This is a genomic window from Kitasatospora sp. NPDC002522 (assembly GCF_053595195.1).
On record NZ_JBSFXE010000015.1, the window covers coordinates 1 to 55,945 of the forward strand.

A 55,945-nucleotide genomic window follows, 5' to 3' on the forward strand; every position below is an offset into this window, starting at 1 on the left:
CGGACCTCGGTGAGCAGGGCCTCCGTGCCGTCGGGGGTGGGCGTGAAGGTCTTCACCAGGCCGGTGGCGGGGTCGGTGACGGTGAACAGGCCGTCGTGCAGGGCGAGTTCGTGGCGGGATCCGGCCGAGGCGTATACCGGGTCGCCGGGCTCGGGCAGCGGGTAGGCCTGGGTGATGCGGTCGGGGCGCAGGTGGACCACGCCGTCCTCGTCGAGTTCCAGGCGCTCGTCGAAGCTGCAGATCCAGTGCGCGCCCATCCACCGGCCCGCCCGGTACCCGGACTCGAAGTTCCGGGTGAACAGCAGTGGCAGCGAACCGGGCAGGTTCACATCCGTCTGGTCGATGAACATCCGGCCCGTCGCGATGTCGACGGGCTCACCCGGGCACTTGCGTGAGACGTGCTCACGGCCTTCGGTCCGCGGCGACTTCACCTGCTCGCGGCCGCGGCCCTTCGGATGCGAGCCACCGCGCCGGCCGTGACCACCGCCGCCGGAGCGGGGGTGGTTCAGGCCCTTGCCCTCGCCCTTGAAGATCTTCTCGAGGTCCTTGGCGTGCTTCTCCTCGATGTCCCGGACGTTCTTGGCGACCTTCTTCAGGTTGTCGCCCGCATGCCGGTAGAAGTTCTTCAACGCCTTCCCGGCGTCCTCCACCAAGGTCTTGCCCAGCCGCTGCGCCCCGTCCTCCAGCGCCTTGACGATCTGGTTGCTCACCACAGTCCCCCGTGAACGACGGTGCCCAGCAAGTGGGTTCAATCATCGACGGGGGAGACGGTAGTCGAACGGTCGGCGGTTGCGGCGGGATTTGCGGGGGGTCAGAGCATCGCGGCCGCGGGCTTGACCATGCTGCGGGCGGTCTTGGCGTCGACGTACTCGCCGAGCGCGGTCATCACCCACTCGCCGGAGAACTGGCGGACCAGCTTGCACATGGCGACGCCGGTGCGGGCCTCCGCGTGGGTGAGGTCGAAGCGGACGAGCTCCTCGCCGGTGGAGGCGTCGAGGAGGCGGCAGTAGGCGTTCTTGACGTCGGTGAACTTCTGGCCGGAGAAGGAGTTGACCACGAAGACCAGGCCGCAGACCTCGGCCGGCAGGCCGCCCAGGTGGACGGTGATCGCCTCGTCGTCGCCCTCGCCCTTGCCGGTGAGGTTGTCGCCGGAGTGGGCGATGGCGCCGTCGAAGAGGGACAGCTTCATGAACCAGGCGGTGTCGATCTTGCCGCGTTGGGCGTCGAAGGCGATGACCGAGGCGTCCAGGTCGATGTTGCGGCCGCGGCCGGCGGGCTCCCAGCCGAGACCCATCCGGACCGAGGCGAGGAACGGCTTCCCGGCCTTCTCCAGTGAGACCGAGCCGCCCTTGACCAGGTTGACCCGGCCCTTGTCGAGGGTGATCTTGCCGACGGCGGGCGAGCCGGACGGCATCGGCGGCGGGGCGGCGGGCACCCCAGCGGTGGGCATGGCGGGCGGCATCGGCGGGGCCGCCGGGGGCGCCGGCGGCGCCGGCGGGGGCGTGGCGGGGACCGAGGGGGCGGCAGGGGCCGCGGCGGCGGCAGTTGACGCACCGTCGTCGACCGCGACGCCGAAGTCGGTGGCGATGCCCGCCAGGCCGTTGGCGTAGCCCTGGCCGACGGCGCGGATCTTCCACTCGATGCCGCGCCGGTAGACCTCGACCACCACCAGGGCGGTCTCCCGGCCGAGGCGCGGCGGGGTGAAGGTGAAGAGCTCGCGGCCGGAGTCGGCGTCCCGGACGGTGGCGGTCGGCTCCGTCCCGGCGAAGGTGGCCTGCTGGTCGTCGAGGGAGGCGGTGACCACGATCCGGCTGATGTCGGCGGGGACGGCCGCGGTGTCGACGGTGATCGCGTCGGGCGCGCCGCCGGTCGCCGGGCGGTGCGTGACGCCGGGGCCGTGCGGGGAGTTGAAGAAGACGAAGTCGGCGTCCGAGCGGACCTTTCCGGACTCGGTGAGCAGCAGTCCGGAGACGTCCAGCCGCTTGGGCGCGGTGACCTCCACGACCACTCGGGGCGCGCCCAGCGGTGCGTTCCCGCCCTGGCTCAGAACAGACACGTGCTCCTCCTCGACTCGGCGCACCCCACCCTAGCCAAGTCGCCGCTCCACCGGAGGTTCGCCGCAAGCGGAACCCCGGCGATTCCCGGCGAAGGCGCTTGCCCGGTTCGGGCAGGCTCGGCGAGCATGCGGTCATGCCAGCACTGCAACGATCCGAAGCAACTGACCGTGCCCGCCTGCTGGAGGTCCGCGGCTACACCGTCGACCTCGACCTGACGCGTGGCGCGGAGCGGTTCGGCAGCACCTCCGTGATCCGGTTCGGGTGCGCCGAGCCCGGCACCGACAGCTTCGTCGACCTCGAACCGGCCGTCCTGCACCGCGCCGTCCTCAACGGCCGCGCGCTGGACGTCGCCGCCCTGGACGGCAACCGGCTCGCGCTGCCGGAGCTGCGGGCCGAGAACGAGCTGCTGATCGAGGCCGAGATGCGCTACTCGCGCACCGGCGAGGGCCTGCACCGCTACACCGATCCCGCCGACGGCGCGGTCTACCTGTACGCCACCTGCGGGCCCGACCTGGCCGCCAAGGTCTTCGCCTGCTTCGACCAGCCCGACCTGAAGGCCCCGATCACCCTCACCGCCACCGCGCCCGAGGAGTGGACCCTGGTCGCCAACGGCGCCCGGGTGAAGGCCGCGGACGGGCACTGGGAGTTCGCCGCGACCAAGCCGATCTCCACCTACCTGTTCACGGTGGTGGCCGGTCCGCTGCACTCGGTGTTCGGCGAGCACGACGGCATCCCGCTCGGCCTGCACGCCCGCCGCTCGCTGGCCGCCGAACTCGACCGCGAGGCCGCGGAGTTGTTCGAGGTGACGGCCGCCTCGCTGGACCGGCTGCACGAACTGTTCGACGAGCGCTACCCGTTCGGCGAGTACCACCAGGCGTTCGTCCCCGAGTTCAACTGGGGCGCGATGGAGAACCCCGGCTGCGTGGTCTTCCGCGACGAGATGCTGTTCCGCTCCCAGGCCACCGAGGCCGACCGGGAGCGCCGCGCCATGGTGATCTGCCACGAGATGGCGCACATGTGGTTCGGCGACCTGGTCACCATGCGCTGGTGGGACGACCTGTGGCTGAACGAGTCCTTCGCCGAGATGCTCGGCTACCGGGTCGCCGGCGAGGCCACCCGCTTCACCGGCACCTGGACCAGCTTCGCCGTCCAGCGCAAGGGTTGGGGCTACGACGCCGACCAGCGCGACTCCACCCACCCGGTGGCCGGCAACGGGACCCGCTCGGTCGCCGAGGCCATGGTCAACTTCGACGGCATCTCGTACGCCAAGGGCGCCTCCGCGCTGCGCCAGCTGGTCGCCTGGCTCGGTGACGACGCCTTCTTCGCCGGGATCAACGCCTACTTCGCCGAGCACCGCTACGGCAACGCCGAACTCCCGGACTTCCTGGCCGCGTTGGCCGCCAGCAGCGGCCGCGACGTGCACGCCTGGGCGGAGTCCTGGCTGCGCACCAGCGGCGTCGACACCCTCCGGGTGGAGGCCGAGCGGACCGCCGGCGGCGCCCTGGCCTCGCTGCACGTGGTGAACGAGGGCAGCCGCCCGCACCTGATCGAGGTCGGCGGCTACCGCCGGGACGGCGCGCGCCTGGTGCCCGCCGGCCGGGCCGCGATCGAGGTCGGACCGGGTCGCCGGGTCGCCGTCCCCGACCTGGTGGAGGCCGGAGCCGAGCTGGTCGTCCCCAACGACGGCGACCTCACCTGGGCGAAGGTCCGCCTGGACGAGCACTCCTGGCGGATCGTCGGCGAGTCGCTGTCCACGCTCGCCGACGAGGTCACCCGGGCGGTGCTCTGGGAGCACGCCCGTGACCTGGTGCGCGACGCCGAGCTGGCGCCGAGCGCCTACCTGGAGCTGATGGAGCGTCACCTCCCGGCCGAGGAGTCGGTGGTGATCGTCCAGACGGTGCTCACCTTCGCGCGCGCCGGGGTGGTCGGCCGGTACGCCGCTCCCGCGGAGCGGGCCGCGGCGCTCGCTGCGGTGAGCCGCACCGCGCGGGTCCTGCTGGCGGACGACCGGAGCGAGGACGTCCGGGTCGCGGCGCTCCGGGCCGCGGCGGACAGCGCCGGGACGGACACCGAACTCGCCGAGCTGCGCGGCTGGTTGGCGGGCGACGGGGTGCCGCGGGGCCTGCACCTGAGCCCCGAGGTGCGCTGGGCGGCGATCGTCCGGCTGGCGTCGGTCGGCGCGGCCGGCGAGCCGGAGATCGCGGCGGAGCTGGCCCGCGACCCCGGCAGCGAGGCGGAGACCGGCGCCGCCCGGGCCCGCGCCGCGCTGCCCGACCCGGCGGCGAAGGCCGCCGCGTGGCAGGCGCTGTTCACGCCCGACGCGCTCTCCAACCACCTGGTCGAGGCCGCCGCCGAGGGCTTCTGGCGCTCTGGCGAGGAGTCCCTCCAGGCCGACTACGCGCGGGAGTTCTTCGCCCGGATCGGCGAGGCGAACGGTCGCGGCGACATGGTCGCCAGGTTGCTCGGGCGCGTCCTCTTCCCGAACGCGCAGGCCGACGACGCCACCGTCACCGCCGCTGAGGCCGCCCTCGCCGAGCCCGGTCTGACGCCGTCCCTGCGCCGGACCCTGAACGACGCGACCGACGACCTGCGCCGGACCCGGGCCGTGCGGGCCGCGTTCGCCGGCTAGCCGGCAGGAGTCGTCAAGCGCAGGACACGTGGGATCAGGAGGCGTCCGGCGGGCAACTGCCGGGCGCCTCCGGCGTGTTCGGGGGCGGCCGGGCCGCGGGTCAGAAGGTGCCGCGAGCGGTGAGGGCGCGGGTGGTGGGGAGGGCGAAGGCGGAGGCCGTCCAGGATTCGGGGGCGGCGGCGGTGGGGGCGGGGAGCGCGCCGGTGACGGTGAAGGTGTAGGTGCCGGCGGCGAGGGTGAGGCCGGGCGGGGTGGCGAACCGGTAGATCAGGGTGTCCCGGTCGAGCGAGATGGTGGTCAGGGCGCCGGGGAGGTCGGTCCCGGGGGTGGTGCCCGGCAGGGCGGTGGGGCGCTGCAGGCGGAACTCGACGAGTAACGCGGTCATCGGTTCGGCGAGTTCGAGCTGCACGGTGTGCCGGGTGCCGGTGCGGCCCAGCGAGTCGATCCGGGCCTCGCCGGTGAGCGTGTGCGGCGGCGCGGGCGACGCGGTGGGGCGCAGCGAGGGCGGGGCCGACGGGGAGGCGGACGGGCTGGGGCTGGTGGTGGCGGCGGTCGGGCTCACCGAGGGGCGGACCGCGGCCACCGGGGTGGCCGGAGCGGTGCTGCCGGCGGCGGTGGCCGGGCGGGCGCTCGACCGGGTCGGGGTGGCACTCGGGCGGGTGGACGGGGTCGTGGCGGACGTCGGCTGCTGCCCGTCGGCGTCCGTGTCGGGCGTCGGCCCCGGGCCCTGGCCGGCCGTGGTGCTCGGCGCGGGGGCGGGCTCGGAGGCGTCCGGGCTGGGCACCGGCGGACCGCCGACGCTGACGCCGGGGCGGCGGCCGACCTGCTGCTGCTCGCTCAGAAGCCAGGTGGTGGCCAGGCTGATGCCGACCACGGTGGACATCGCCATCGCGGCGCCGGAGAACCGGATGGTGGGCAGCCGCAGCCGCCCGCCGAAGGGCCGCGCGCGGCCGTGTCGTCCTCCGCGGCCGGTGGCGGCCGACCGGGAGTGCTCGCGGAGCGCCACCGGGCTCTCCCCTTCCTGGTGTGGTTCCACGCCTTCCGCCCGGTTCGCGGGTTCGGCGCGGGGCGGGAGGGTCGAGATTACCAGCGGTCTGACGGACCGCCAGATCTGTGACGAAACCGATGTCTGATTTCGAGTTCCTTGCCGTGGCGGGGAGTTGGCGGCTCCCGATGGACGGAATAGGCCAGTCCGAACGGCCGCTGCAACCCCCTGCAACCGTTGCGGTGACCTGGGCCGTGCAGCAGGCTGGGCCAGGAACCCAGCCGCTTCGGAGAGATCGTCATGCCGTGCGACCCGCTGTCCGCCGCCTCCAACCAACCGCTCGCCGCTACCCCCACGGGCGGCGACCCGGACGGGACCACCGCGCCCCCGTCGCTGGTCGAAGAGGTCCTGGTGCTGCGGATCGCACTGGACCAGGACCTGGTGGGGGAGGTGCGCACCCTGTTCCGGTACGCCGCCGAGCGGCCGTACGAGGTGCGGCTGACCTTCCACCTGGGCCGTCCCGACGAGGCGGACTGGGTCTTCTCCCGTGAACTGCTGCGCGACGGAATGGAGTCGCTGAGCGGCCAGGGGGACATCAAGCTGTGGCCCGCGTACTGCCCCTGCCACGGATCGACCCTGCATCTGGCGCTGGAGTCCCCGCACGGCAGCGCGCTGCTGGAGGCCTCGCGGCCGCAGGTGCGGGACTGGCTGGAACGCACCTACGCGCTGGTTCCGGAGGCCACGGAGGCCGAACTGCTGCCCAGTGACGAGGAGTTGGCCGAGCTGCTGGCCGACGGCTGAGCGCTTTGCCGGTACCTGCGGAATCAGGCCGGTTCGCGCGGGCCGCGCCGGTCGGGTAGCCGCAGGGCGCCGCAGGCGAGTTCGGCGCGCAGTTCGCGGACGGCGGGGGCGGCCGAGCCGGGCAGCAGGTCGGCGGGGTCGTCGGGGCCGAGCACGGTGATCTCGGCGGCGGTCGACAGCCGGTACGGGCGGGCCTCCAACAGGCCGCCCAAGTGGCGTCTGAGCCGGGAGAGTTCGGCCCGGATGGTGACCGTGCGGGTGTAGTCGTCGAAGAGCGCCTCGGCGAGGTCGGCGGCGCTCAGCCCGTCCCGGTGCAGTGAGAGCAGCAGCAGGAGTTCGGTGTGCCGGGGGCTCGGGCTGTGCGACCAGCCCCCGGCCGCGCCGCGGACCCGCAGCTCGGGGCGGTCGGGGGCCCGCAGGTCGAGTTCGAGGACGGCGGCCTCCGCCTGCTCGGAGAGTTCGGCGGCGCCGGTGCCGGTCGGGCGGATCAGCCAGCCCTCGGCGAGCGGTTCGACCGCGCACTCGCCGAGCGTGGGCACCCAGTGAGTGGCGGCGGTGCCCCAGGTCTCCGGCGGCAGGGCGAGGCGGGGCGTCGCGGGCAGCCCGACCGCGGCGGCGGTCCAGCCCGCGCCGTCCACCACCAGGGCCGGGCCGCGGAAGCGGGCCAGCAGCGGCACCGCGACGGTGCGCAGCCGGTGCAGCGCCTCCAGGTGCCGGGCCCGCAGTTCGGTCTCGGCCAACCGGCCGGCGGTCAGCGTGAGTTGGCGCAGGTACGGGTTGTCGCCGGTGGCCGGTCCGCTCAGGTCGATCACCCCGGCCACCCGGCCGGTGCGCGGGTCGCGGATCGGCACCCCGACGCACGTCCAGCCGTGGTGGCTGCGCAGGTAGTGCTCGGCGGAGTGCACCTGGGCGGGGCGGGCGATCCGGGCGGCCAGGCCGATGCCGTTGGTGCCCACCTCGTCCTCGGACCACTGCGCGCCCTGCTCGAAGCCGATCGCGTCGACCTCGCGCTTGAGCCGTCGCTCGCCGTCCATCCACAGGATCCGGCTCTTCGGGTCGGCGACCGCCAGCACGATCGGGGCGGTGTCGCCCGGCATGAACAGCGTGGAGCGCAGCGCCGGCAGCACCTGGTCCAGACCGTTCTCCCGGCGCAGCTGCTCCAGTTCGGCCGGTGCGACGCGATGCGCGCTGCGGCCGCGCTCCGGGTCCAGGCCGAGCCGGCGCAGCCGCGCCCAGGAGTCCTCGATCTCCGGCCGGACCAGCGCCGTCTCACCGGCCATGGTCCGTTCGTACGCCCGGGCCAGAGTGCCCGTGACCAGCGGCCGGCGGACGCCTAGCCGTCGGGTTCCCCGCTGCATGCCGCGCCCCCGTCCCCGTCACCTCTCGTGCGCTGCCAGGGTAAGGCCGCGCGGCCGGGACACGCCGGGTCGGCGGAAAAGAATCGTCCCTGCTGGAGCGGTGGTGCACACTGGTCGGTTTTCGGTGTGCGCCGCCGTGTGCGCCGGGTGGTGCGCCGGTCACGGTCTGACGTGGTGTCAGGCGTTCCGGTGCCCGCGCGGAGGCCGTGGCCGGGACGGACTCAGCGGCCGGCCGGCTGGTCGCCCTGGGCGATCTCGACCTCCTGGTGGAGGTCGTGGGTGGCCTCCACGGCGGTGGTGGCGGCCAGGGCGAGGCAGGTGGCCAGGGCGAGCGCGCCGAGGGTGCGGGTGGTGGGCCGGTGCGCGGGACGCGGGGAGAGCAGGGCCAGCACCCGGCGCGGGACGGGTCCGGTGTGGGCGGCGGGGGCCAGGCCCGGGCGGGTGCGGCCCGGGGCGGCGGAGGCGGCGAGCGCGGCGCGGCCGATCGCCCGGGCGGTCAGCGCGCGGTCGCCGACCTCGGCGGCGGCGCACTCGTCGGCCCAGCGCTCCAGGTGGTAGCCGAGCGCCCCGCGCAGCGGGCGCAGCGCCGGATGGCAGGCGGCGGCGTACTCCGCGGCGGCCAGCAGGACGTGGTGGCGCCCGGCCAGGTGGGCGCGCTCGTGGGCGAGCAGCGCGGCCCGCTCGGGTCCGCTCAGCGCGGCGAGCATCCCGGCGGTGGCGACGATCCGCGGCGGCCGGCCGGGCAGCGCGTAGGCGTCGGCGGTGTGGTCGGGCAGCACGGCCAGCGGGAAGCCGGCCGGGTCGGGCCGGCGGGCCGGGGCGCGGAGCAGTCGGCCGAGCGGGCGGGGCCGGACGCCGCGGCGGGCTGACGGTGCGTCAGCGTCCGGCCGGCCCGTGGCGCGGCGCAGCAGGGCGGCGGTTCGGCGGGTCAGTTCGCGCAGGCGGGTGGCGGGCGGTGCCGGCGGCGCGTCGCCGAGGGCCCGGCGGGCGCGGCGCAGGTCGCGGCGCTGGCGGTGCGCGGTGCGGACGGCGAGGCCGGTGATGGCGAGCAGGGCGAGCGCGGCCGCGGCGGCGGTGTGCGGGATCGCCGCGGGGTGCCAGTGGGCGGGGGAGAGGCGGGCCAGGGCGGCCGGGTAGGGCAGGTGGAGCAGGCCGGTCAGGGTGAGCAGGCCGAGCGAGGCGAGCGAGGCGGTGCCGAGGGCGACCGCGGTGACGGCCAGCGTGAGGGCGGCGGCGCGCGGGGCGAGCAGCTCGGCGACCCGCCGGGCGAGCGGGACGGCGAGCAGCGGCAGCAGCAGCGGGGCCCAGACGGCGAGGGTCACGGCTGCTCCCCGAGCAGGTCGCGCAGCAGCCGCTCGTCCTCGCTGGTGAGGTCGGAGACGAAGCGGGCGAGCACGGTGGAGCGGTCGCGGCCGCGGTCGAGTTCGGTGCGCATCCGGCGGGCGGCGAGGCCGTCGGCGTCCTGGACGGTCGGCGTGTAGGCGAAGGCGCGGCCGGCCTTGGTGCGGGCGACGGTGCCCTTCTCGTGCAGCCTGGCCAGGATCGTGGCGACGGTGGTGCGGGCCAGCTCCGCGCCGATCGCGGCCTGCACCTGCTGCGGGGTGAGCGGTTCGCCGGCGGCCCACAGGGCGGCCAGTACCTGGGCTTCCAGTCCCCCCGCGGGGCGACGGGCGGGTGAGTCCGTCATGTCGCGCGTTCCTCCGGCGTTCGTCTACAGTCCTGTCGACGTCTACATCACTGTAGACGTCCCGGGGGTGCCCCGTCCGGACACCCCCAAACGTAACGGGAGGTCCGCCAACCTTGCCTCTGTCCCCCGCGATCGCGGCCGGGAGTGAGCTGTATCGCACGCCCGGTCTGGTAGATGTTGTCCCCATGGCACCACTTGTTCATCCCCCGTCCCGCCTGCTCGCCTACGACGGCAGCGGCCTCGACGGCGGCCTCTACACCCGGGTGCTCGGGTGGGCCGAGGCCGCGCCCTCCTGGCTGGACCAGGCGATCAGGATCTGGTCGGCGCTCGGCCTCGCGGTGTTCGCGGTGCTGATGGTGGCCGGCTGGTGGAAGGCCCGCAGCGCCGACTCGGTGGTGATGGCGCGGGTGCTCGCCTCGCCGCTGATCGTGGTCGCCGCGTACGTCGCCAACTCGGCGCTGAAGGGGGTCGTCGAGGAGGTGCGCCCCTGCCGGCAGCTGGCGGTCGGCGCCACCCTTGAGGCCTGTCCGGGGGCGGGCGACTGGTCGTTCCCCAGCAACCACACGGTGATCGCCTTCGCCGCCGCCACCGCGCTCTGGTTCGCCGACCGCCGGCTGGGCTGGATCGCGGGCCTCGCCGCCGTGCTGATGGGCGCCTCCCGGGTCTGGGTGGGCGTGCACTACCCGCACGACGTGGCGGTCGGCGCACTGGTCGGGGTGCTGGTGGCGATCCCGCTCGCGCTGCTCGCCGGACGCGCCGCGCCGCTGGTCGACCGGCTGCGGGCGAGCCGGCTGGCGCCCGTGCTCGGGACCAGGTTGGGCTGATCGACGCGGGCGTGACGGCCTCTTGTGCCGTCGCGCCGCACGGGGAGAGCATGTGAGCCGGGCCGGGCCGAACGCCCCGCCCGGCTCGGTGTTTCTGCAGCACTGCGGAGGGATGCGCCATGCCGTACCGACTCGATGTCATCCAGGGGGACTGGCCCGCGGAGGAGCTCGGGAAGGGGGTGGAGGGCATCCTCGCGGAGAGCATGGTGCTGACCCTGGCCACCGCTGGGCACGAGCGCGGGCCGCACGCCAACCTGGCCTTCTTCGCGTACGACGCCGACCTGGTGCTGTACTTCGTCAGCGAGCGCTCCACCCGGCACAGCCTTCACCTCGCCGAGGAGGCCCGGGCCGCCGCGACCGTCTTCCTGCCGCCGCCGGTCTTCGGCGAGCAGCTGCGCGGCGTCCAGCTGACCGGCGGCGCGGGCGAGGCGTGGGGCCTGCAGGCCGAGGCGGCGCTCGCCGCCTACCAGGCGCGTTACCCCGACTTCGCCCGCGACCCCGAGGTGCGGGCGCAGTTCCTGGAGGGCCGGGGCGCGGCCTCGCTGTACCGATTCCAGGTGGAGGAGCTGACCGCGGTGGACGAGCCGCAGTTCGGGCGCCGCAACTACCTGCACGCCCGGGTGGTGCGCTGACCTGCGGCACCGCGGCCCTCCGGGTGCCGGACGACGGGCCATCGGCTCCAGGTTGTATGGACAACTCTTGCGGTCGGTTCACCTGCGCGTCGTGAGTCGGACGACCTGCGGCCACCTTGCCGCCCGAGGCTGTCCGCATGAGAGTCATCGTCGTAGGAGCAGGCGTGCTCGGCAGCATGCACGCCTGGCAGGCCGTCGAGCGCGGTCACGAGGTCGTCCACCTGGAGCGCGAGGCCGAGGCGCGCGGCGCCTCCGTCCGCAACTTCGGCCTGGTCTGGGTCAGCGGCCGCGCCGCTGGCGAGGAACTGGCAACCGCGCTGCGCGCCCGCGAGCTGTGGGAGCAGATCGGGGCCCGTGTCCCCGGCCTGTACTTCCGGCCCAACGGCTCGCTCACGCTGGCCCGTACGGAGGCCGAACTCGCGGTCGCCGAGGCCGCGTTGAAGCTCCCCGACGCCGCCGAGCGGGGCTACCGGATGCTCAGCGCCGCCGAGGTGCGGGACGCCAACCCGGCGCTGCGCGGCCGCTTCCTCGGCGGCCTGCAGTGCACCCGGGACGCCGCCGTCGAGCCCCGGGTCGCGCAGCCCGCGCTGCGCGCCGCGCTGGAGGCCAGCGGCCGCTACACCTTCCTGCCCGGCCGCGAGGTGCGCGACCTGGTCGGCGCCTCCGCCGTCCGCGACGACCACGGCCAGCTGCACGAGGGCGACCTGGTGATCCTCTGCACCGGTGCCTGGCTCGGCGGCCTGGTCCGCGAGCTCGCCCCCGAACTGCCGGTGCGCAAGGTCCGGTTGCAGATGATGCAGACCGACCCGCTGGGCGACGTACTGACCACCTCGGTCGCCGACGGCGACAGCTTCCGCTACTACCCGGCCTTCGCCGGCCCCGAACTGGAGGCGCTGCGCGCCGCGCAGCCGCAGCCGCCGACCGCCGCCGAGCACAAGATGCAGCTGCTGATGGTCCAGCGCCAGGACGGCGGCCTGACGATCGGTGACACCCACGAGTACGACCACCCGTTCGCCTTCGACGTGGACGAGGACCCGTACGAGCACCTGGCCGGCGTCGCCGAGGAGCTGCTCGGCCGGCCGCTGCCGAGGATCCGCCGCCGCTGGGCCGGCGTCTACGCCCAGTGCGTCGACACCACCCGGGTGGTGCACCGCCAGCAGGTCGCCGACGGCGCGTGGCTGGTCACCGGCCCCGGCGGGCGCGGCATGACCTGCTCGCCGGCCATCGCCGAGACCACCGCGGACCAGATCGGCCTCTGAGTCCGCCGATCGCCGCCGACGCCGCGTCAACCTCATTTCCCACCGAGACAGTTGGATCATCACATGAGCAAGCTTGATGTCACCCTGGTGGTGCTCGACATGGCCGGCACCACCGTCGCCGACGACGGCCTGGTCGAACTCGCCTTCACCTCCGCCGCCCGCTCGCAGGGCGTCGAGGCCGGCACCGCCGAGCACGCCACCATGCTGGAGCACGTCCGCGCCACCATGGGCGAGTCCAAGATCTCCGTCTTCCGGCACCTGTTCGGCGACGAGGACCGCGCCCAGCAGGCCAACCTCGCCTTCGAGGCCGCCTACCACGACCTGGTCGACGAGGGCCGCTGCGAGCCGCTGCCCGGCGCCGCCGACGCCATCGCCGAACTGCGCGCCCAGGGCCGCAAGGTGGTCCTCACCACCGGCTTCTCCCGCTCCACCCAGGACCGCATCCTCGCGGCCCTCGGCTGGCAGGACATCGCCGACCTGACGCTCTGCCCCGCCGACGCCGGCCGCGGCCGCCCCTACCCGGACCTCGCCCTCACCGCCCTGCTGCGCACCGGCACCGACTCGGTCCGGCAGGTCGCGGTGGCCGGCGACACCGGCTACGACATGCTCACCGGCACCCGGGCCGGGGCCCTGGTGGTGGCCGGCGTGCTCACCGGCGCCCACGACGAGGCCCGGCTGCGCGCCGACGGCGCCACCCACGTGCTGGCCTCCGTCGCCGAGCTGCCCGGCCTGCTGGGCTGACGGCGGCTCAGGCTTGCCGGTTGCCGGTTGCCGGTTGCCGGTTGCCGGGCCGGCGGATGACGGCCGATGGCTGACGCCTGATGGCTGACGGCAGCTCAGGGGGCGTGCCGGTTCGGAGCAACGGGGGCGCGGCGGCCGGTGACGGTGCTGGTCCTGGACCGGTACGCGTGCTTATCTGAAGGTATGTCGCTGTCGTTGCGGTCGGTGGGCGTGCTCGCGCTGGGCCTGGTGCTGCTCACCGGCTGCGGGTCGTCCGGGTCGGGGGCGGGCGCCGGGTCCGCCCCGGCCAGCCCGTCCCCGTCCGCGCCCGCGACCAGCAGCGCGAGCGCCGAGCCCAGCGGGAGCACCGCGGTGACCACCACCCAGCCCGCCACCCCGACGCCCTCCGCCAGCCCGTCCCCGTCGCCCGGCTCCAAGTGGACGCCGGAGCAGCTGGCCGGGCAGCGGATCGTCTACTCCTACCCCGGCACCGTCCCGCCCGCCGCCCTGCTGGACCGGATCCGGGCCGGACGCGTCGCCGGGGTGATCTTCTTCGCCGAGAACGTCGGCGCCGACCCGTCGGTGCTGCGCGGCGCCGTCGACCAGCTCCGGCAGGCCCAGCGGGAGAGCCCGGTCGCCCAGCCGCTGCTGCTGATGACCGACCAGGAGGGCGGCAAGGTCCGCCGGCTGCCCGGCGCGCCCGTCGAGTCGGCCCGCCAGGTGGGGCTCTCCGCCGATCCGGTCGCCGCGGCCACCCGCACCGGCGGCGCCGCGGCCGCGAACCTCACCGGGTACGGGCTGAACACCAACCTGGCGCCGGTCCTCGACGTCTTCCGGACCCCCGGCGACTTCGCCGACAGCCTGCAGCGCTCCTACAGCAACGACCCCGCCACCGTCGGGCGGCTCGGCTCCGCCTTCATCCGCGCCCAGCAGGGCGCCGGCGTCGCCGCCACCGCCAAACACTTCCCGGGCCTGGGAACCGCCCCCGCCGGTGCCAACACCGACGAGGAACCCGTCACCCTCCCGGTCGCCCTCGACCGGCTGCGCGCCGTCGACGAACGCCCCTACCAGGACGCCGTCGCCGCCGGGGTCCGCCTGGTGATGCTCTCCTGGGCGATCTACCCCGCGCTGCACCCCGGCGTCCCCGCCGGGATGTCCTCCGTCGCCATCCAGGACGAGCTGCGCGGCCGCCTCCACTTCACCGGCGTCACCATCACCGACGCCATCGAGGCCCAGGCCCTCGCCCCCGTCGGTTCCACCGCCGACCGCGCCCTGGCCGCCGCCTCGGCCGGCTCCGACCTGCTGCTCTGCTCCGCCCGCGACGTCGCCCAGGGCGACCAGGCCGCCGCCGCCCTCGCCACCGCGCTCTCCGCCGGCCGGCTCAACCGCGACGCCTTCACCGCCTCCGTCGACCGGATCACCGCGCTGCGCGGCACCCTGAAGTGACGATCCGTCAGGCGGCCCTAGGCTGGAGCCCATGGCGGACTTCCTCGTACCGGCCGCACTGGCAGGCGTCTTCCCGGCGACCGGGGAGGACTCGAAGGCCGACCTCGTCGACCGGATCCGCGGCGCCCGGCAGCGGATCGACATGTTCGGCCTCACCCGGAACTTCTACGCGTCGGCGGAGCTGATGCCGCTGTTCCTCGCCAAGTCGCACGAGGTGCCGATCCGGATCTACGCCATGGACCCGTACTGCGCCTCGCGGCGGGACCGCTACCGGGTCGAGCCCGCGGACGCCGAACGGGGCGACCCCGACCGGTACGAACGCGAGGTGCTGCGCCCGCTCGCCGACGCGGCCGCCGCGGACGGCGGGGACCTGCGGATCCACCTGTACGACTTCCCGTGCAGCTTCGCGATGGAGCGGATCGACGACTCGGTCCGGGTCATGCTCTACGGCCACGGCAAGCGTGGCACCGACGGGCCGATCCTCACCTTCGACCGCTTCCACAGCGGCGATCGCGGGGCCGGACCGACGCCCTACTGGACGTACTTCGTCGGGCAGTTGGAGTGGCTGGAGGCCCTGGCCGAGGCGCCCGGGATCCCCGAGCCGTGGCGGTCCAAGGGCGTCCACGTCCGGGAGTACCGGTAGGCGCGTTCCGGCGCGGTGGCACCTGCGGCCCGGCTAGGGTCTGACGCGCAGTCACATCGCTTTGAGGGGGGCGGATGGCGGGCACCGAGGAGCATCGACGGGACGGGCTGGTCGTCGCCGGTGACGCGACCGTCACGGCGTCGGACGGTGCGGTCGCCGCGCTGTGGATGGGCGAGGTGACGGTGGGCGCCGTCGACGGTGGCGTCGCCGCCGGGTCGATCCAGACGTTCAACTACCACGCCGCGCCGCCCCCGCCTGTCTCCTGGCCGCTCACCGTCGGACTTCCGCCCGCCGCGGACGCGGCCGCCCAGCCGCGCACCGCCGCCGCCGAGGAACTGGCGCAGGCGCTGGCGGAGCACCGGTCCGTGCTGCTCAGCGGCCCCGGCGGGGTCGGCAAGTCACAGCTGGTCGCCGCCCACGCGCAGCACGCGCTGGACAGCGGCGCCAGCCGGTTCGTGCTGTGGGCGGACGCCACGGACGGGCCCTCGCTCACCACCGCCTACGCCGAGGCCGCGCGGAAGCTGAACCTGGTCGACCCGAACGACCGCGACCTCGACCGCCAGGAGACGCTCTTCCTGGAGTGGTTCCGTACTCCCGGCCCGTCCGCGCTGATCGTCCTGGACAACCTGGCCGACCCGGAGACCCTGGCCGACCGGCTGCCGCACAGCACGGCCGGGGACCGGCAGGTCGTCGCGACCACGCGGCGGCGCGGGGCCGACGCCGACGGGGCGTTCGGCGCGGTGGTGCCACTCGGGACCTTCGGGCCGGACGAGTCGCTCGCCCTGCTGCGCGGACGCCTGCGCGCCCGTCCGGCGACCGCCTACCTGGCGGCGGACGAGCACACCCCCAAGCTGGCCGAACTCGCCGAGGAGCTCGGGCACTTGCCGCTGGCCATGGGCTACGCCGCAGCGATGATGGCGCACGACGAACTGACCGCCGACGAGTACCTGGACGACCTGCGGGAGCAGTCCGCGACCCTGGACGAGGCGCTGACCCCCCGCCACGTGGACGGCCGACCCGGTGTCACCGCCGCCCTGCTGCTCGCCCTGAAAACGGCGCAGCGCCAACACCCTGAGGGCGCCGCGATCCCGGCCTTGCGGCTCGCCTCCTGCTACGACCCGGCCGGGCACCCCGAACGCCTCTGGAAGGCGTCGGAGGTGAGGGAGTTGCTGGTCCGTCAGGGTGCGCAGGAACAGCGCCGGTCGGGCCGCCGCGGCATCGGCGACGCGGCGCTGCGGGTGCTGCACGAGTACGGGCTGATCACGCACGAGCGGCGCGCCGAGCCACGGGCCGTCCAACTGCACGCGCTCACCGCGCGGGCCGCCCGCGACGACACGCCGCCCGCGGAGCTCGCCGCACAGACCGCCTGCGCGGCCACCGCCCTGCTCGGCCTGTGGCCCGAGTTCGACTACACCGACGCCGGGTGGGAGGAGGTCCTGCGGGCCAACACGCGCGCCCTGCACCGCCACCTGGGCGACCTGCTGTACGACGCCCCGGACGGCCCCCGGCTGCTCACCCGCCACGCCCGCAGCACGGCTGCCGCCGGACTGCTCCGTGACGCGGCGGACCTCTGGGAACAGCACGCCGAGACCACCGAGCGCAGGCTCGGACCGGACGCGCCCGAGACCGTCGCGGCCCTCTCCGGTCGGGCCGAGACGCTGGTCTCCGCCGGAGACCACCTCCGCGGTCTGGCCCTCGCCGAGGACGCGGCCGGGCGCGCACTGCGCACGGCAGGCCAGGACTCCGAGCCGTACCTCTCCGCGCGGCTGGTCGTGGTCGAAGCCCACCTCGCCGCCGGCCGGTACGAGCAGGCCGCGGCGCTGGCCCGCGAGCTGGTCCGCGACACGGCGACCGCGCTGGGTCCGGACGACCGCGTGGCCCTCGCGGCCCGGCTGGCCGCCGCCGACGCCGAACGCGCCTGCGGGCGGCTGCAGCTGGCGGCCGAGCACGAGCAGGCGATCCTGGACCGGTCGAGCATCTCCGACCTCCTCGACCGGAGCGGCGAACTGCGGCTGGAGGGAGCGGCGTTGATGACCGGCCTGCTCCGCACCGGCGACGCCCGGGCCGCCCACCAGGCGGCCACCCACCTGCTGGAGCGCCGGACGCAGCTGCACGGCCCCGACCATCCGGAGACCGCGGGAGCGCGGCTCGCCGTCGCCATCGCCGCGCTGCGCAGCGGGCAGCCGGCCGCGGCCCTGGAGCAGGGGACGGCGGTGGAAGCCGCCCTGGCAGCCGTGCTGGGCGACCGGCACGAGGCGGTGCACGTCGCGCGGTTGGTCGTCGCCACGGCACTGCTCGCGCTCGGTCGGTTGGCCGAGGCGCTGGAGGCCTCGGTGGCCGGGCGGACGGCTGCCGCCGATGCGCTGGGGGAGGAGCACCCGACCGCGCTGCACAGCGCCACCGTGCTGGCCACGGCCCTGACCGCCGCGGGCCGGCACGCCGAGGCCCTGCCGGTGCTGGAGCGCACCCTGGAACAGCGCACCGCCGTCCTCGGCCCGATCCACCCGGACACCCTGGCCGCGCAGGCCAACCTCGCCCTGGCCAGGAACCTCGCCGGTGAGCTGGCCGAGGCGGAGAAGACCCTGCGGGAGGTGCGCGAGGCCCTGGCCGCCCAGCGCGGCGACGGCCACCCGGACACCTTGACGGTGCGGCACAACCTGGCGGTGACCCGGTCGAGGTCGGGCCGCGACCGGGAGGCCGCGGAGGAACTGGTCGAGGTCGTCCGGCTGCGCACCGAGCTGCTCGGCCCCGCACATCCCGACACCCTGACGGCGCGTCAGTCCCTGGCGAGCGTCCTGGCCCGTGGCGGGCGGACCCAAGACGCCCTCGCGGAGGGCCGCGCCGCCCTGGAGGTCCAGGCGCAGACGCTCGGTCTCGCCCATCCCGACACGCTGCGCAGCCGCCTGAACGCGGCGTTCGCCCTCCAGCTGGGCGGACGCGTCGCGCAGGCGGCGGACGAGGTCACCGGCGTCGCCGTCGACGCGGCCCGGGTGCTGGGCGAGGACCATCCGGTCACGAAGGCCGCGTGGTCGAACCTCAGCGCGGCCCTGTCCGGCCTGGGCCGGCACCAGGAGGCGCTCGACCTGGCCCGGTCACTGGTGGAGCGGACGACGCCGGGCGATCCCACGCTCGCGGCGCTGCGCACCGGGCTGGCCCGGAGCCTGCGGGACGCCGGCCGGGCATCCGAGGCGGTCGCCGTCCAGGAACAGTCCCTCGCGGACGCCGAGTCCGCGTTCGGCCCCGACCACCCGACCACCCTGCTCGCCCGCGGCGACCTCGGCAACATGCTGGCCGAGGCGGGCGAACCCGCCCGAGCGGTCGAACTCGCCCACACCACCTTGACGGGCATGTCGGAGCGTTACGGGGAGGCCCACCCGCAGAGCATGAAGGCCGCGGGCAACCTCGGCGCGGTCCTGTACGCGGCCGGTCTGGTCGAGCAGTCGCTCGCGGTGACCGAGGCGATCGCCCGGACCCACGAGCGGGTGAGCGGACCGCTGTCGCCCGCCGCGATCACCGCGCGGGGCAACCTGGCGGTCGCGCTGAGCGGGATCGGCCGTACCGCCGAGGCGATCGAGATCGGCCGGGACGTGGTGGACCGGCGGACCGAGTCGGGCGGTCCCCGCCGTCCCGACACGCTCACCGCGAAGGCGAACCTGGCGGCCGCCCTGCACGGGGCGGGCGAGTTCGACGAGGCACTCGCGCTCGGCCGCGAGGTCGCCGAGGTCCGGCGCGAGGTGCTCGGCCCGGAACACCCCGACACGCTCACCTCCGACGTCGGCCTGGCGGTGCACCTCTGGCAGGCGGATCGGGTGGACGAGGCGATCGCCACCGAGAAGCGTGTCCTACGGGTGCGGGAAGCGGCGCTCGGCCCCGCGCACCCCGACACCAGGCTGATCCGCAACAACCTCGCGCACAGCCTGTCCGCCCTCGGCCACTTCCGCACCGCCGCCGAACTGCACGCCAGGAACGCGGAACTCGGCGCCGAGGTCCTCGGCCCCGACCACCTGTCCGTCCTGCAGGACCGCAGCGCCCATGCCCGCGAACTGAGCGAGGACGGACGGCACGCGGAGGCGGTGGCCGAACTGCAGGACGTGGTGGCCCGGGCGGACGCGAACGTCGAGGACGCGGGGCCCCGGTCCGACCTGCGGCTCGACCTCGGTCTGGTGCTCGACGAAGCGGGACGCGTCGGCGACGCGCTCACACTGATGCGGCAGGTCGCGGCGGAGAGGGCCGCCCGGCTGGGACCGGAAGCGAGGGACACGCTGACGGCTCTCGGCAACGTCGCGGTGTTCCTCGGGAAGCTCGGCCGGACCGGCGAGGCGCTCACGCTCCAGCAGGAACTGCTCGGCATCCGCGAGCGGCTGGCGGGGCCGGACCACCCGGACAGCCTCACCGCCCGCGCCGACCTCGCCGCGGCCACGCACCGTTCGGGCCGCTTCGCCGAAGCCGCGGCCCTGATGGAACCGGTCCAGGCCGCCCGGCTCGCGGCGCTCGGGCCGGACGATCCCCGGGTCCTGCTGCTGACCGGCAACCTGGCGGGCTCGCGGTCGCGCGCCGGTCTCCTCGATGCGGCCATGGCGATGGAGGAGGACGTGCTGGCGCGGCGCGAACGCGTCTACGGCCCACAGAACCCCAACACCATCTGGGCCCGCGGCAACCTCGGGGCCAGCTACCGCCGAGCCGGCCGCACCGCTGACGCCGTCCGGCACCTGCGGCGGGCCCACCAGGACTCGCTCACCGTGCACGGTCCGGGCCACCCGGACGGTGAGAGCATCACCGTCGGCCTGGCCGCCGCGCTGGTCGCCGACGGGCAGCCCGCGGAGGCGGCCGAACTCGCCGGACCCGTCCGGGCCGCGGCGCTCGCCGCCGGCACTCCGGGGCATCCGACCGCCGTCCAGGCGGCCACCGTGCTGGCCCGGGTCGCGCTCGCTACCGGGCACCCCGAGCAGGTGGCCCAGATCGCCGCGCCCGCGCTCGCCGCCGCGCCGGCCACCATCGGTGCGGACCACCCCGACACGCTGATCCTCCGTCACCTCGCCGCCCTCGCCGCGGGATCGGAGGCGGCCGAGCCACTCGCGGCACTGGCCGCCGCCCTCGGCGAACAGCACCCGGAATACCTGCGGGCGCTCCACGAGGAGCCGCCGGCGCGGGCGTAGGGCGTGGCTTTCGGATCACGCCGGGCGGTCGCCGCCGGGGCACGCACCTCGACGGCTTCTCGTCAGTCGCCGACGGCCCCCCTTGGGGCTGGGGGAGACGCCCGCTGTCCGACGTGATCCGGACGCCACGCGCTAGCGGTACACCAGCGCGATCAGGAGGACGGACGCGGCGAGCAGCAGGGTCAGGCGGAAGGCGCCCACGGCCATCGAGACCGGTTCGGTGGGCGGCGGCGGGAGGTGCTTGCGGAGGGGGACAGGCCGGGCGGCCAGCGGGCGGGGCGGCCGCGGCCGAGTGGGCAGCGGGACGGGGGACCTGGTCGTCTGCGCGTCCTCGGGGTGGTCCGGCCAGGTCGGTGCCAGGCCGGTCGCCTCGCGGTACAGCGCGGCGAGCCGGCGCCGTGCGATCGGCGTGGCGGGCGGGTTGCTCGCCGGGTCGGGCCAGCGCAGCGCCGCCAGGCGGCGGGCCGGGGTGTGGTAGCGGCGCTCGAAGCCGTCGAGCTCGGCGAGGTCGAACGTCTCGTCGAGGTAGTTCCACCGCCCGGCCTCGTCGAGCAGCATCGACTCCCGGTAGGCCTCCGCCAGCCGGTGACGCACCGTCAGGTCGTCCGGGTAGCTGGACACCAGCCCGCGGATCCGCCGCCTGGCCTGACCGGACTCCCCGGCACGCAGCTCGGCACCGGCCCTGGCGAGAGTGGACTGAATCGACATGCCCGGATGCTCTCCGCCGCCCCACCCGCAGGTCAACCCGGTTTCCCCACGGGGCCGACAGCCGGGCCGACGCCCGGAGCAGTGAGACGTCCCGCGTGGTCAGAGCATCCAGCCGACGGCGGTCACCGCGCCGACGACGGCGAGGAACGCCACCACCACGGCGGCGACGACGAGGAGTACGCAGCCGGCGGTCCCGTCGTCGTGGCTGCTGGTGTCGGAAGGCCGCGCGGCGTCGAGCTCGTGCCAGTGGACCGGTCGGCCGAGCCGGTCGCCGGCCGTCTCGCGGAGGGCGGCGAGCCGGGCGCGGGCGTGCTCGGTGGCGGCGTGGCGTTCGTGACCGCGCCAGGCGAGGGCGGCCATCCGGTCCAGTGGATCGGGGTAGCGGGCCTCGAACGCGGCGGTCTCGGCCGGGTCGGCGTCCTCCTCCAGGTAGTTCCACCGCCCGGCCTGGGACGGTTCGCCGTACAGCCGGTACACCTCGGCCAGCCGCCGACGGGCCACCAGCTCGGTCGGACAGCTGTTCACCAGGCTGCGCAGGCGCTGCCGGGCGACGGGTGTCCGACCGGCGCGCAGATCGGCTTCGGCCTTGGCGAGGGTGGACTGAATCGGCATGCCGGGATGCTGGCGGCTCGCCCCGGTGCAGGTCAAACGGCTTTCCGGCAGGCGGGCCCGGTCAGTGGGTGGAGCGGAGGTTGAGCAGGACCACGCCGACGATGACCAGGGCGATGCCGAGCCACTGGAGGCGGCCGAGGGACTCGTGGAAGAACGTGGCTCCGATGGCGGCGACCGCGGCGGTGCCGGCGCCGGACCAGACGGCGTAGGCGACGGAGACCGGGATGTGCTTGAGGGCGCGGCCGAGGAGGTAGAAGGAGAGGACGTAGCCGGCGGCGACGGCGAGGCTGGGCCAGAGGCGGGTGAAGCCGTCGGTGAGCTTGAGCATGCTGGTGGCGCAGACCTCGCTGGTGATGGCGAGGGCGAGCAGCAGGTAGGGCATCAGGCCTCCGGGCGGTCGGCGGCGGTGAGGCTGGCGAGCAGGGCCAGGTCGGCGTGCTCCAGGCTGTCCAGCAGGGTGACCCGGACCGCGGCGGGGATCGGCACGGTGGAGGGCACGGCCAGCACGGCGCAGCCGGCGGCGCGGGCGGAGGCGACACCGGTGGGGGTGTCCTCGACGGCGACGCAGTCGGCGGGGTCGAGGCCCAGGCGGGCGGCGGCGGCCAGGTACGGGTCCGGCTCGGGCTTGGTGCGGGGGGTGTCCTCGGCGGCGAGGGTGGTGGTGAACCACTGCGGGCCGAGCGAGCCGAGCACCAGGTCGACGACGCGGCGCGGGGAGGCGGACACCAGCGCGGTGGGCACCTCGGCGCGGCGGAGTTCGGCGAGCAGCGAGAGGGCGCCGGGACGGGGCACGATCTCGGCGGCGACCTTGCCGGCGAAGGAGTCGTTGAGGCTGGCGATCAGCTCGGCCTCGGGCCGGTCGGTGTTGCTGGCGCGGTGCAGGTGGGCGGCGGTGTGCTCGACGGCGCGGCCGAGGACCTCGGGGAGGTCCGCGTCGGTGAGGGCGAAGTCGAGCTCGGCGGCCAGTTCGGCCGCGGCCTGCCACCACAGGTGTTCGGTGTCGACCAGGGTTCCGTCCATGTCAAAGAGGACGGCGGCGGGGTGGGATGCAGGCATGGCGGTACCTTACGAGGATCGGGAGGAGGGCCCGCGACGCATGGGCGCGGCACGGGCACGGCGGACTCGGGGGCGGTCGGCCGACCGACCGGTCGTCAGCACCGGTCGTCGGCCAGGAGCCTGACGGGGCGTCGGGGCACGGTGACCCGACGTCCCGTCCGAGCGTTCGTCAGGCGCCGGCCGGGACGCGGTCGACGAGGACCGGGCGGGCCGGGAGGGCGAGGGCGGCGCGGGTCCCGATGGGGAGCGCCGCGGCGGCCTCGGTGGGGAGGTCGGACTTGATCTCGGTGCCGTCGGCGAGGCGCACCGTGAGGCGGGTGACGGCGCCGAGGAACGCGGCGGCGACCACCTGTGCGGGGCCGTGGGCCGACGGGGCCAGCTCGACGTTCTCCGGGCGGACCAGGACGTGCAGCTCGCCGTCGGCGGGCAGGACGCCGTCCACCGGGTGGCGGCGGCCGAGCACCTCGACCTGGCCGTCGCCGGTGCGCACGCACGGGATGCGGCTCATCGTGCCGACGAACTCGGCGACGAAGGCGGTGGCCGGGCGGGAGTACAGCTCCGACGGGGTGGCGCACTGCTCCAGGCGGCCGGCCCGCAGGACGGCGACCCGGTCGGCCATCGAGAGGGCCTCCTCCTGGTCGTGGGTGACGAACAGGGTGGTGATGCCGAGCTCCTGCTGGAGGCGGCGGATCTCCTCGCGCAGCGCCAGGCGGACCTTGGCGTCGAGGGCCGACAGCGGCTCGTCGAGCAGCAGGACGCGCGGCTGCAGGGCCAGCGCGCGGGCCAGCGCGATGCGCTGCTGCTGGCCGCCGGACATCTGGTGCGGGTAGTGCTCGGCGCGCTGCGGCAGGCCGACCAGCTCCAGCAACTCCTGCGCGCGGCGGCGCCGTTCGGTCTTGCCGACGCCGCGCATGCGCAGCCCGAAGGCGACGTTGTCGGCGGCGGTCAGGTGCGGGAAGAGGCTGTAGGACTGGAACACCATGCCCGCGTCGCGCTTGTGCGCGGGGATCCGGGTGATGTCCTCGCCGTCGACCAGGACCTGGCCGGAGTCGTGGGTCTCGAAGCCGGCCAGGATGCGCAGCGCGGTCGTCTTGCCGCAGCCGGACGGGCCGAGCAGCGCGAGCAGTTCGCCCGGGTTGACGGTCAGGTCGAGGCCGTCGAGGGCGGTGGTGGCGCCGAAGGTGCGACGCAGTCCGCGGAACTCGACGGTGGCGCTGGTGGCGCCGGCGGTGGTCTTGGCGAGAGTGGCGGTGCTCATGGGGGTTGGTCTCCGGTCAGGCTCAGGAGGTGGCGGTCTTGTGGCGGCGCTCGCGGCCGGCGGCGGCCAGCAGGAGCAGCAGCACCCAGGTGATCAGCAGGCTGAGCACGGACACCGCGACGGACATCTGGCCCTTGCTGTTGCCGACCGAGTAGATCCACACGGCGAAGGGCTGGTAGCCGAGGATCGAGGCGGCCGTGAACTCGCCGAGGACCAGGGCCAGGGTGAGGAACGAGGCGTTCAGCAGCGCGCCGCGCAGGTTGGGCAGGATCACCGAGACGACGGCGCGCGGCCAGCTCGCGCCGCAGTTGCGGGCGGCCTCGACCAGGGTGCGGACGTCGACCGCGCGCAGTCCGGCGTCCAGCGCGCGGTAGGCGAGCGGGAGGGCCATCAGCACGTACGCGATCACCAGCACCAGCGGGAACTCCGGCTGCTGGATGAACACGAAGGTCTGGAAGAACGGCGTGTCCATCAGGTAGTCGGGGCCCCAGCGCAGCACGCCGATCAGGCCGGCGGTCAGCGCGACCGGCGGCACCACCAGCGGCAGGGTGCAGACCACTTCGAGCACCGGGCGGAGCTTCGGCGCGCCGATCCGGACCGCGATCATCGCGGGCACCAGCAGGAGCAGCAGCACCACCACGGTGGCGGCGGCCAGTTCGAGGGTGAGCACCAGGGCGTCGGTGAAGCCGGGGGCGCTCAGCAGACCGGTGTACGCGTCGAAGGAGATGCCGTTGGCGTCGTCGATGGAGAACCAGACCGACGCGGCCATCGGGATCAGGAAGTACAGGCCGGCCAGCAGCAGCACCGCTCCGCGCCAGACCCGCAGACGGGAGATCAGCTGAGCCATCGGGCACTCCGGCGCTGGAGGGGCAGGTAGACGGCCATCACCAGGACGGCGACGATGATCATGTCCAGGCTGAGCGCCAGCGCCAGGTTGCCCTGGCCGACCAGCACGTTGCCGGAGAGCGCGTCGGCGATCTGACGGCTGATCAGCGGGACGGTCGCACCGACCATCGCGGCGGCGGTGGCGTACGCGGCGAAGGCGCTGCCGAACAGCAGCACGAACCCGCCGAGCAGCGACGGGAACAGGATCGGCAGGGCGACGTGGCGCCAGTACTGCAGGGTGGTGGCCCGGTTGTTCTGGGCCGCCTCGCGCCACTGCACCCGCAGGCCCTCCAGGGCCGGGGTGATGGTGAGCACCATCAGCGGCACCAGGAAGTACAGGTAGGCGACGGTCAGGCCGGTGAAGCTGTACAGCGACCAGCCGTGGTCGGTCAGGTGGAACATCTTGGTGAGCTCGCCGGCGTTGCCGAGGGTGGCGACGAAGGCGAAGGCCAGCGGCAGGCCGCCGAAGTTGGCGAGCACGCCGGAGGCGGTCAGCGCGGCCTCGCGCAGCATCCGGAACCGGGAGGTGATCACCGCCTGGGCGATCGGGACGCCGACGACGGTGCCGATCAGCGCGGTGAGTCCGGAGAGCTTCAGGCTGGACAGCAGCGCGGTCCAGTAGGCGCCCTGCACCGAGTCGGTGACGTTGGCCGTGGTGAAGCTGCCCGCGCCGGTGTCGGCGTCGGAGGAGACGGTGAACGCGCCGGTGATGATGGCGACGGCCGGCAGGCCGAAGCCGATCACGAAGAAGGCCAGCAGCGGAACGGTGGCCAGCCAGGAACCGCCGCGCAGCAGGCGGCGCTTGGCGGGCGGCGTGGGGGAGAGCGCGGTGCCGGGGGCCCCCGGGCCGCCACTGAGGTCAGTGGCGGCCGGGGTCGGCACCGGGGTGGGAGCCGTGGTCATGTCGGTGATCAGCCCGCGATCGCCTTGGCCCAGTTCTCGGTCACGACCTTCTTGGCCGCGTCGATCTGGTCCGAGGTCGGGAAGTTGGTGAAGGGCTTCTCGACGACCGGCAGCTTGGCGGCCGCGGCGGTGTCCAGGGTGCCGTCCTTCTTCATGGCGTCGAACAGCGCCGGGGTGGCGTAGCCGCCGATGAAGCCGTTCTGGCCCTCGGCCGAGAACAGGAACTCCTGCCACAGGCGGGCGGCCGCCGGGTGCGGGGCGTCCTTGTTGACGGCCTGGTTGTAGAACTGGGCGTAGGAGCCGTCCGACGGGACGGAGACCTGCCAGTCGATGCCCTTGCCCTTGAGCTCGTCGGTGTAACCGGCGTTCAGGTACGACCAGTCGATCGAGATCGGGGTCTCGCCCTTCTCGATGGTGGCCGGGGTCGACTCGACCGGGTTGAAGTTGCCGGACTGCTTCAGCTTGGCGAAGAAGTCGATGCCGGGCTGGATGTTGTCCAGCGAACCGCCGTTGGCCAGCGCGGCCGCGTACACGCCGCCGAAGGCCGAGCCCGACTTGGTCGGGTTGCCGTTCAGCGCGACCTGGCCCTTGTACTCGGGCTTCAGCAGGTCGGCGAAGGTCTTCGGGCAGTTGGGGACCTTCTTGGCGTCGCAGCCGATCGAGACGTAGCCGCCGTAGTCGTTGACCCGCAGGCCGTCCTTGTCCTTCATGGTGTCGGCGATCTTGTCGAAGGCCACCACCTTGTAGGGGGCGAGGATGCCCTCCTTCGCGGCGGACAGCGCGAACGCCGAGCCCAGGTCGACCACGTCGGGGGCGCGGTCCTGGCCCTTGCGGGACTTGATCGCGTTGATCTCGTCCTGCGAGGAGCCGTCCGGGTTCTCGTCCTCGATCTCGATGCCGTACTTGGCCTTGAACGAGTCCATCAGCTTGCCGTAGTTGGCCCAGTCGCGGGGAAGGGTGATGACGTGCAGCTTCCCCTCCTTCTTGGCGGCCTCGACCAGCTTGTCCATCCCACCGAAGTCGGCGGCGGAGGTGGCGGTCTTGGCGTCCTTGGCACCGCCCTTGGCGGCGTCACCGGACTTGGTCGAGCCGGCGGAGCCGCAGGCGGAGAGGGAGAGCGCGGCGGCGGTCAGCACGGCCGCGATGGCGGCGGCGCGGGGGCGGTGCACGGTCACGAGAGGGTCTCCTGGAAGAAGTGGAGCAGAAGAGTTCACGAGTGGTGTATCGCTGCGGGGGCGAGGAGTTCACGTGGCCAAGTTGGCCAGCCAACTTTCGTCGCCAGAGGTAAGTACGCCCGATTCCGGTGACGGGAAGGTGAACGGACGACTCAGTACAGGGGGCGGCTGCGGGAACGGTCGCGCCCCGGTCCGATCGTCCGATTCGCAGCGGCTACAGTCAGTGGTGTACGCGCGATCGCGCTGCGCACTCGTTCTGCACACGCTTCACCCGCTGCTCCAACTCCGCTCCAGCAAAGGGAAATCGACGCACGTGGCACTCGACCAGGACCGCGCCGCCGGCTCGCTCTACCGCAAGGTGGCGGCCGACCTGCGCGAAGCGATCACCTCCGGCTCGTTCGGGGACTCCGGTCGACTCCCGGCGGAGGGCGCCCTCGCCGAGCAGTACGGCGTCTCCCGCGGCACCGTCCGGCAGGCGCTCGCCATGCTGCGCGCCGACGGGTTGGTCACCTCCCGTCGCGGCACCCGCCGGGTGGTCCTCGGCAGCGCCCGGGTGCAGAGCTTCTCCGAACTGCTCTCCTTCACCCACTGGGCCCGCTCCATGGGCGAGGAGCCCGGCGGCCGCCTGGAGTCGCTGATCCGCCGGCCCGCCGACGCCGCCGAGCGCGAGCAACTGCGCCTGGAGCCGGGCACCGAGGTGTACGTGACGCTCCGTCTGCGCACCCTCTCCGGCACGCCGGTGATGGTCGAGCGCACCGTCTACCCGCCCCGGGTCGGCGAGGTCGTCGCCCAGCTCCCGCCGGACGTGGTCTCGCACACCGAGCCGCTGCGCGAACACGGCATCCTCTTCACCGACGCCGACCACACCATCGACGTGGTCGCCGCCAACGCCGACGACGCCCGCCTGCTCGGCTGCCGCCGCGGCAGCCCGCTGCTGCGCGAGAAGCGCCGCACCACCGACCCCACCGGCACCCCGGTCGAGTGGTCCCAGGACCGCTACCTGCCCGGCACCGTGGCCTTCTCCATCCACAACTCGCTGGCCTCCTCCGCGCTTTCGCGGCACGCCCGGGACAACGACTGAAATCCGGATGCCGGTCCGGCCGCCGGCGGTGACGATCGCGGGATGACCGACATCGGACGCACCGACATCGCAGGTACCGACATCGCACGCATCGACCCGGCCGACCTGCACCCGACGGCGGGGTACGCGCACATCACGGTGGTGCAGGCCGGGCGGACGGCCCACCTGGCCGGCCAGTGCCCGCTGGACCGCTCCGGGACGCTGGTCGGGAGCGGAGACCTGGACGCCCAGATCGACCAGGTGGTGGCCAACGCGATGACCGCGCTGGCCGCGGTCGCGGCCGGTCCGGAGCGGGTGGTCCGCTCGGTGATCTACGTGGTCGACGACCGCAGCGCCGTCCTCGCCGCCGCCTGGGACCGGCTCAACGCCTCCCCCCTCGCCCCCGCCTTCCGCACCGCCAGCACCCTGCTCGGCGTCGCAGCCCTCGGCTACACCGGACAACTGGTCGAGATCGACCTGACGGTGGCGCTGCCCTAACCGTGCGTCAGCACGGCCTCGGTCCAGCGGCGCAGCACGGTGAGCAGGGTGGACAGGCGGCGGACACCGTCGGGGAGGGCGGGGAGCAGCAGGACGGCGGGCAGGCACGCCGCGGTGACCATGACGACGGGCAGCACGGCCAGTGCCACGACGACCGGGCGCTGACAGGCCGTCAGTCCGCGGAGGACTTCGGTGGACATCACTGTGCCTTTCGCCACCGATGCCGTGGAGGTGGCGCAGGGCCCGGTCGGCCTGCGGATGATGTGGACCGACCGCCTGCTCGTCGAGGTCGCCGACGACCACGGCGAACTCCCCGCCCTGGAGACGGTCGACCCGTTCGAGGAGGAGGGGGCCGGCCGGGGCCTGCTGCTGGTCAGCAGGCTCGCCGACCGGTGGGGGGCCGAGCGTCGGACGGGTGGTCGCACGGTCTGGTTCGAACTGCGGATCCGGTCCGACTAGCTCATCAACTCCAGCAGCAGCGAACGGAATTCGGCGAAGGCGGGGGTGACGGCGGCGGGGTCCTTGGCGGCGTCGTCCAGCCGGCGGACGGCGACCGCCTCGGCGCTGTGGGGGCGGGCGGCGAAGGCGGCGGCCTCCTGCTCGGACATCGGGCCGCCCTGGAGGGCGAGGGTGTGCACGGAGGCGGGGGAGAGCTTGGCGAAGTAGTCGGGTTCGGCGGTGCAGAGGTAGCGCTTGGCCTCGACGTGCAGGCGGACGGGCTCGGTGACGGCGGTGGGGAAGTAGCGGGAGAGCCAGGTGGCGGCGGTCTCGCCGTGGCGGTTGTCGGTGCCGGCCATCAACTCCAGCCCGCTGCCGTGGAAGTGGCCGATGTCGTGGAGCAGGGCCGCGGCGACCAGCGCGGGCGGGGCGCCGGCGGCACGGGCCAGCGCGCCGGCCTGGAGCATGTGCTCGGCCATGGTGACGGCCTCGCCGAGGTACTCGCCGGCGCCCTCGCCCTCGAACAGCGCCTCCAGCTCGTCGAGGGCCGCGGTGTTGCGGCGCAGCACCGCGAGGGTGGAGGCGAGCGAGTCGAGGTCGGCGTAGCAGCCCTGGAGGTGGCGGCGGCCCTCCTGCTCGAAGGCGGTGCGGGCGTGCAGCAGGCGGGTGTTGTCGAAGATCAGGCAGTCGCCGGGGCCGAGGCGGAACTCCAGCTGGAGTTCGGGCCGCAGGGTGATCGCGGCGAAGCCGCGGTACGCGGCGTAGAAGGCGTCGAGTTCCTCGCCGGAGAGCCCGCGCAGGGTGTCGATGGACCGGTTGTTGAAGCGGACCTCGCGGATCGCACCGCGCGGGTCGAGGCCGATCATCGGCATCTCGGCGGACAGGTCGGCGTCGCGGTCGCGGTAACGGAACGGGACGGGCGTACGGGCGAGCAGCGCGAACGCCGCCGGGTCCTCCGCGCGCAGCAGGGCGGCGGCGCGGAAGCCGTCGACCAGTCCGGAGTCGCCGCCGACGGCGTCGTTGTCGAGGCAGTGCAGCAGCTGCAGGGTGGGCACCGGGTCGCGGTACGGGTTGTCGGTGTGCGGGGCGATCGCGACGCTGGTGAACGCCAGGTTGGCCGGGTCGGGCTCGACCCGGACGTCGAACAGCTCGCCGTAGTTGGTCTCCCGCACGAAGCCGAACGTCCGCGCCACGGCCAGCACCTGGCCCTCCTCGACCGGCACGCCGCGCAGGACCGCGAAGCCGGAGCGGCGCACCGCGGCCAGCACCGCGATCTTCTCCTCGGGCTCGGCCAGGTACACCGGCCAGTCCGCCTCGGGCAGGCCGCGGGAGAAGTCCGCGGCCTGCCACAGCCGCTTGGCGTGCTCGGTGCGCCCGTCGCCGTCCGGGTCCGCCTCGGCCCACCCGGTCGGGTAGAACGAGCGGTGGCCGTCGGACCAGACGACCCGCAGCCCCTGCTCCTCCTGCACCGCCTCGGTGGCCTGCAGGCCGTCCGGCAGGTCGCCGATCTGGAAGCGCTTCTGCCCGCTGCGCGGGTCGCGGCAGTCGGTGCACGGGCAGTTGTCGCGCAGCCAGTAGGGAGTGGGCACGGTCATGGCGGAGCCTCCAGAGTTGTATAGACAACTTCGCGGGAGGCTCAGCCAAATCGTCGTCCGCGTACGGCGGTTGCCCGCCAGGTGAACGGCGTGGAACCGGCCGTCGAACCCTGGATGCGGTCCGGTCAGCCCGCCTGCTCCCAGGCGGCGGTGGCCGCCGCCACCGCGGGGGCCGCGGGGGCGCCGAGGGCCTCGGCGAGGAGTTCGAGGGCGGTCAGCACGGTCTCGGCGGTGGCGGCCGGGCCGTAGTGGTTGAGCCGGAGCATCGTGGCGGCCAGCGGGCCGCCGCCGGCCTGGACGGGCAGCTGCGGGGCGTGGCGGCGGAGTTCGGCGGCCAGCTCGGCGGCGTTCAGGCCGCCGCTGGTGCGCAGGGTGGTGGCGACCGGGGCGGCGTGCTCGGCGCGGTGCACGTACGGGGCGAGGCCGGGCAGTGCGGCGGCGCCCGCGCGGGTGGCGGCGGCCGCGGCACGGTGCCGGGCGATCACCGCGTCGAGCGTCTCGGCGGCGATCGCGGTCAGGCAGGCGTCCAGCGCCAGCATCTCCAACTGGGCGGGGGCGTGAGGGAGTTGGGTTCGCCCGGCGTCGGTCCAGCGCTCCTTCCAGTCCAGCAGCGAGAGATAGGAGCGGCGCGGCGCGGCCGGGTTGGCGGCGATCCGCCGCCAGGCCCGCTCGCTCACCGACACCGCGGAGACCCCGGCCGGGCCGCCCATCGCCTTCTGCCCGCCGATCACGCACAGGTCGATGCCCCAGGCGTCGGTGAGCAGCGGCTCGGCGGCCACCGAGGCCACCGCGTCCACCATCAGCAGCGCGCCGTGCTCGCGCACCACCGCGGCGATCTCGGCGACCGGGTTGGTGTTGCCGGTGGCGGCCTCCGCGTGCACCAGCGAGACGAAGTCGATCTCCGGGTGCGCGGCGAGCGCCTCGGCGACCTGCTCGGCGCCGACCGCCTCGTCGTACGGCACCGCCAGGTCGACCACCTTCGCCCCGGCGTCCCGCAGCCAGCCGCCGAAGGTCTGTCCGTACGGGCCGGTGACGACGTTCAGCGCGGTCGAACCCGGGTGCGCGGCGCCCTTGATCGCGGCCTCCAGCGGCAGCAGCGCCTCGCCCTGGGTGACGATCACGTCCGCCCCGGTGTGCAGCAGCGCCGCCACCCTGTCCTCGATCGCGGCGAACTCGGCGGCGGTGAGCGGTGGGAGGTCGAGCAGCATGCGCAGGCCTTTCGGGACGGGAGGGTCGCCTCGACGGGAGGCGGGTCGCCGTCGAACAGTCTGCCCCAGCTCACCCGCCGCACCGGCTGCGGCGCTGGGTAAAGTGCGGGGCATGACAGACGGTGGGGTGCTGCACATCAAGGGCCGGGTGCTGGTCGGGCCCGAGGACGTCCGCGACGAACTCTGGGTGGTGGACGGGCGGGTGACCTTCCGCCGCCCCGCCGCCGAGCCGTCCGGCACGCTCACCGGCTGGGCGCTGCCCGGCCTGGTGGACGCCCACTGCCACGTCGGCCTGGACGCGCACGGCGCCGTCGACCGCGCCACCAGCGAGAAGCAGGCGCTCACCGACCGGGACGCCGGCACCCTGCTGATCCGGGACGCCGGCTCCGCCGCCGACACCCGCTGGATCGACGACCGCGACGACCTGCCGAAGATCATCCGGGCCGGCCGGCACATCGCCCGCACCCGCCGCTACATCCGCAACTACGCCCACGAGATCGAGCCCGGCGACCTCGCCGCGTACGTCACCGCGGAGGCCCGGCGCGGCGACGGCTGGGTGAAGCTGGTCGGCGACTGGATCGACCGCGGCGTCGGCGACCTCACCGCCTGCTGGCCCGCGGACTCGCTGCGCGAGGCGATCGCCGCCGCGCACGCCGAGGGCGCCCGGGTCACCGCGCACTGCTTCGCCACCGAGTCGCTGCCCGACCTGCTCGCCGCCGGCATCGACTGCGTCGAGCACGCCACCGGCCTCACCGAGGAGCTCATCCCCGAGTTCGTCGCCCGCGGCGTGGCGATCGTCCCCACCCTGGTCAACATCGCCACCTTCCCCGGCCTGGCGGACGGCGGCGAGGACAAGTTCCCGCACTGGGCCGCGCACATGCGCCGCCTGCACGCGCGCCGCTACGACACCGTCGCCGCCGCGCACGACGCCGGCATCCCGATCTACGTCGGCACCGACGCGGGCGGCTCGCTGGCCCACGGCCTGGTCGCCGAGGAGGTGCTGGAGCTCACCCGGGCCGGCCTCACGCCCGCCGAGGCGCTCTCCGCCGCCACCTGGTCCGCCCGTGCGTGGCTCGGCCGCCCCGGCCTGACCGAGGGCGCCCCCGCCGACCTGGTCCTCTACGACGCCGACCCGCGCGCCGACGTCCGGGTGCTGGCCGCGCCGACGCACGTGGTGCTGAACGGCCGGGTGCTCTGAACTCGGCGTGTCGGTGCGGCCGATAGGCTTCGGGCATGGCTGCGCGACCGTTGCACGAGATCGTTGAACCCGGCTGGGCCCAGGCGTTGGCCCCGGTGGCGGGGCGGGTCGCCTCGATGGGCGAGTTCCTGCGGGGCGAACTGGCGGCGGGGCGCACGTACCTGCCGCCGGGGCCGCAGGTGCTGCGGGCGTTCCAGCAGCCGTTCGCCGACGTCCGAGTGCTGATCGTCGGGCAGGACCCGTACCCGACGCCGGGGCACGCGGTGGGCCTGAGCTTCTCGGTGGCCCCGCAGGTGCGGCCGATCCCTGGCAGCCTGGTGAACATCTACCAGGAGTACGGCCGCGACCTGGGCTTCCCGCCGCCGTCCAACGGCGATCTCACTCCGTGGACGGCACAGGGCGTGCTGCTGCTGAACCGGGCGCTGACCACCGCTCCCGGCTCGCCCGCCGCGCACCGCGGCAAGGGCTGGGAGGAGGTCACCGAGCAGGCGATCCGCGCCCTGGTGGCGCGCGGCGGCCCGCTGGTGGCGATCCTGTGGGGCCGCGACGCCCGCAACCTGCGGCCGCTGCTCGGCCAGGTCCCGGCGGTGGAGTCGGCGCACCCCAGCCCGATGTCCGCGGACCGCGGCTTCTTCGGCTCCCGCCCGTTCAGCCGCGCCAACGACCTGCTGGTGCGGCAGGGCGCGCAGCCCGTGGACTGGCGACTGCCTTAACTGCACGGGCAACTGCCACGGCCTGCTCGTGATCCCGCTCACGCGAGGACAGGAGCGGCCTGGTGTGGGTCGTCGCACCGGCCCTGCTCCGGTCGGCTTTTGGACGGGAGGCGCGGCCCGGCGAGGTGCCGGGCCGCCCTGCGCGGTTCGGCGGACTCGTGTCAGCCGAACGTCCACTGCTGGTTGCTCTGGTTCGAGCCGCAGGCCCAGAGCTGCACCTTGGTGCCGTTCGCGGTGCCGTACCCGTTGACGTCCAGGCACAGCCCGGTCAGCACATTGGTGATCGTGCCGTTGGAGTTGACGGTCCACTGCTGGTTGGTGCCGCCGTTGCACTGCCAGATCACGGCGGCGGTGCCGTTGGCCGTGCCCTTGCCGTAGTCGTCCAGGCACATCGGGGTGGACGTGTTGGCGTAGAGGCGGAACTCCTTGGCGGAGGTGCGCGTCAAGGTCTGCGCCGTGCCGCCGTTGCAGTCCCAGATTTGGGCCTGCGTCCCGGCGGTGGTGCTGCCGTTGTTGATGTCCAGGCACTTGCCCGCGCCCACGGCGTGTAGCGCGCCGGACGACCCGCCGGTACCGCCGCCGCTCGGATGCATCTGCACCACGACCACCGAGTACGCGGGGACCGTCTGGGTGGTGCCGCTGCCAGTGGTGGACGAGGTGATCGAGGTGCTGTTCTTCAGGTAGCTGTACACGGTCGGGGCGGCCGAGGACGGCGTGAACCCGGTGTAGGAGAGAGACACCGTGGTGCTGTTGTTCGGGTCCTTGTTGATCAGCATGACGTTCACGTCGCCGTTGCCGCGGCGCACCGCGTGCGCGGAGATCAGCGAGGTGGAACTGGTGGCCTGGACCAGCGAGTCGCCGGACTGGGCCAGCTTGCTGATCATCGAGATGCCGTAGTAGGGCGCGAACGGGGTGTCCAGCGGCGGCTCGCAGGATGAGCCGCTGGCCACCACACCCCCTTCGTCGTAGTCGGTGGCACCGTCCACCGTGGTCACGTGGGAGCAGTCGCTGCCGTTGTGCATGGCCCAGACGTCGACGGTGAAGGCACCGTGCTCCGCCCAGGTCAGTATCTGGTCCGGGGCGAACAGCCCGTTCGGGGCGGTGTCCTTGTACTTGTCGGCGTTCGTCTCGGTGATGGCGATGCTCACGTTCGACGCGTTGCTGCCGGCGTACTGGTTGATCAGCGACCGCACCGTGCTGGCCATGGTCGGCGCGTTGGTCTGCGGCTTGGCGAGCAGGTCGGCTTCGCTGGTGCTGGTCGGGTAGTCGTGCACGATCACGAAATCGATCTTCGGACCGGCGATGGACAGGACCGTGTGGTTCCAGTCCTGGGTGTCACCGGGGCCGACGATGCCGTCCGGCCAGCTCCCGGGGGTGGTGAGCACCGCCCCGATCTTGATGCCGGGGTCGACCGCCTTCATCGCCGAGACGAACTGCAGGAGGTTGGTGGCGTAGGTGGTGGCGCTGTGGCTGGAGTGCTTGTCCGTCTCCCACTGCGCGCCGTACTCGCCGTTGCCGGGGATCTCGTTGCCGATCTCCCAGTACTTGACGCCGTAGCCCTTGGTGACGTTGGCGTACCGCACCCAGTCCGCCGCCTCCTGCGGCGTGCCCGACCCGTAGTCCGCAGTGATGATCGGCTGCGTGTTCGCGGCCCGTAGGGTGCCCATGAACGTGTCGAAGTCGGTGTTCGGGGCGACGAAGTGGCCGTCGGCGGTGTTGGTCTGCCAGTGGTAGACGTCGGCGTAGCTGCCGCCCGGGTAGCGCATCATCCCGATACCGGCGTTGTTGAGGAGGCCGGGGATGTCCGAGCGGTTCATGTTGGCGTCGTAGACCTGGGTGTTCAGGCCGGGGGTGGTGGACGAGTAGTTCGCCAACCAGTGGGTGCTGTCGACCGTCACCGTCGCGGAGGTGGCGGCGGCGGCCGGGGCGGCGGTGGTGAACGCGCCGACCGACAGAGTGGCGGCGGTGAGCGTCGTGGCGGCGGCCAGGGCGAGCAGGCGATCGCGCCCGGCGCGGAGTAACTGTTTCACGAAACCCTCCATCGGGGTCGTGTTCGGGTGGGGATGGGGTGCTCCCGTCTGCGGAACGGGGGTTTCCAACCGTGCGCTCAGGCACGGCAGGCGGGGTGGGGGTGGAGCCCTCATCACACGGTGGGGCGGCCCCGGGAGGTGGGGCGGAGTGGTTCAGGGGTGGGCGCGGGTCGGCTCAGGCCGAGCAGGCCGCGCCGTCGCGGCGGCTCCCGCGTCCGACGCGGCCGCACTGCCGAGTACCGAGCGTTCTGCAATTCAGCTGACTGCTCATACGGAGGCGGCCCTTCCCCTGTGAGGCGTCAAACCGTTAGGACGATTGGCGGTGAACGTATCGACCGCTCTCTCGCCAGGCAAGGGGAGAAACCAAAGCAAAAAACGCTTTCTGTTTCTGTTGACAGCCCGGACCGCCGCGTGGCAGCGGCGAAACGCTTCGCCTTCTGCTCCGGTCCCACGTGCGAGGGTCGACTGGCTGCCGCCCTATTCCGCGCCGCCGGGCAGGAAAGTTTCGGCGCCTGCGGGCGGAGAGGACTGGTACGCTGCGGGCCCGCGCCTGGTCCGGCCGTGCGGCCACCGCGAAGGTGTCGCACCCGCCGGGGCCGGGCTGTCGGGTCGCTCGGCCGGCCACGGGGGCGGCGAGGACGCGAAGGATCGGAAGGCGGCTTTGGCTGACGTCGCAGCGGAAGGACCGGCGGATGGTGGCGAACGCCCCGGGGGTGACTCCTCCAGGCCGGTGACGATCGCGTACATCGCCGAGTCGGCGGGTGTATCGGTTCCGACCGTCTCGAAGGTGCTCAACGGCAAGTCGGGAGTGTCACCGGGCACCCGTGCCCGCGTCGAGGAGCTGATCGGCCGGTACGGCTACCGCAAGCTTTCGGGGGCCAACCGCAACAACGTGGTGGAGCTGGTGTTCCGCGAGCTGGAGAGCATGTGGGCGGTGGAGATCATCCGGGGCGTGGAGCGGGTGGCCAGTAAGCACCGGGTGGGGCTGATGCTCTCGCGCCTCGGCCTGCACGACTCACCCGTTCCAGCCTGGGACGACACCGTGGCCCGCCGCCCGAACTGCGTGCTGTCGGTGGCGCAGCTCTCCGAGGCCGAGCGCGAGCAGCTCCAGGCGAAGGGCATTCCGTTCGTCGTCTTCGATCCGACCCGTGAACTGCCCGACGGCGTCCCCTTTGTGGGCGCCACCAACTGGTCCGGCGGCCGGGCCGCGACCCGCCACCTGACCGAGCTGGGCCATCGCCGCATCGCGATGATCAGCGGACCGCAGGACGTGCTGTGCTGCGTTGCCCGGTTGGACGGCTACCGCTCGGCGCTGCAGGCTGCCGGCCTGCCGGCCGATCCGGACCTCGTGGTCCACGCCAATCTGACCCGGGAGGACGGCTACGCCGCGGCGTGCGACCTGCTTTCCCGGTCCGACCGCCCCACCGCGATCTTCACCGCGAACGATCTCCTGGCACTCGGGGTCTACCGGGCCGCGCGCGAAGCCGGCCTGCGCATCCCCGAGGACCTGAGTGTGGTCGGTTTCGACGACCTGCCGGTGGTCTCCTGGGTGGACCCGCCATTGACCACCGTCCACCAGCCGCTGATCGAGATGGCCGTCGCGGCGACCGAACTGGCACTGACCCTCGGCCGCGGCGAGCCGGCACCCCAGACCGGGCTGGAGATCGCGACGACCCTCACCGTACGGGAGAGCACGGCGCCACCGAAGGACTAGCGGCTCCGCCGGACCCGGGGCCAGGAGATCCAGAGTCTCCATCAGAACCGGAACGGTTCGATCCGCGGCGAGCCAAGGGGAGTCGGGCGGTGAACACGGTGCCCTGGGCGGGGCGACGACGGTCAGCGTGCCGCTGTGGGCCTCGGTGAGCTTTCGGACCCGCAGCACGGCTGAGGACCGCTCGGACACAGGATGAAGCGAGGGCCTGACCTACCGGCGGTGGAGCAGGCCCCCGTGGTCTGTTCGGCCTGAGCCGACACCGGGCCGAGAAGTCGCAGGTGTTGGCGGGGGGATGGGCGGTCGCGGCGAGGCGTCGCCGTCGGACTGGTTCGCCGGCCGGGTGGTCCACCCTCCGACGGCTCCGCCGCCGCGATGGCTCGCCGCTCCAACACGGCTTCCGCATCCGCCAGTTCGGCAAGAACGCGCTCTGCCTCGCGTAGCGACTCCACCTGCTTCGTCGAGGCGGCCCTCCGGCCTGCAGCAACCTCGCCCGCAAGATCAAGCGCCATCAAGAGGCCGTCCTCCGCACGACCGTCGAGAAGCTGTCCAACGGCCTGACGGGTCGACGAGCACCAGCCCCGTCCGATCATCCGCAACAACAGGGCCTCCCGGGCAGCTTGTCGGCGTGGACACCCCTCCAGGCGCCAACAGACCCGGCGGCACCGGCGAGAGCACCCGCGCGGTGTGCCCTTCGCTTCTCCCGGCGACCGGTCCCGGTGGTTGCTGCCCCGACACGGCCGGGAAACACCCGTGCAATGCCGACCGCCTAGCTTCCTCGCACGATCGACGTCTACGCGTGGAGACGCGCCTGCTGAGCAGGCCGGACCCGCGAGTGAGCAAGGAGGGTTGCCGTGCAGCGGAACAGTGCTGAGCGAGCTCTGGACAGAAACCTCCCGGGCGAGTCCGGTCCGGGCCGGCGGGCGTTCCTGGCCCGGGCCGTGGGACTGGGCGGCCTGCTGGTGGCCGGCGGCCCGCTGCTCGCCGCCTGCGGCAGCAGCGGGTCGTCGTCGAGCGCCGCCGCCTCCGGCGGGCCGGCCTCGGGCAAAGCCTCGCTCGGTACTGCCGCGTTGCGCCTCGGCTGGGTCAAGAACGTGGAGTTCGCTGGCAGTTACCTCGCCGACAGCAAGGGCTACTACGCGGCTGAAGGGTTCAGCAAGGTCACGCTGATCCCCGGCGGGCCCAGCGCGCCGTCCGCCGAGGCCGACGTCAGCGGCGGCAAGGCGCTGCTCGGCCTGAGCTCGCCGGACATCACCGGCGCGGCGATCCTCAAGGGCGCCAAGCTCAAGATCGTCGCGGCGCAGTACCAGGCGAACCCGTACGCCATCCTCTCGATGGCCTCGAACCCGATCGCGTCGCCGCAGGACATGTACGGCAAGAAGATCGGTGTCCAGGCCATCAACGAGTCGATCTGGAACGCCTTCCTCAAGGCCGCGAAGCTGGACGCCTCGAAGATCACCAAGGTGCCGGTGCAGTTCGACCCCACGCCGCTGACCCAGGGGCAGGTCGACGGCTGGTTCTCCTACATCACCAACGAGCCCAACGCCCTTCGGGCCAAGGGCCTCAGCGTGGTGACCTTCGCGCTGGCCGACCACGACTACCCGATGGTCAGCTCGGTCTACGTCGCCACCGACGAGGCGATCAAGACCAAGCGCGAGGCCATCAAGGCACTGCTGCGGGCCGAGATCCGCGGTTGGAAGGACAACCTCGGCGACCCGGCCGCCGGAGCGAAGCTGGCGGCCGAAACGTACGGCAAGGACCTGGGCCTCGACGAGGCCGAGCAGGTACTGGAGTCCAAGTCGGAGAACGACCTCATCGTCACCGCCGACACCAGGAAGAACGGCATCTTCACGGTCACCGACGACCTGGTGGCGAAGAGCATCGCCACGCTCAAGATCGCGGGGGTGGACATCACGTCGGCCCAACTGTTCGACCTCTCACTGATCAACGAGATCTACCAGGCCGACCCTTCGCTCGTCTGAGCAGTCTGAGCCGTCTGAGCCGTCTGAGCCGTCTGAGCCGGCCATGCCGTCGGCCCACGTCGTCTGGGTCGTCCGAGTCGACCGGGCCGGCCGAGCTGCCCGAGCCACCCACCGCAGGAGTTCCCATGAACCACATCCCGGCACCCGCCGAAGCCGGGCGCGGCCCGGGCGCGCCGCCGGCCGACGCCCCGTCCGGACTCTCCGTGCGCGACCTGCGCAAGGAGTTCCGGATGGGCCGAGGGCGGACCACCGCGTTGGACGGTGTGGACCTGGACAGCGAGCAGGGACAGTTCCTCTCCCTGCTCGGCCCTTCCGGCTGCGGCAAGTCCACCGTGCTGCGCATTCTCGCCGGACTGGAGGACCCCTCCTCGGGCACCGCCACGGTGCACGGCGAGTCGCCCCGCACGATCCAGCAGCGCCACCAGCTCGGCATCGCCTTCCAGGACAGCGCCCTGCTGCCCTGGCGCAGCGTGGAGGCCAACGTCCGCCTGCCGTTGGAGATCGCCGGCCTGCGTCCGCAGCCCGAGCAGATCGCCGAGCTCGTCGCGCTGGTCGGCCTGACCGGCTTCGAGAAGGCCCGCCCGGCTCAGCTCTCCGGTGGGATGCGCCAACGCGTGGCGATCGCCAGGGCGTTGGTGGTCGAACCCGAGGTCCTGCTGCTGGACGAGCCGTTCGGAGCGCTCGACGACATGACCCGGCAGCGGCTCAACCTGGAACTCCAGCGGATCTGGCAGGCCCGGGCCACGACCACGCTGCTGGTCACCCACTCCATTACCGAGGCCGTGCTGCTCAGCGACGCGGTCGCGGTGATGACCCCGCGCCCGGGCAGGATCGCGGCCCGCGTGCCGATCGACCTGCCGCGCCCGCGCACCCCGGAGATGATGCGCACGCCCGAGTTCCACGCCTACCAGGACCAGCTGTCCGAACTGCTCTTCGGCGGTGCGCTCCCGGGCGACGCCACGTGAGCGCCGCGCTGGTGCGGCGCTGGGCGCCGACCGCGGGCGGGGTCGCGGCGTTGCTGGGCCTGTGGACGCTGCTCGCCCTCACCGTGCTCTCCGCCGGGGTCCCGACGCCGTGGGCGGTGGCCGCCCAACTCGGCTCCGACGGGTGGGCGTTCTACCAACCGCAGCTGCGTCAGACCGGCTCGGAGGCACTCGTCGGCTACCTGGCGGGCAACGTCCTCGCGCTCGGCTGCGCACTGCTGGTGCTGCTGGTCCCCGCGCTCGAACGGGTCGTCATGCAGCTCGCCGTGGCCTCCTACTGCATGCCGGTGATCGCCATCGGCCCGTTGCTGGCACTCACCCTCGACGGCGACCAGCCGATGGTGGTGATGGCCGGTCTCTCGGTCTTCTTCACGACCCTGATCGGCGCGCTGCTGGGCCTGCGCTCGGCCGACCCGACCAGCCTCGATCTGGTCCGCGCCTACGGCGGAGGGCGATGGCAGCAACTACGCCGGGTCCGCCTGGCCGCCGCCCTGCCCAGCACGCTGGCCGCGCTGCGGATCTCCGCGCCGGCCGCGCTGCTCGGGGCGATCATCGGCGAGTACCTGGGGCGGGTGGACAACGGCCTGGGTGTCGCCATGACGATCAGCCAGCAGCAGCTCGACATCGCGCGGACCTGGGGGATCGCGCTGGTCTCGGGAGCCGTCGCGGGACTCGGCTACCTGCTCACCGCCCTGCTCGGGCGGCTGGCCGCCCCGTGGGCCCGCGACACCACGGCAGGAGACAGCCTGTGACCGCCACCGCCGTACTCCGCCGGCTGCTCGCGGTCGTCGCCTCCGCGGCCCTGGTCCTCGCGGCCTGGTGGGCGCTGGTCACGGGCCTCAGCCTCGATCCGCTGATCGCCAAGACGCCGCTCGACGTCTGGCACTACCTCGGCACCGAACCCGACGCGGCCGCGCACCGCTCGCTGCTCGCGGACGGCCTGGCCACCACCCTGCTCGACGCAGTGGTCGGCTTCGTGGCGGGGCTGCTCGCCGCGCTGGTGGCCGCGGTGCTCTTCGTCCTGGTCAGGGCGGTTGAACGGACCTTCCTGCCGCTGGCGTTGACCGTGCGATCGGTGCCACTGGTGGCGATGACCCCGCTGATCACCCTGGTCTTCGGCCGGGGCCTGGCCGCAGCCGCCGTGGTCAGCGGGGTGGTGGTCTTCTTCCCCGCCCTGGTGACCCTCACCTTCGGCCTGCGCAGCGCCTCCCGGCAGCTGGTCGACCTCTGCCGCGCGTATGGCGCGGGGCCGTGGACGGTCACCCGCCGGGTCCTGCTGCCCAGCGCCCTGCCCGCGCTGTTCGCCGGCGCCCGGGTGGCGGTGCCCGGCGCGATGGTCGGCGCCATGCTGGTGGAGTGGCTGGCCACCGGCAAGGGGCTGGGGTACGCGATGCTCCAGGACGGGTCCACCTTCGAGTACGAGCATCTGTGGGCGGCGGTCGTGCTTCTGACCGTCACGTCGGTGGCGCTGTACTACGCGCTGGCGGCCGCGGAGGCGTCGGTGCTGCGCCGGTTCGGCGCGCGGGCCTGACGGAAGGCCTCTGCCGTCAACCTCACTCGAAGGAGTGAACTGACGCTCTGTATCACTAAAGTGACGGAGCGTTCGAACGAGACTGGCGGGAGTCGAGAGCGCGAGTCCCCTCCCCGTGCGGTGTGCGCCGGGTGAGGTCGCGGGCGCGCTCTGTCAGTCACCATGTGTGGGGGTTTCCGTCATGCCTGCTGTTCCCGTGCGTTCCTCGCGTTCCCTGCGGTCCGCCGCGGCCGTCGCGCTCGCCGCCTCCGCCCTGGCGGTGGCGCTGCCGCTGCCGACGGCGCGGGCGGCCGACGGCGGGACACCCGCGCGGCCGGGCAAAGCCAAGGCGGTGACCGCCGAACTCGACCTGGACGTCACGCTGTTGAACGCGGTGGACGTCCCCGTGAACGTGGCCCTGAACAAGGTGGAGTCCCCGGCCCAGCGGGACGCGGCGATGCTCACCGCCACCGTGGACGGCGTCGACCAGGGCCGGCCGGTCAACCTGGTGAAGGCGCAGGTCGGCAAGTCGGTGACCCGGGCCGACGAGCGGCAGGCCACCGCCTCGGTGCAACTGGTCGGCGCGGACCTGCACGTCCCCGGGCTGCCGCTGACCACGCTGCTCGGGCTGGAGGCGATGAGCGCCGAGGCCACCTGTCCGGTGGACGGGCAGCCGACCGCCGAGGTGACCGCCCCGGCCCGCCTGACGGTGCTCGGCAGGTCGGTCGCGGTCGGCCTCAACTCGCCCACCCACGTGGAGGTTCCGGCGATCGGCACGGTGGACGTCGAGTTCTCGAAGAAGACCGTCACCACCACCACCGCGGCCGCCTCCGCGCTGGAGGTGAAGGTCTCGATCAACCCGCTCAACCTCAACGTGGCCAAGGTGAACGGCACCCTGACCGTCGCCTCGGTCTCCTGCGAGAAGCCGGTCGCCGCCGTCGGGCCCGCCGCGGCGGTCTCCTCCGCCCCGCCGTCCTCCGCCCCGGCCACCGCGCAGGGCCGCGCGCTGCCGAAGGCCGCCACCGAGGAGTCGCTCGCGTACACCGGCTCCAGCGGGACCACCGCACTGGCGGCCGGCGGTGTCACCCTGCTCGTGGCGGGCGGCGCGGCGGTGTGGATGACCCGCCGCCGGCGCGCCGCGCACGCCCGGCACCGCTGATCCCACCCCCTTTCGCCCCAGTCGTCTCAGTGGCCCGCTCACATCGCGAGACGTGCACTCTCCGACCGTGAGCGTGCCACTGCGGACCGTTGGTTCACATGCGCGTTACATAGGAGGAACAACCGGGAAACGGCGACTTGCGACGCTACGCGGGCACCCACCACCCAAGCAGTGAGGTTCACCCCCATGGCAATCAAGGCCGAGTACATCTGGATCGACGGCACCAAGCCGACCGCGAAGCTCCGTTCCAAGACCCGGGTGCTGGCGAACGCGGACAAGATCCCGACCTGGGGCTTCGACGGCTCGTCGACCAACCAGGCCGAGGGCCACGCCTCGGACCGCGTGCTCGAGCCGGTGAAGGTCGTCAAGGACCCGATCCGCGGTGGGGACAACATCCTGGTGCTGTGCGAGGTCTTCGAGATCGACGGCACCCCGCACGAGACCAACACCCGCGCGCTGCTGCGCCCGGTCGCCGAGCAGTACGCCGCGCAGGAGGCGATCTTCGGCATCGAGCAGGAGTACACCTTCTTCAAGGGCTCCCGCCCGCTCGGCTTCCCGGAGGGCGGCTACCCGGCCCCGCAGGGCGGCTACTACTGCGGCGTGGGCGCCGAGGAGGTCTTCGGCCGCGAGATCGTCGAGCTGCACCTCGACCGCTGCATCGACGCCGGCCTGGCGATCTGCGGCATCAACGCCGAGGTCATGCCCGGCCAGTGGGAGTTCCAGATCGGCCCGGTCGACGCGCTGACCGTCTCCGACGACCTGTGGATCGCCCGCTACCTGCTCTACCGCACCGCCGAGGAGTTCGGCATCGACGCCACCCTGGACGCCAAGCCGGCGAGGGGCGACTGGAACGGCGCGGGCGCGCACACCAACTTCTCCACCAAGGCGATGCGCGAGGGCTACGAGGCCATCATCACCGCCTGCGAGTCGCTCGGCGCCTCCCAGGAGAAGGTCCTGGAGCACGTCAACCAGTACGGTGACGACATCCAGTCCCGCCTGACCGGCAAGCACGAGACCGCCCCGTGGAACGTCTACTCCTACGGCGTGTCCAACCGCGGCGCCTCGGTCCGCATCCCGTGGCAGGTCGAGGTGGAGCAGAAGGGCTACATCGAGGACCGTCGCCCGAACGCGAACGTCGACCCGTACGTCGTCACCCGCCTGCTGGTCAACACCTGCTGCGAGGCCCTGGAGAAGGCCGGCCAGGTCTGATCCGCGCCCCCCGGGTTGCACGCAAGCGCCCGCCGGCCCCTCTCGGGGGGGAGCCGGCGGGCGCTTCCGCGTCCGGCGGGACGGTGCCCGCGCACATGACGGCCCGTCAGGTGCGGACGAAGCCGTGGGTGGTGCCGACCGGTACGAACCCCCGCCGGGCGTACCACTGTTGCGGCCAGTCCTCGGCGTCCGCGACCAGGAAGCGCAGCCCGTCCGGGTGCCGGTCGGCCGCCAGCCGCAGCGCCGCCGCCAGGACGGCGTCCGCCAGCCCGCGGCGCTGCCGGTCCTCCGCGGTGGCGAGGTCCTCGATCTGCGCGGTGCCCGCCTCGTCCTGGTACAGGTCCGCCCAGGCCCCGACCTCGCCGTCCGCGTCCCGCGCGGCCAGCATCAGCACCCGCTCCGCCCCCGCCGCCCGGGCCCGCCGCCGGTTCACCAACTGGGCGATCGACTCCTCGTTCGCCCACGGCAGCCAGGCGCGCCACTGCCGCTCCAACGCCGGTGCCAGCTCGGCCAGTTCCACCGGCTCCGCGCCCCCGCCGGGCGGCACCGGGCCCTGGTGGACCATCACCACCTCGGTCTCGTGCCGGTACCCGGCCGCCACCAGCAGCGGCGCCGCCGCCCGGCCGTACGCGTCGTCGAACACCGCGATCCGCCGGTGCCCCAGGTGCCCGAGCACCCGCTCGGCCTGCGCCGCCACGTCGGTCCCGCTCGGCGGCGCGTCCACGATCAGCTGGTTGTGCTCGTGCGAGTACCCGAACTCCGCGTGCAACACGGCGAACCCGCCCGGGACCTCCACCACCTCCGCAGCCTGCCGGCGGGCGAAACGGCGGCGGAACTCCAGCGCGGTGCGCAGCGTCTGCTCGGACATCCCGCCATCCTAGGCCGGACCGCGACGAGGGTGGCTGCGCCGGGGTGGTGCGGTGGGCTGCGCCGGGGTGGTGCGGTGGCGGGGTGGGATCCCTAGGCTGGGCGGCATGGTTGACGAACCGTCCGTGGAGGACTTCACGCCCGAGCAGGTGGCCCGCGGGCGGGCGCTGCGGCGGGCCCAGCTGCCGTGGCTGCTGGGCGGGCAGCTGCTGACGCTGGCGGTGACCGCGGTGCTCGGGTTCACCACGGCCGGCGCCGCGCTGGTGACGGCCGTCGGCGGGTGGTTCGGCGGGAGTTGGGCGGCCGAGGTGCTCGCGGGGAGCGCCGCGCTGGTGCTGCTCGGACGGGTGCTGGCGCTGCCGTTCGGGGCCCGGGTGCGGGTGGTCCGCGCGCGGTACGGGCTGGTGACCCAGGGCTGGGCGGGCTGGGCGGTGGACGCGGTGCGCGCGACGGTCCTGGCCCTGGCGCTGCTGCTGCCGGCGACGCTGGCGCTGTACGCGCTGATCGGCTGGTCGCCGTCGCGCTGGTGGCTGCCCGCCGCGCTCGGCGCGGCGCTGCTGGTACTGCTGCTCTCCTTCCTCCAACCGCTGCTGTTCGAGCCGCTGTTCAACCGCTTCCACCCGATGCCGGACGGCGAGCTGCGCACCGCGCTGCTCGACCTGGCGCGCCGGGACGAGATCGCGGTGCGCGACGTCCTGGTCGCGGACGCCTCGCGCCGGACCACCGCGCTGAACGCGTACGTCTCCGGTTTCGGCCCGACCCGGCGGATCGTCGTCTACGACACGCTGCTGGAGACCGCCGAGCCCCGCGAGGTCGAGCTGGTCGCCGCGCACGAACTCGGCCACGTCAAGCACCGCGACGTGCTGGTCGGCACCGCGACGGCCGCGCTCGCCGCCGCCGTGTCGGTGCTGCTGCTGGCGCTGCTGGTCTCCTGGCAGCCGCTGCTGGACGCGGCCGGCGCGGACAGCGTGCAGGACCCGCGTTCGCTGCCGCTGCTGGCCGCGCTCGCCGGGCTGCTCGGCGCGGCGAGCATCCCGTTCCAGTGCGCCGCCAGCCGCCGGATCGAGGCCCGCGCCGACCGGCACGCCCTCGAACTGACCGGCGACCCGGGGCAGTTCATCGCCATGCAGCGCCGGCTGGCGCTCGCCAACGTCTCCGACCCGGACCCGCCCCGGCTGCTCGTCCTGCTGCTCTCCACCCACCCGACCGCCACCCAGCGGATCGCCGCCGCCCGAACCTGGCAGGCCGCCCGGCGCTGACCTGCCGCGGCGTCAGACTACGAAGTTCTTGTCGATCAGCATCTGCAGCACGTTGACGTGGAAGTCGGGGAAGTCCATCGGGACGATGCCGAACCGGGCGGCCTGGCCGGTACGGGCGCTCAGGTACGGGTAGACGGACTGGTCCATCAGCGTCTGCTCGGCGTTCTTGGGCCACAGGCCGCCCGCGTAGCTCAGGAAGTTGACGTACATCTGCGGCGAGCCGGGGTCGCCGAACGCGGCGTCGAACTGCTGCACGATGGCCCGGCCCTTGGCCTGGAGCGGGAACAACTGGTTGATCTGCCACAGGTCCTGGGTGCGGAAGTACGCGTTGGTGCCGCTGGACCACTGGATCACGCCCCAGTCGTTCGCGAAGTCGGCGACCAGGACGATCCGCCCGCGGGCCACGCCGAGGGTGGGCCAGCCGGACAGGTGGAACAGGCCCCGGTACCCCAGGTCGTCCAGGTAGTGGTTGACCCGCCGCCGGAACTCGGCGTCGCCGAGCGCCTGGCCGCCGGCGTTCTCGTTGCGCAGCCGCATGACGACGGTCTCGCCCGGATGGGCCGTCAGGAACGCGCGGCACTGGTCGAGGACGTCCTGCAGCCGGACGTACTGGTAGGCGTCGGAGTGGTAGATGCCCAGCTCGTCGGCGGTCCCCTGCAGGCCGTTGCACCGGATGTCCAGGAACCGCACGCCCTGGGTGAGTTGCTCGGGGACGCCCCAGTTCTGGGTGTGCGACCACTCGGTGCCGTGCGCCGGGTCGGTGCAGCAGGAGTCGTGGGTGCCGGGAATGGTCAGGCCGAGCAGCGACCGCCCCGGGTCCAGGTACGCCATCCAGTCCGCGGTGGGCTTCCCGCCGGGCGTGCTGCGCGGTGCGACCGCCGCCCGGGCGGCGGTCGGGCCAGCGAGTCCGCCGAGCGCGGTGGCGAGGGCCGCGACCGTGCCCCGGGTCAACAGCGTGCGACGTGCCATGGTCATGGATGCACTCCCTGGTCGGCCGGCTCCCCCCGGATGTTGTCCCGTTCATGCCCACCCCGTACGGGAGTTACTCACCCGTAGCCACGGCGCGTGGCGCGGTGGCGGCGGTCAGGCGACGCCGAGCTGGTTGGGCATGCCGGTGGCGCTGATGCTGATGCCGGTTCCGGTGGCCAGCCAGATGCTGTAGTTGGCGTCCCGGCCCTGCTGGAGGACCCGGCCGCGGGCCTGGCGGACCTCGTCGGGGCCACTGGCCGGTCCGAGGCCGAGGTGCGCGGCGCACTGGACGACCTGGCCGACCGCGCCTCCCTCCGGCCTTCCCGGGACGCCCCGGGCGGCCTGCGGGTGGTCAGCCCGCAGGTCGCGCTCGACCTGCTCGTGCGCCGGCAGGAGGCGGACCTGGCCCGCCACGCCCAGGAACTCGCCGCCAGCCGGGCCGCTGCCGCCGAAGCGGTCGCCGCCTACGGCGTCCTGACGCCCGATCGGGTCGTGGACGGCACCGAGCGGCTGGTCGGGATGGACGCCATCGAGGCGAAGCTGGAGCTCCTCGCCAAGGACGTCCGTCGCGAGTGCCTGTCGGTGATGCCCGGCGGCGCCCAGTCGCAGGCCAGCCTGGACGCCTCCCGGCCGCTGGACGCCGACGCCGTGGACCGCGGCATCGCGTTGCTCACCCTGTACCAGGCCGGCGTCCGCAACGACCCGGCCACCCATGCCTACGCCCAGTGGCTGACCGAGTCCGGCGGCCAGGTCCGCACCGCGCCGCTGCTGCCGCCCCGCATGCCGATCTTCGACCGGGAGGTGGCCGTCCTGCCGATCGACCCGGACAACACCCGGGCCGGCGCGCTGTGCACCCGCGAACCCGGCGTCGTCGCCTCGCTGTCGGCGGTCTTCGAACAGGCCTGGGCGACCGCCGTTCCGCTCGGCGCGGCCCGCACCCGGGAGGCCGGGAGCGGTCTGACCCCGGGCGAACGCGAACTGCTCACCCTGCTCGCCCGCGGCATGACCGACGAGGCCGCCGCCATGCGCCTGGGCATCGGACTGCGCACCGTGCGCCGTCAGATGGCCGCGCTGATGGAACGCCTGGGCGCCGCGAGCCGCTTCGAAGCCGGCCTCAAGGCCGCCCAGAAGGGCTGGCTCTGACCCACCCGGCGCGTCGGCCACGAGCGGAAAACCGCTGGGCGCACGGCCGGCCCGTGGGCGAGAATCCGGCCACGCCTGGAGGAAGGGGACGGCGATGGCCAGACCGCTGCTGATGCTCGACGTCGACGGCCCGCTCGCGCCCTACGTCGGAAAGCCCTACCGCCGGCCGGAGGGGTACCTGACCCACCGGGTGCCGTCGCGGGCGTGGCTGGCGCGGCAGCGCGAGTGGGGCGTGCGGAATCCGAAGCCGATGCGGGTCTGGCTGCACCCGGACCACGGACCGGCGCTGCTCGCGCTGCCGTACGAGCTGGTGTGGGCGACCACCTGGCGCGAGGAGGCGAACGAGCACCTGGCGCCGCTGCTCGGGCTGCCGCAACTGCCGTACGTCGACTGGCCGTCGATGCACCACGGCGACCCGGACGGGCTGCACTGGAAGACCAGGCACCTGGTGGCGTGGGCCGCGGGGCGGCCGTTCGTGTGGGTGGACGACGAGGTGGAGCCGCAGGACGCGGAGTGGATCGCGGCGCACCACCCGGGCCCGGCGCGTACCCTGCGGATCGACCACCGGATCGGGCTGCAGCCCGCGGACTTCGACGAAATCGAGCGTTGGGCACAGGAGTGGGCATGAGGATCGGCGCGCTGTACCGGCACCCGGTGAAGTCGCTGCTGGGCGAGCAGGTGACCCGGGCGCTGATCGACCGGCACGGCCTGGACGGCGACCGCCGCCGGGCGCTGCTCGACGTGGAGTCCGGCCGGATCGCCAGCGCCAAGGAGCCGCGCACCTGGCGCCGCCTGCTCGGCCTGCGCGCCGAGCAGCAGGACGGCGGCGGGGTGCGGATCGCCGGCCCGGACGGCACCGAGCTGGACGAGGCCGGGATCTCCGCGCTGCTCGGACGGGCGGTGCGGCTGATCGACCGGCGGCCGGACGGCGCGGTGCTGCACCGCTCGGTGCCCGAGCAGGTGCTCGCCGCCGGGATCGACGCCGAAGTCGAGCACACCGTCCAGCAGTTCGGCAGCGCCGCCGAGCCCGGCAGCTTCTTCGACTTCGCCCCGCTGCACCTGCTCACCACCGCGAGCCTGGCCGGCGCCCCGGCCGTCCGCTACCGACCCAACCTGGTGGTCGAACACGACGGCCCGCCGTTCGCGGAGAACGCCTGGGTGGGCCGCGAACTGCGGATCGGCCCCGCGCTGCACCTCGAGGTGATCGCCGCCAGCCCGCGCTGCGCCGTCCCCACCCTGGCCCACGGCCCGCACCCCGCCGACCCCGAAGCGCTCCGCCGTCCCGCCCGCCTCAACCGCATCCACCCGCTGCCCGGCATGGCCGCCCTCCCGTGCCTCGGCGTCTACGCCCGGATCCTCGCCCCGGGCCCGGTCGGTGTCGGCGACCCGGTGGAAGTCCTCTGACGGCGACGGCGGCCTGACGGCTCGTCACCCGGCGATCGCTGCGGCCAGGGCGGTGAGGAAGCGGTCGGTGGTGGCCCGGTCGCGGACGGCGAGACGCAGCCAGTCCGGGCCGAGGCCGGGGAAGGTGTCGCCGCGGCGGACGGCGAAGCCGGCGGTGCGCAGACGCTCGCGGACGCGGTCGGCGCCGGGCAGGTGGATCAGGACGAAGGACGCGGCGGGTTCGCCGTGCACCCGGACGGCGGGCAGCGCGGCGAGGCCCTTGAGCAGGTGGTCGCGGTCCTCGGCGGTGGTGCGGGCGGCGGCCTCGGCCTCGGCCAGGGCGGCGGGGGAGGAGCACGCCTCGGCGGCGGCCAGCGCAGGGGTGGAGACCGGCCACAGCGGCTGGGCGGCGGCCAGCCGCGCGACCAGGTCGGCGGGGGCGAGCAGGTAGCCGATCCGCAGTCCGGCCAGGCCCCAGGTCTTGGTCAGGCTGCGCAGCACCACCAGCTGTCCGGGCAGGTCGCGGACCGCCGCGAGCGACTGCCGCTCGCCCGGGTCGGTGTCCATGAACGCCTCGTCGACCACCAGGGTGCGCCCGGGGCGGGCCAGGGCGGCCAGGGCGGCCGCCGGGTGCAGGACGGAGGTGGGGTTGGTGGGATTGCCGACCACCACCAGGTCGGCGTCGGCGGGCACCGCGCCGGGGGCGAGGGTGAAGCCGTCCTCGGGGGTCAGCAGCACCCGGTGGACGGGGTGCCCGGCGTCGCGCAGCGCGGCCTCGGGTTCGGTGAACTGCGGTTGCACCACGGTGGCCTGACGCGGGCGCAGCACCCGGGCGAGCAGCACGAAGGCCTCCGCGGCGCCTGCGGTGAGCAGCACCTCCTCGACCGGCCGGCCGTGCCGGGCGGCGACGGCGGCGCGCGCGGCGGTGCCGTCGGGGTAGGCGGCCAGGGTGTCCAGGGTCGCGGCGAGGTGGTCGCGCAGCCAGCGCGGCGGCGTGCCGGTGCGGACGTTGACGGCCAGGTCGACCAGCCCGGGGGTGCGGACCTCGGCGTCGCCGTGGTGGCGCAGATCGGGTTCGGGATTCAACTCCACGGCTCCTGGCTCTCGTTGACGGTGGATTCGCTGACATTCGGCGACCCGGCCGCGGCCGCGGCCACCGCCACCGTGGCCACCGGGGAGGCGGAGCGGGGCGCCAGCAGCCGTCCGCCGGCGCCGGCGGCGGCCAGCGCGGCGGCCTCGGCGACGCTCGGGGTGCCGACCGCTCCGGCCACCGTCGCGGACGGCGTGGGCACGGGCACGGCGGCGAGTCGGGCGGCGGGGTAGCCGACCAGGGGGACGCCCAACCGGCGGGCGGCGTCGAGCAGTCCGGGTTCGGCGGTCTTGGCGTCCAGGGTGGCGAGCAGCGTGACGGCGGCGCGGTCGAGGCCGAGCGCGGCGAGCGCGTCGTCCGCGAGCCGGAGCACCTCGGCGGCGTCCGCGCCGCGCCGGGAGCCCACGCCGAGCACCACCCGGACGGCCGACATTGCGTCAGCCGCGGGGCGCTTCGCGTCCGTCCCGTGCGCCACGTCCGGCCCCTCCTGTCCGCCACCTGGTCGGCCCCGGGCGTTTCGCGCCGGTCCCGGGCGGGTCTCCACCGGGCCGCCGGCGGGCTCGGGGCCGGGAAGGATCCCACCATGTCGGTCCGAGGCGGGTCAATCGGGACAGGTGTGAGATGCGCTGCTCCGCTGGCCGAAAAGTGCTGGTCGGAGGCGGTTGCACAGCCAACTGTTCGGCTGTTCTTCACTCGTCCGGACAGCCTCAGGTCGCTGCTCGCCCCTAGGGTTTCCGGCGCTCCAACTGCCCTTGCCCGAAAGCCCTTTCGCCCCGGAGGACAGCTATGACCGCCTCGCTCGGCCGCAGCGCCAAGCGCCGTCTGACCGCGCTCGCGAGCACCGTCGCCCTGACCGCCGCCTCGTTCGGCCTGTGGGCCGCGACCGGCAGCACCGCCCAGGCCGCCGGGCTGCCGACCCCCGACCACGTGATCGTCGTGGTGATGGAGAACCACGCGTACAGCCAGGTGATCGGCAGCTCCAGCGCCCCGTACCTGAACAACACCATCAAGGCCGGCGGCGCGAACCTGACCCAGTCGTACGGTCTGACCCACCCCAGCGAGCCGAACTACTACATGCTGTTCTCCGGCTCCAACCAGGGCCGCACGGACGACAGCTGTGTGAGCGTCGGCTCGATCAACAAGCCGAACCTGGCCTCCGAGCTGATCGCCGCCGGCAAGACCTGGGGCAGCTACAACGAGACCCTGCCGAGCCAGGGCTCGACCGTCTGCTCCAGCGGCAAGTACGCGCAGAAGCACAACCCGTGGTTCGGCTTCTCCAACGTGCCGACCAACACCGCGTACACCTTCGCGCAGTTCCCCACCGACTACACCACCCTGCCCAAGGTGTCGTTCGTGGTGCCGAACCTGTGCAGCGACATGCACGACTGCTCGGTCTCCACCGGCGACAACTGGATCAAGAACAACCTGGGCGCGTACGCCACCTGGGCGCAGACCCACAACAGCCTGCTGGTCGTCACCTTCGACGAGGACAACAGCCTCTCCGGCAACCGCATCCCGACCCTGGTCTACGGCCAGCACGTCATCGCGGGCTCCAGCAGCTCCACCACGTACAACCACTACAACGTGCTGCGCACCCTCGAGGACCTGGCGGGCCTGAGCACCCACGCGGGCAACGCCGCCTCCGCCACCGACATCTCCGGCATCTGGAACTGACGCCTGATGTACCTCGCGGACTCCCGCTCCACCAAGAGCCGCAGCACCACGGCCGTCGCCCCGGGCACCCGCCCGGGGCGGCGCGCCGCCGCGGTGCCCGGCACCGTGCTCGCCCTGGGCGCGGTCAGCCTGGTCACCGACGTCTCCTCGGAGATGGTCAGTGCGGTGCTGCCCCTGTACGTGGTCACCGCGCTGGGCCTGTCCCCGCTCGGCTTCGGCCTCCTCGACGGGATCAACAACGGCGTCGGCGCCCTGGTGCGGCTGCTCGGCGGACACCTCGCCGACCGCGGCGGCCGCGGCCACAAGCTGGTCGCCGGCTTCGGCTACGGGCTCTCCGCGCTGTGCAAGCCGTTCCTGCTGCTGGTCCACACGCTGCCCGCGATCAGCGCGGTGCTCGCCGTCGACCGCACCGGCAAGGGCCTGCGCACCGCGCCCCGCGACGCGATGATCTCGCTCGCCACCGAACCCGAGCACCGCGGCCGGGCGTTCGGCGTGCACCGGGCGATGGACACCACCGGCGCGCTGATCGGCCCGCTGCTCGCCTTCGCGGTGCTGCGCCTGGTCGACGACCGGTCCGAACGGACCAGCTACAACGCGGTGTTCACGGTCAGCGCGTGCGTCGCCGTGCTGGGCGTGCTGCTGCTGGTGCTGTTCGTCCCGGACCGGATCACCCGGCAGGGCGAGGCGGTCGACGAACCGCCGACCGTCCGGCCCACCCTGGCCGACGCGGTCGCGCTGCTGCGCCGCCCCGCGCTGCGGCGGCTCACCCTGGCCGCGGTGCTGCTCGGCCTGACCACCGTCAGCGACGCCTTCCTCTACCTGCTGCTGCAGCGCGAACTCGACCTGCCCGCCCACCTGTTCCCGCTGCTTCCGCTCGGTACCGCCGCCGTCTTCCTGCTGCTCGCGGTGCCGCTCGGCCTGGTCGCCGACCGGATCGGCCGCCGCGCGCTGTTCCTGGCCGGCCACGGCGTCCTGCTGGCCGGGTACGCCGTGGTGCTCTCCCCGCTGGACGGCGCCCTCGCCGCGGTACTGGTCCTGCTGCTGCACGGCACCTTCTACGCGGCCACCGACGGGGTGCTGGCCGCGGCCACCGCCGCCACCGTCCCGGACGGGCAGCAGGGCGCCGGGCAGGCGCTGGTCGGCACCGGCCAGGCGCTGGCCAGGTTCGCCTGCTCGCTCGCCTTCGGCACCGCCTGGAGCCTGTGGGGCGGACGGACCGCGCTCGCCGCCACCGCCGCCGCGCTCACCGTCGCCGCGGTCACCGCCACCCTGCTGCTGCGACCCTCCGACCCCGACTCCGCGGCCTGACCGCCGTCCCCCGTACTACCGAGAGGCCCCCCGGATGACCGCCCCCACCGCCGTCGACCCCGCCGCCGACACCCCCGAACCGCCGACCGGCGACCCCGCGCTGCGCCGCCGGATCCTGGTCCTGGTGCTCGCCGTGCTGCTGCTGGCCGGGATCGGCGGCGGCGCGGTCTGGTACGCCGCGGACCGGTCCGACCGCCGCGACCAGGAGCAGGCCGGCGGTCCGGCCGTCCACCCGGGCACGGTCACGCTCGAGCCGACGAGCCGTCAACTCCTGGTCCGCAACCTGGCCTGGGGCCCGCACCGCGACGAGGTCGCCGCCGTGCCCGCCGACCGGCCCGACGGGCCGCGCACCGCCTCCGGCGTGAAGTGCCTGCGCTTCCACGCGGCCGGCGGCACCGGCATCTGCCTGCAGGCCGAGCACGGCGCGCTCGACGACACCTACCGCGCCACCGTCCTCGACGCGCAGCTGCACGAGCTCAGGCACTTCCCCGCCCCCGGCATCCCCACCCGCGCCCGGGTCTCGCCCTCCGGCCACCTGGTCGGCTGGACGGTCTTCGTCAGCGGCGACTCCTACGCGGGCACCGACTTCTCCACCCGCAGCGCCATCGTCGACACCCGCACCTGGCAGTTCTACGACAACCTGGAGACCTTCGCCGTCCTGAAGGACGGCCACCCGCTCCAGGCGCCCGACGTCAACGTCTGGGGCGTCACCTTCGCCGACGACGAGCACTTCTACGCCACCGCCGCGACCGGCGGCCAGACCTACCTGGTCCGCGGCGACCTCGCCGCGCGCACCCTCACCACCCTGCACCAGAACGTCGAGTGCCCCTCGCTCTCCCCGGACGGCACCCGGGTCGCCTACAAGAAGCGGGTCGCCGACGCCGACCCCGCCGCGCCCTGGCGCCTGTACGTCCTCGACCTGGCCACCATGACCGAGACCGCCACCGCCGAGAGCCGCAACATCGACGACCAGGCCCTGTGGTCCGACGCCCACACGCTGCTCTACTCCCTCCCCGGCGACTACGGCTCGGACCTGTGGACCGTCCCCGCCGACGGCACCGGCGCGCCCGCGCTGCTCACCCGCTCCGCCGTCGCCCCGGCCTACCTCGGCTGAGTCCCCATCGGCTGAGTCACCGTCAGCCGAAAGACCGTCAGGCAGGGTGCCGTCAGTCCTGGTGGCGGTTGCGCCAGCGGTCCATCAGCAGGGGGAGTTCGACCCGCAGGAAGGCGAAGAACTCCAGGGACTCGGCGAGGCGTTCGCCCGCGGGGGTGTCGGGGCCGAGGGTCAGGACGCCCTCGGCGAGGCTCGCCTCCCAGCGGGCCAGCGAGCGGTCGCGGTTGGCGGTGGCCTCGTACCAGACGTGGTCGTGGACGCGGTAGCGGTCGCGGCGCGAGCCGGGCTCGCGTTCGCGGCCGACCAGCTCGACCTGGGCGAGGTAGCGGACCGCGCCGGAGACCGCGGCGGGGGAGATCTGCAGCAGCTCGCCGAGCTCGGCGGAGCTGAGCCGGCCGGAGTCGGTGGCCAGCAGCGCGGTGAACACCCGGGCGGGCATCCGCGGGAAGCCGGCGTCGACCAGGACGGCGGCGAAGCGTTCGACGAACTCCGCCACCGCCGCCGGATCCCGCTCCGCCTCCGCGCCGCCCGTCGGTCCGTTCCGCTGCTCGCCCATGCTGCCCCGATCCACAACGTTCATGAACTTCACGAATTTGTGAAACCAGAGTACCGTCGGCCCCATGACGACCGCCATCTCGGTGTCCGGCCTGGTGAAGACCTTCGGCCGCACCCGCGCCCTGGACGGACTCGACCTCGAGGTCGAACGAGGCGAGGTCCACGGCTTCCTGGGGCCGAACGGCTCCGGCAAGTCCACCACCATCCGCGTCCTGCTCGGCCTGCTGCGCGCCGACTCGGGCACCGCCGCGCTGCTCGGCGGCGACCCCTGGCGCGACGCCGTCGAGCTGCACCGCCGGATCGCGTACGTGCCGGGCGACGTGACGCTGTGGCGCAACCTGTCGGGCGGGGAGGCGATCGACCTGCTCGGGCGGCTGCGCGGCGGACTCGACCACGGCCGCCGGGCCGCGCTGCTGGAGCGCTTCGAACTCGACCCGACCAAGAAGGGCCGCGCCTACTCCAAGGGCAACCGGCAGAAGGTCGCCCTGGTCGCCG

53 protein-coding genes (1 of these 53 cut by a window edge) are annotated in these 55,945 nt (G+C 73.8%); 29 read left to right on the forward strand and 24 right to left on the reverse strand.

The features are described from left to right. Positions 1–710: DUF6531 domain-containing protein (locus ACWD4U_RS15085; RefSeq protein ID WP_363458980.1), on the reverse strand; the 710-nt coding region annotated here is incomplete at its 3' end. Positions 711–811: 101 nt separating this feature from the next. Further along, positions 812–2,047, reverse strand: a complete 1,236-nt coding sequence (locus tag ACWD4U_RS15090) for a TerD family protein (protein ID WP_363459082.1) — start codon at positions 2,045–2,047, stop codon at positions 812–814. A 143-nt stretch (positions 2,048–2,190) separates the two neighbouring features. Here ACWD4U_RS15090 and pepN point away from each other — a divergent pair, with 143 nt between their 5' ends. Continuing rightward, positions 2,191–4,686, forward strand: coding sequence for an aminopeptidase N (pepN, locus tag ACWD4U_RS15095; RefSeq protein WP_363458982.1), 2,496 nt, complete (start codon positions 2,191–2,193; stop codon positions 4,684–4,686). 100 nt (positions 4,687–4,786) lie between these two features. On the opposite strand, the gene ACWD4U_RS15100 is transcribed toward pepN, so the two are convergent. Next, positions 4,787–5,692, reverse strand: coding sequence for a hypothetical protein (locus ACWD4U_RS15100; RefSeq protein WP_363458983.1), 906 nt, complete (start codon positions 5,690–5,692; stop codon positions 4,787–4,789). 279 nt (positions 5,693–5,971) lie between these two features. Between ACWD4U_RS15100 and ACWD4U_RS15105 the strand changes: the two genes are divergently transcribed. Next, positions 5,972–6,472, forward strand: coding sequence for an SsgA family sporulation/cell division regulator (locus ACWD4U_RS15105; protein WP_363458985.1), 501 nt, complete (start codon positions 5,972–5,974; stop codon positions 6,470–6,472). A gap of 23 nt (positions 6,473–6,495) precedes the next feature. Here ACWD4U_RS15105 and ACWD4U_RS15110 read toward each other — a convergent pair whose 3' ends face one another. The 3 genes from ACWD4U_RS15110 to ACWD4U_RS15120 form a co-directional block, all read right to left on the reverse strand. Beyond that, on the reverse strand, positions 6,496–7,752 hold the full coding sequence (locus ACWD4U_RS15110; protein WP_363458987.1) for a sigma-54-dependent transcriptional regulator family protein: 1,257 nt from the start codon (positions 7,750–7,752) through the stop codon (positions 6,496–6,498). 299 nt (positions 7,753–8,051) lie between these two features. Next, entirely contained in the window at positions 8,052–9,152 is a 1,101-nt protein-coding gene (locus ACWD4U_RS15115) for a M56 family metallopeptidase (protein ID WP_363458988.1), read from the reverse strand. After that, on the reverse strand, positions 9,149–9,517 hold the full coding sequence (locus ACWD4U_RS15120; protein ID WP_363458990.1) for a BlaI/MecI/CopY family transcriptional regulator: 369 nt from the start codon (positions 9,515–9,517) through the stop codon (positions 9,149–9,151). Before ACWD4U_RS15120 ends, ACWD4U_RS15115 begins: the two co-directional genes overlap by 4 nt. 185 nt (positions 9,518–9,702) lie before the next feature. Between ACWD4U_RS15120 and ACWD4U_RS15125 the strand changes: the two genes are divergently transcribed. The 7 genes from ACWD4U_RS15125 to ACWD4U_RS15155 all read left to right on the forward strand — a co-directional run bounded on the left by ACWD4U_RS15125 (position 9,703) and on the right by ACWD4U_RS15155 (position 20,197). After that, complete coding sequence (locus ACWD4U_RS15125) at positions 9,703–10,341, forward strand: phosphatase PAP2 family protein (protein WP_363458992.1); 639 nt, start codon at positions 9,703–9,705, stop codon at positions 10,339–10,341. A 119-nt stretch (positions 10,342–10,460) separates the two neighbouring features. Beyond that, on the forward strand, positions 10,461–10,973 hold the full coding sequence (locus ACWD4U_RS15130) for a pyridoxamine 5'-phosphate oxidase family protein (protein ID WP_363458994.1): 513 nt from the start codon (positions 10,461–10,463) through the stop codon (positions 10,971–10,973). Between the two features lie 137 nt (positions 10,974–11,110). After that, a complete protein-coding gene (locus ACWD4U_RS15135; protein ID WP_363458995.1) occupies positions 11,111–12,232 on the forward strand; it encodes a TIGR03364 family FAD-dependent oxidoreductase in 1,122 nt (373 codons plus the stop codon). A 63-nt stretch (positions 12,233–12,295) separates the two neighbouring features. Then, positions 12,296–12,973, forward strand: a complete 678-nt coding sequence (locus ACWD4U_RS15140; protein WP_363458997.1) for a phosphonatase-like hydrolase — start codon at positions 12,296–12,298, stop codon at positions 12,971–12,973. Between the two features lie 183 nt (positions 12,974–13,156). Beyond that, entirely contained in the window at positions 13,157–14,398 is a 1,242-nt protein-coding gene (locus ACWD4U_RS15145; protein ID WP_363458999.1) for a glycoside hydrolase family 3 N-terminal domain-containing protein, read from the forward strand. A 31-nt stretch (positions 14,399–14,429) separates the two neighbouring features. Then, positions 14,430–15,041 (forward strand): hypothetical protein, encoded by a 612-nt coding sequence (locus ACWD4U_RS15150; RefSeq protein ID WP_363459000.1) that lies wholly within the window; start codon positions 14,430–14,432, stop codon positions 15,039–15,041. Positions 15,042–15,115: 74 nt separating this feature from the next. Beyond that, a complete protein-coding gene (locus ACWD4U_RS15155) occupies positions 15,116–20,197 on the forward strand; it encodes a tetratricopeptide repeat protein (protein WP_363459002.1) in 5,082 nt (1,693 codons plus the stop codon). Between the two features lie 132 nt (positions 20,198–20,329). On the opposite strand, the gene ACWD4U_RS15160 is transcribed toward ACWD4U_RS15155, so the two are convergent. The 8 genes from ACWD4U_RS15160 to ACWD4U_RS15195 form a co-directional block, all read right to left on the reverse strand. Continuing rightward, on the reverse strand, positions 20,330–20,905 hold the full coding sequence (locus ACWD4U_RS15160; RefSeq protein ID WP_363459004.1) for a DUF6584 family protein: 576 nt from the start codon (positions 20,903–20,905) through the stop codon (positions 20,330–20,332). A 99-nt stretch (positions 20,906–21,004) separates the two neighbouring features. After that, positions 21,005–21,517 carry a DUF6584 family protein gene (locus ACWD4U_RS15165; protein WP_363459006.1) on the reverse strand — a complete coding sequence of 171 codons (513 nt, stop codon included), beginning with the start codon at positions 21,515–21,517 and terminating at the stop codon, positions 21,005–21,007. 61 nt (positions 21,518–21,578) lie between these two features. Beyond that, the gene (locus tag ACWD4U_RS15170; protein WP_363459007.1) at positions 21,579–21,899 is read right to left on the reverse strand and encodes a DMT family transporter; all 321 of its coding nucleotides are present in this window, start codon (positions 21,897–21,899) and stop codon (positions 21,579–21,581) included. Next, complete coding sequence (locus tag ACWD4U_RS15175; protein ID WP_363459009.1) at positions 21,899–22,573, reverse strand: HAD family hydrolase; 675 nt, start codon at positions 22,571–22,573, stop codon at positions 21,899–21,901. Before ACWD4U_RS15175 ends, ACWD4U_RS15170 begins: the two co-directional genes overlap by 1 nt. Positions 22,574–22,742: 169 nt before the next feature. Next, entirely contained in the window at positions 22,743–23,831 is a 1,089-nt protein-coding gene (locus ACWD4U_RS15180) for an ABC transporter ATP-binding protein (protein ID WP_363459011.1), read from the reverse strand. 22 nt (positions 23,832–23,853) lie between these two features. Next, a complete protein-coding gene (locus ACWD4U_RS15185; RefSeq protein ID WP_363459013.1) occupies positions 23,854–24,678 on the reverse strand; it encodes an ABC transporter permease in 825 nt (274 codons plus the stop codon). Beyond that, positions 24,666–25,619 carry an ABC transporter permease gene (locus tag ACWD4U_RS15190; RefSeq protein WP_363459015.1) on the reverse strand — a complete coding sequence of 318 codons (954 nt, stop codon included), beginning with the start codon at positions 25,617–25,619 and terminating at the stop codon, positions 24,666–24,668. Before ACWD4U_RS15190 ends, ACWD4U_RS15185 begins: the two co-directional genes overlap by 13 nt. An 8-nt stretch (positions 25,620–25,627) precedes the next feature. Further along, positions 25,628–26,794 (reverse strand): ABC transporter substrate-binding protein, encoded by a 1,167-nt coding sequence (locus ACWD4U_RS15195; protein WP_363459016.1) that lies wholly within the window; start codon positions 26,792–26,794, stop codon positions 25,628–25,630. A gap of 313 nt (positions 26,795–27,107) precedes the next feature. Here ACWD4U_RS15195 and ACWD4U_RS15200 point away from each other — a divergent pair, with 313 nt between their 5' ends. Together ACWD4U_RS15200 and ACWD4U_RS15205 are read left to right on the forward strand one after the other, a co-directional pair. Next, complete coding sequence (locus tag ACWD4U_RS15200; RefSeq protein WP_363459018.1) at positions 27,108–27,875, forward strand: GntR family transcriptional regulator; 768 nt, start codon at positions 27,108–27,110, stop codon at positions 27,873–27,875. Positions 27,876–27,917: 42 nt separating this feature from the next. After that, complete coding sequence (locus ACWD4U_RS15205) at positions 27,918–28,352, forward strand: RidA family protein (protein ID WP_363459019.1); 435 nt, start codon at positions 27,918–27,920, stop codon at positions 28,350–28,352. On the opposite strand, the gene ACWD4U_RS15210 is transcribed toward ACWD4U_RS15205, so the two are convergent. Next, positions 28,349–28,552 (reverse strand): hypothetical protein, encoded by a 204-nt coding sequence (locus ACWD4U_RS15210; protein ID WP_363459021.1) that lies wholly within the window; start codon positions 28,550–28,552, stop codon positions 28,349–28,351. The two genes, ACWD4U_RS15205 and ACWD4U_RS15210, sit on opposite strands and share 4 nt — an antisense overlap. Here ACWD4U_RS15210 and ACWD4U_RS15215 point away from each other — a divergent pair. After that, a complete protein-coding gene (locus ACWD4U_RS15215; protein ID WP_363459023.1) occupies positions 28,545–28,811 on the forward strand; it encodes an ATP-binding protein in 267 nt (88 codons plus the stop codon). The genes ACWD4U_RS15210 and ACWD4U_RS15215 overlap by 8 nt on opposite strands. Here the strand turns inward: ACWD4U_RS15215 and tmpA are convergent. Further along, a complete protein-coding gene (tmpA, locus tag ACWD4U_RS15220; protein WP_363459025.1) occupies positions 28,808–30,385 on the reverse strand; it encodes a 2-trimethylaminoethylphosphonate dioxygenase in 1,578 nt (525 codons plus the stop codon). The genes ACWD4U_RS15215 and tmpA overlap by 4 nt on opposite strands. 125 nt (positions 30,386–30,510) lie before the next feature. Further along, positions 30,511–31,593, reverse strand: coding sequence for an aminotransferase class V-fold PLP-dependent enzyme (locus ACWD4U_RS15225; RefSeq protein WP_363459027.1), 1,083 nt, complete (start codon positions 31,591–31,593; stop codon positions 30,511–30,513). 112 nt (positions 31,594–31,705) lie between these two features. On the opposite strand from ACWD4U_RS15225, the gene ACWD4U_RS15230 reads away from it, so the two are divergent. Next, positions 31,706–32,791, forward strand: coding sequence for an amidohydrolase family protein (locus ACWD4U_RS15230; RefSeq protein ID WP_363459029.1), 1,086 nt, complete (start codon positions 31,706–31,708; stop codon positions 32,789–32,791). 35 nt (positions 32,792–32,826) lie between these two features. Beyond that, complete coding sequence (locus tag ACWD4U_RS15235) at positions 32,827–33,504, forward strand: uracil-DNA glycosylase (RefSeq protein WP_363459031.1); 678 nt, start codon at positions 32,827–32,829, stop codon at positions 33,502–33,504. Between the two features lie 161 nt (positions 33,505–33,665). Here the strand turns inward: ACWD4U_RS15235 and ACWD4U_RS15240 are convergent, their stop codons facing one another. Further along, on the reverse strand, positions 33,666–35,534 hold the full coding sequence (locus ACWD4U_RS15240; RefSeq protein WP_363459032.1) for an RICIN domain-containing protein: 1,869 nt from the start codon (positions 35,532–35,534) through the stop codon (positions 33,666–33,668). Positions 35,535–36,195: 661 nt separating this feature from the next. Here ACWD4U_RS15240 and ACWD4U_RS15245 point away from each other — a divergent pair. The 7 genes from ACWD4U_RS15245 to glnII all read left to right on the forward strand — a co-directional run bounded on the left by ACWD4U_RS15245 (position 36,196) and on the right by glnII (position 44,088). Continuing rightward, positions 36,196–37,248 (forward strand): LacI family DNA-binding transcriptional regulator, encoded by a 1,053-nt coding sequence (locus ACWD4U_RS15245; protein WP_449787202.1) that lies wholly within the window; start codon positions 36,196–36,198, stop codon positions 37,246–37,248. A gap of 851 nt (positions 37,249–38,099) precedes the next feature. After that, positions 38,100–39,227 (forward strand): ABC transporter substrate-binding protein, encoded by a 1,128-nt coding sequence (locus ACWD4U_RS15250; protein ID WP_363459034.1) that lies wholly within the window; start codon positions 38,100–38,102, stop codon positions 39,225–39,227. 125 nt (positions 39,228–39,352) lie between these two features. After that, positions 39,353–40,192, forward strand: coding sequence for an ABC transporter ATP-binding protein (locus ACWD4U_RS15255; protein ID WP_363459036.1), 840 nt, complete (start codon positions 39,353–39,355; stop codon positions 40,190–40,192). After that, positions 40,189–40,962, forward strand: coding sequence for an ABC transporter permease (locus ACWD4U_RS15260; protein ID WP_363459037.1), 774 nt, complete (start codon positions 40,189–40,191; stop codon positions 40,960–40,962). The genes ACWD4U_RS15255 and ACWD4U_RS15260 overlap by 4 nt, the downstream gene beginning before the upstream one ends. Further along, positions 40,959–41,741, forward strand: coding sequence for an ABC transporter permease (locus tag ACWD4U_RS15265; protein WP_363459038.1), 783 nt, complete (start codon positions 40,959–40,961; stop codon positions 41,739–41,741). The genes ACWD4U_RS15260 and ACWD4U_RS15265 overlap by 4 nt, the downstream gene beginning before the upstream one ends. Before the next feature lie 181 nt (positions 41,742–41,922). Then, positions 41,923–42,879, forward strand: a complete 957-nt coding sequence (locus tag ACWD4U_RS15270) for an SCO1860 family LAETG-anchored protein (RefSeq protein WP_363459040.1) — start codon at positions 41,923–41,925, stop codon at positions 42,877–42,879. 186 nt (positions 42,880–43,065) lie between these two features. Beyond that, complete coding sequence (glnII, locus tag ACWD4U_RS15275; protein WP_363459042.1) at positions 43,066–44,088, forward strand: glutamine synthetase; 1,023 nt, start codon at positions 43,066–43,068, stop codon at positions 44,086–44,088. A 106-nt stretch (positions 44,089–44,194) separates the two neighbouring features. Here the strand turns inward: glnII and ACWD4U_RS15280 are convergent, their stop codons facing one another. After that, positions 44,195–44,956: a GNAT family N-acetyltransferase gene (locus ACWD4U_RS15280; protein WP_363459044.1), complete on the reverse strand. Its 762-nt coding sequence runs from the start codon at positions 44,954–44,956 to the stop codon at positions 44,195–44,197. A 106-nt stretch (positions 44,957–45,062) separates the two neighbouring features. On the opposite strand from ACWD4U_RS15280, the gene ACWD4U_RS15285 reads away from it, so the two are divergent. Next, on the forward strand, positions 45,063–46,214 hold the full coding sequence (locus ACWD4U_RS15285; RefSeq protein ID WP_363459046.1) for a M48 family metalloprotease: 1,152 nt from the start codon (positions 45,063–45,065) through the stop codon (positions 46,212–46,214). 12 nt (positions 46,215–46,226) lie between these two features. On the opposite strand, the gene ACWD4U_RS15290 is transcribed toward ACWD4U_RS15285, so the two are convergent. After that, positions 46,227–47,189 carry a phosphatidylinositol-specific phospholipase C gene (locus ACWD4U_RS15290; RefSeq protein WP_363459048.1) on the reverse strand — a complete coding sequence of 321 codons (963 nt, stop codon included), beginning with the start codon at positions 47,187–47,189 and terminating at the stop codon, positions 46,227–46,229. A gap of 108 nt (positions 47,190–47,297) precedes the next feature. Continuing rightward, the gene (locus ACWD4U_RS15295) at positions 47,298–47,597 is read right to left on the reverse strand and encodes a hypothetical protein (RefSeq protein ID WP_363459050.1); all 300 of its coding nucleotides are present in this window, start codon (positions 47,595–47,597) and stop codon (positions 47,298–47,300) included. Here ACWD4U_RS15295 and ACWD4U_RS15300 point away from each other — a divergent pair. From ACWD4U_RS15300 to ACWD4U_RS15310, 3 genes are all read left to right on the forward strand, one after another. Next, complete coding sequence (locus ACWD4U_RS15300) at positions 47,565–48,326, forward strand: helix-turn-helix transcriptional regulator (RefSeq protein ID WP_363459052.1); 762 nt, start codon at positions 47,565–47,567, stop codon at positions 48,324–48,326. The genes ACWD4U_RS15295 and ACWD4U_RS15300 overlap by 33 nt on opposite strands. 94 nt (positions 48,327–48,420) lie before the next feature. Continuing rightward, the gene (locus ACWD4U_RS15305) at positions 48,421–48,954 is read left to right on the forward strand and encodes an HAD domain-containing protein (protein WP_363459054.1); all 534 of its coding nucleotides are present in this window, start codon (positions 48,421–48,423) and stop codon (positions 48,952–48,954) included. Further along, positions 48,951–49,730: an MOSC domain-containing protein gene (locus ACWD4U_RS15310; protein ID WP_363459056.1), complete on the forward strand. Its 780-nt coding sequence runs from the start codon at positions 48,951–48,953 to the stop codon at positions 49,728–49,730. The genes ACWD4U_RS15305 and ACWD4U_RS15310 overlap by 4 nt, the downstream gene beginning before the upstream one ends. A gap of 24 nt (positions 49,731–49,754) precedes the next feature. Here the strand turns inward: ACWD4U_RS15310 and cobC are convergent, their stop codons facing one another. Together cobC and ACWD4U_RS15320 are read right to left on the reverse strand one after the other, a co-directional pair. Then, positions 49,755–50,801: an Rv2231c family pyridoxal phosphate-dependent protein CobC gene (cobC, locus tag ACWD4U_RS15315; protein WP_363459058.1), complete on the reverse strand. Its 1,047-nt coding sequence runs from the start codon at positions 50,799–50,801 to the stop codon at positions 49,755–49,757. Further along, the gene (locus tag ACWD4U_RS15320) at positions 50,792–51,274 is read right to left on the reverse strand and encodes a cobalamin biosynthesis protein (protein ID WP_363459060.1); all 483 of its coding nucleotides are present in this window, start codon (positions 51,272–51,274) and stop codon (positions 50,792–50,794) included. The genes cobC and ACWD4U_RS15320 overlap by 10 nt, the downstream gene beginning before the upstream one ends. Positions 51,275–51,585: 311 nt before the next feature. Between ACWD4U_RS15320 and ACWD4U_RS15325 the strand changes: the two genes are divergently transcribed. The 3 genes from ACWD4U_RS15325 to ACWD4U_RS15335 are packed head-to-tail and all read left to right on the forward strand — an operon-like array spanning position 51,586 to position 54,895. Beyond that, positions 51,586–52,473 carry an alkaline phosphatase family protein gene (locus tag ACWD4U_RS15325; protein ID WP_363459062.1) on the forward strand — a complete coding sequence of 296 codons (888 nt, stop codon included), beginning with the start codon at positions 51,586–51,588 and terminating at the stop codon, positions 52,471–52,473. Between the two features lie 6 nt (positions 52,474–52,479). Continuing rightward, entirely contained in the window at positions 52,480–53,781 is a 1,302-nt protein-coding gene (locus ACWD4U_RS15330) for an MFS transporter (protein ID WP_363459064.1), read from the forward strand. A gap of 34 nt (positions 53,782–53,815) precedes the next feature. Beyond that, the gene (locus ACWD4U_RS15335; protein WP_363459066.1) at positions 53,816–54,895 is read left to right on the forward strand and encodes a TolB family protein; all 1,080 of its coding nucleotides are present in this window, start codon (positions 53,816–53,818) and stop codon (positions 54,893–54,895) included. A 52-nt stretch (positions 54,896–54,947) separates the two neighbouring features. Here the strand turns inward: ACWD4U_RS15335 and ACWD4U_RS15340 are convergent, their stop codons facing one another. Next, positions 54,948–55,451, reverse strand: a complete 504-nt coding sequence (locus ACWD4U_RS15340; RefSeq protein ID WP_363459068.1) for a GbsR/MarR family transcriptional regulator — start codon at positions 55,449–55,451, stop codon at positions 54,948–54,950. A gap of 64 nt (positions 55,452–55,515) precedes the next feature. Here ACWD4U_RS15340 and ACWD4U_RS15345 point away from each other — a divergent pair, with 64 nt between their 5' ends. Beyond that, a protein-coding gene (locus ACWD4U_RS15345; protein WP_363459070.1) for an ABC transporter ATP-binding protein crosses the window boundary here: on the forward strand, positions 55,516–55,945 show its start. It continues 476 nt past the right edge of the window; 430 of the gene's 906 nt are visible here — the first part of the coding sequence; the start codon lies at positions 55,516–55,518; its stop codon lies off the right edge, out of view.

Bases quoted from the DNA above. Each gene is read 5' to 3' on its own strand.
- pepN (WP_363458982.1), top strand. From the start codon at position 2,191: ATGCCAGCACTGCAACGATCCGAAGCAACTGACCGTGCCCGCCTGCTG.
- ACWD4U_RS15105 (WP_363458985.1), top strand. From the start codon at position 5,972: ATGCCGTGCGACCCGCTGTCCGCCGCCTCCAACCAACCGCTCGCCGCT.
- ACWD4U_RS15110 (WP_363458987.1), bottom strand. From the start codon at position 7,752: ATGGCCGGTGAGACGGCGCTGGTCCGGCCGGAGATCGAGGACTCCTGG.
- ACWD4U_RS15120 (WP_363458990.1), bottom strand. From the start codon at position 9,517: ATGACGGACTCACCCGCCCGTCGCCCCGCGGGGGGACTGGAAGCCCAG.
- ACWD4U_RS15125 (WP_363458992.1), top strand. From the start codon at position 9,703: ATGGCACCACTTGTTCATCCCCCGTCCCGCCTGCTCGCCTACGACGGC.
- ACWD4U_RS15130 (WP_363458994.1), top strand. From the start codon at position 10,461: ATGCCGTACCGACTCGATGTCATCCAGGGGGACTGGCCCGCGGAGGAG.
- ACWD4U_RS15135 (WP_363458995.1), top strand. From the start codon at position 11,111: ATGAGAGTCATCGTCGTAGGAGCAGGCGTGCTCGGCAGCATGCACGCC.
- ACWD4U_RS15140 (WP_363458997.1), top strand. From the start codon at position 12,296: ATGAGCAAGCTTGATGTCACCCTGGTGGTGCTCGACATGGCCGGCACC.
- ACWD4U_RS15145 (WP_363458999.1), top strand. From the start codon at position 13,157: ATGTCGCTGTCGTTGCGGTCGGTGGGCGTGCTCGCGCTGGGCCTGGTG.
- ACWD4U_RS15150 (WP_363459000.1), top strand. From the start codon at position 14,430: ATGGCGGACTTCCTCGTACCGGCCGCACTGGCAGGCGTCTTCCCGGCG.
- ACWD4U_RS15155 (WP_363459002.1), top strand. From the start codon at position 15,116: ATGGCGGGCACCGAGGAGCATCGACGGGACGGGCTGGTCGTCGCCGGT.
- ACWD4U_RS15160 (WP_363459004.1), bottom strand. From the start codon at position 20,905: ATGTCGATTCAGTCCACTCTCGCCAGGGCCGGTGCCGAGCTGCGTGCC.
- ACWD4U_RS15165 (WP_363459006.1), bottom strand. From the start codon at position 21,517: ATGCCGATTCAGTCCACCCTCGCCAAGGCCGAAGCCGATCTGCGCGCC.
- ACWD4U_RS15170 (WP_363459007.1), bottom strand. From the start codon at position 21,899: ATGCCCTACCTGCTGCTCGCCCTCGCCATCACCAGCGAGGTCTGCGCC.
- ACWD4U_RS15175 (WP_363459009.1), bottom strand. From the start codon at position 22,573: ATGCCTGCATCCCACCCCGCCGCCGTCCTCTTTGACATGGACGGAACC.
- ACWD4U_RS15180 (WP_363459011.1), bottom strand. From the start codon at position 23,831: ATGAGCACCGCCACTCTCGCCAAGACCACCGCCGGCGCCACCAGCGCC.
- ACWD4U_RS15185 (WP_363459013.1), bottom strand. From the start codon at position 24,678: ATGGCTCAGCTGATCTCCCGTCTGCGGGTCTGGCGCGGAGCGGTGCTG.
- ACWD4U_RS15190 (WP_363459015.1), bottom strand. From the start codon at position 25,619: ATGACCACGGCTCCCACCCCGGTGCCGACCCCGGCCGCCACTGACCTC.
- ACWD4U_RS15205 (WP_363459019.1), top strand. From the start codon at position 27,918: ATGACCGACATCGGACGCACCGACATCGCAGGTACCGACATCGCACGC.
- ACWD4U_RS15210 (WP_363459021.1), bottom strand. From the start codon at position 28,552: ATGTCCACCGAAGTCCTCCGCGGACTGACGGCCTGTCAGCGCCCGGTC.
- tmpA (WP_363459025.1), bottom strand. From the start codon at position 30,385: ATGACCGTGCCCACTCCCTACTGGCTGCGCGACAACTGCCCGTGCACC.
- ACWD4U_RS15225 (WP_363459027.1), bottom strand. From the start codon at position 31,593: ATGCTGCTCGACCTCCCACCGCTCACCGCCGCCGAGTTCGCCGCGATC.
- ACWD4U_RS15230 (WP_363459029.1), top strand. From the start codon at position 31,706: ATGACAGACGGTGGGGTGCTGCACATCAAGGGCCGGGTGCTGGTCGGG.
- ACWD4U_RS15235 (WP_363459031.1), top strand. From the start codon at position 32,827: ATGGCTGCGCGACCGTTGCACGAGATCGTTGAACCCGGCTGGGCCCAG.
- ACWD4U_RS15255 (WP_363459036.1), top strand. From the start codon at position 39,353: ATGAACCACATCCCGGCACCCGCCGAAGCCGGGCGCGGCCCGGGCGCG.
- ACWD4U_RS15270 (WP_363459040.1), top strand. From the start codon at position 41,923: ATGCCTGCTGTTCCCGTGCGTTCCTCGCGTTCCCTGCGGTCCGCCGCG.
- glnII (WP_363459042.1), top strand. From the start codon at position 43,066: ATGGCAATCAAGGCCGAGTACATCTGGATCGACGGCACCAAGCCGACC.
- ACWD4U_RS15280 (WP_363459044.1), bottom strand. From the start codon at position 44,956: ATGTCCGAGCAGACGCTGCGCACCGCGCTGGAGTTCCGCCGCCGTTTC.
- ACWD4U_RS15285 (WP_363459046.1), top strand. From the start codon at position 45,063: ATGGTTGACGAACCGTCCGTGGAGGACTTCACGCCCGAGCAGGTGGCC.
- ACWD4U_RS15290 (WP_363459048.1), bottom strand. From the start codon at position 47,189: ATGACCATGGCACGTCGCACGCTGTTGACCCGGGGCACGGTCGCGGCC.
- ACWD4U_RS15305 (WP_363459054.1), top strand. From the start codon at position 48,421: ATGGCCAGACCGCTGCTGATGCTCGACGTCGACGGCCCGCTCGCGCCC.
- ACWD4U_RS15310 (WP_363459056.1), top strand. From the start codon at position 48,951: ATGAGGATCGGCGCGCTGTACCGGCACCCGGTGAAGTCGCTGCTGGGC.
- ACWD4U_RS15325 (WP_363459062.1), top strand. From the start codon at position 51,586: ATGACCGCCTCGCTCGGCCGCAGCGCCAAGCGCCGTCTGACCGCGCTC.
- ACWD4U_RS15330 (WP_363459064.1), top strand. From the start codon at position 52,480: ATGTACCTCGCGGACTCCCGCTCCACCAAGAGCCGCAGCACCACGGCC.
- ACWD4U_RS15335 (WP_363459066.1), top strand. From the start codon at position 53,816: ATGACCGCCCCCACCGCCGTCGACCCCGCCGCCGACACCCCCGAACCG.
- ACWD4U_RS15340 (WP_363459068.1), bottom strand. From the start codon at position 55,451: ATGGGCGAGCAGCGGAACGGACCGACGGGCGGCGCGGAGGCGGAGCGG.